This is a genomic window from Geomicrobium sp. JCM 19037 (assembly GCF_000698105.1).
Classification (GTDB): domain Bacteria; phylum Bacillota; class Bacilli; order Bacillales; family Marinococcaceae; genus Geomicrobium_A.
On record NZ_BAWZ01000038.1, the window covers coordinates 1 to 43,373 of the forward strand.

Here is a 43,373-nt window from a genome sequence, read left to right on the forward strand (position 1 = left end):
CATTGGCAAGGTTGATCCTTATTTTGACCGGGCAAACGGTCGACTTTATATGACGACGTATGAAGGTGTGGGCGAAAACGACATGGTCGTTTCCGCCCTTGAGAAATTCGCCCAATCGCTCGGTGCGCGGGAATTGACGATTACGACAGCGGAGCGCTAGTCGTAGTCGTTTTTTTTAGATCGATCATAATAAATCCAAAGAAACAAGACGAGTGCAACGACGGCAATGAGGGAGAGCGCAAAGTAAAGGTTGCTATAAATCGAATGAGGTCCGTGAGGATTCAACGGGTTAATTGAATACGTCACGCTCGTAGTGTCAAGCAAGCTCCCGAAAATTGCACTGCTAAACGCACCCGATATGAAGTTACATAAGTTAAACAGCCCCATGCCAATGCCTGTCGTTTGCCGATCAAGCAATGTGGATAGAAGGTTTGCGGTTGCACTTTGCAGCAGTGGAAAACCGATGTATGCGACAAATACAGCTGCTGCAACGAGCCATAAGGAGAAGCCGGTAAACACGCTAATTAGAAATACGCCGATGGAAATGACGATGAGGCGATTCTTAGTACATACACACTTCCGCGCCGGTCAATGACCATACCTCCGTAGCGACCGAGAATTCCTGCAGCCATTGCCCCTGGGAACAGCACCATGCCGATGCCAATCGTAGTTGTGTCATAAAGGTCACGCATCATAATCGGCAATACAAAGATGAGCCAAACATCACACTCGTACCGAAAAAACTTGTGAGTAAGGTGATGGCGTATTTTCGATTTTTGAGTAATGCCGGGTCGATAAACGGCACGTCGCTTCGATTAAGATGAAAAGCGAGTATTAAAAACGACAAGATCGATACAAACAGTAATGACCAGACGAACAACGTGACAAATAGCAGTAACGTCGAGACAAATACCGAGACGAGGATTGCACCAATGTAATCAATTTTTTGGAATTGTACACGCTCGTCAGGCAACCATTTGCGGAATAACGGAATGGCTAAGCAAGCCGTCGCCGGCACGAGGAACAAGTATCGCCATTCAAGCACCCCACCAATCATGCCACCAGCAATGGGACCAATCCCTGAAGCAAAGGCACCGTTGACGAAATAATCCCGAACACTTTCCCTCGATCGGTATCAAAATAGCGAGACGGAATGATAAAGCCAAGGCTGGGATAGCGGCGCCACCTAGAGCTTGGAGAATGCGAGCGGCGAGTAGTGTTCCGTAGTTGGGCGATAAAAACCCGAGCACGGATCCGAGCGAGAATAGAAGAATTCCAACTGTAAGTAACGTCTTTAACGGCACCATGTCCGCAAGCTTTCCGTACATGACCGACCCAATCGCATATACGAGAATGTAACCAGTCATTACCCAACTGACTTGCGAAGGCAAGAGCCCGAACGTTTCGGCTATATCGGGAATGGTTACGTTAAACATCGTTCCATTAATCACAGTAAATGTAAGTAAAATCGCGAGTAAGAGTACAAGTTTTTTCTTTCTTTGACTATCCATAATTCCACCTCTTCATCATCATGATACCGCTTTCTGAAGAGAAGAACACGGAAAACATTTCGTAAATCAAAATAAAAGGCATGAGTGTGGTTATGAACGCCCTGTCGTCTGCGCTCTAGTTCCTCGTTGCCCACTGAAAAAACAGCAATTTTCCCGAAACTATATGAGTTGAACGAAAGAAATTCACTGAATCGGATGACCGAGATCGGTCTTTACGGGCAAACGCTACGTATTGTCTGTTGAAGTTCATCTCACGTCGACACTGCAAGGGTTGCGGGCAACATGGAAAACGTTTGCCAAAAGGTAAAAAGACGTGACTGATGGTCACCACCTGGCACAAGCATGTGATGACCTCTTACTTAAGTGACAATCCAGCCCGCAAACTGGGCACTTTCAGCCCTCAACGGTCACATATATCGCGATTTGTGACCGTTGACTCCGTTTATGTGCGCATCCGCGTTTAAAACGATGACTTTTCCTTTCCAAACTGTCACAAATATGAACTTATGAGACATTTGGGCTTCTTTTTCTACACCTTAGCCAGTAGGCAGAAAAGTAAACCGTGTTGTCCTTATGCTCTGGAGTACATAGAAAACACGGTGGTCGTCTTTTGACCACCGATGTTGCACTTATAGTCCGGACTGCATAGAAAACACGGTGGCTGTCTTTTAGCCACCGATGTTGCCTTGTGCTCTGGAGTACAACTATCCTCCTCCATTGGAAAGCAACAATCAACTGTGCAAATCAGGAAAAGGCTTAGCGCAGATTTGTTCAACTTGAGCAGAGTTTTGCCCCGCGCCATACAAAAACCCCGTCCAAACACTTGTGTTTAGACGGGGTTTATCATTATTTCTGTTTCAGGTTGCCTGTGCTTTGAATATAACGATGTTCTCTGTTTTCTCGCTATCAATATCAGAAACAAAGGCAGGTCCTTCGAACGTACCTTCGCTCGTTTCGAATTTAAAGTCAAAGGTTTTCTTAGAGCTGACGGCATCAAAGATCAAGTTCTGCTCATCAACTGCGTGAAATACGCCGTTCCATTGATCATTTTCTGTTACGTTTAATTCTCCTGTGCGAAATGTAATGGCTTTGCCACCATCCATATATAGTGCATCTACTTTCATGAATTGTTTCCTCCTTCATTGTCGCTACAAGGAGTGTTCCCGGCATGTCCATCGTTAAAACATAAAAATATTGGTCTAGACAACTAGAAGTCATAGTGATATGTTACAAGAAAAGAGGTGAGAGCGTTGCGGGAAGTAATTCTAGCGGGATTGAATGTCGTTTCGGATGGTTTGTTTATGGACAACGCGTATATTCACATGCGTAACGGCAAGATTGTTTATGTTGGTAAGAACGACAAAACGAGTTTTCCTGCACATATTCCGGTCCGCACGTATGATGACGATACGACAGCGTTGCCAGGATTCATTGACGTGCACATTCACGGTGGCTACGGTGTCGATGTGATGGACGCAACCGAAGACGTGTTCACAACCCTCGGAGAAAAATTGCCGACGGAAGGAACGACCGCCTATTTAGCGACAACGATAACGAGCAGTAAGGCTCGAACTGTACAAGCGCTCCAGCAGTGTGCCCAGTCGGTGAAAAAGCTTGGGTCTGCTGAGTTACTAGGTGTGCATTTAGAGGGCCCGTTTATTCACCCTGACAAGCGTGGCGCTCAACCGCTCCAGCATATAGAACGTGCAGACGTAGAGATGTTTGCAGAGTTCCAACGAGCTGCCGACGGTACAATCCGGATCGTTACGCTCGCCCCCGAGATCGAAGGCGCAAACAAACTTTTGCAAAAATGCAACGATGAACGAGTGATCGCATCGATTGGACATACGACCGTTGATTACGAAACGTTGGAGCAACTTGTTCAAGATAAACCGATGCACGTGACTCATTTGTACAATGCCATGCCAGGACTGCACCACCGGGCGCCAGGTGTCGTCGGGGCAGCGTTTACGTTCCCTTCATTAAAAAGTGAATTGATTGTTGACGGGATGCATAGCAAGGCAGGAGCGGTGAGGAGCGCATTTCAAGCCATCGGTTCGGACCGTTTGTTCTTAATTACCGATTCGATGCGCGCGAAAGGAATGCCTGATGGCGATTATGATTTAGGGGGACAAACGGTACGTGTGCACGGTGAGAAAGCGACGCTTGAAGACGGCACGTTGGCAGGCAGTGTTTTGCGAATGAACGATGCTGTTCGGCTCATGCGCACGTTTACGGATGCATCGTGGGAAGACGTTGCCAAGATGACGTCTTGGAACCAAGCAAAAGCGCTGAACATCTCTAATAGAAAAGGAAACGTTGCGGCGGGCTTTGATGCCGATGTTGTGCTGTTTGGGCAAGACGTGCTGCAAGAGACTTGGTGCGCGGGACAATTGCGATTTGAGGAGGGGTCAAAATGAACGTATATGTGATGAAAGATTATGAAGAAATGAGCGGAGCAGCTGCCGAACAAATCGCAAAAAAAATGCTCCACAATCCTAAAATTGTGTTAGGTTTAGCCACTGGCGGCACACCTGAAGGGATGTACCGCTATTTAGTTGAAAAATATTACCGGAGAGAGTTATCTTTTCAACATGCGACGACGTTTAATCTCGATGAGTATATCGGTCTTAACGATGACCACCCACTAAGCTATCATGCGTATATGAAGAAGCACTTGTTTGACCATGTGGATGTGCGTACAGACCACACCCATCTGCCAAATGGAAAGGCTCGTGACATTGAACAAGAATGTCTGAACTATGAGCAGCAGATTCAGTTGAGCGGAGGAATTGACTTGCAAATACTCGGTCTCGGGCACAACGGACACATCGGCTTTAATGAACCGAATACGTCTTTTGATTCTCGAACGCATCGCATCGAACTCGATGAGCAGACGCGAGAAGCGAATGCCCGTTATTTTGACACATTAGAAGAAGTGCCAAGCGAAGCAATTACGATGGGCATCTCGACAATTTTAGAAGCAAAAGAAATTCTCGTTCTCGTCTCTGGGGCGGATAAAGCAGAAGCAGTACGAAAAATGATCAGTGAGGCGCCAAATCCAAACCATCCAGCGACAGTATTGCAAAACCACCCGAATGTGACGCTATTTATTGACGAAGCAGCCGCTGTGGAGTTGGATGAAAGTATGGCGACGAAGTGATGATTGATAAACAATCGAAAATCCCCATCTATTATCAACTCGAACAAAGCATGAAAGAGCAAATTCAGGAAGGCGAGTTAGAAGAACACGAAGTTTTACCTCCTGAACGAGAGATTGCTGAGCGTTATAGCATTAGTCGCATGACCGTTCGCCAAGCGTTAAACAACCTCGTCCAAGAAGGCATCTTGTACAGGCAACAAGGCAAAGGCACGTTTGTAAGTGCCAAAAAATGACGCACGTATGAAAGATTTAACGAGTTTTACCGAAGAGATGCGCGAGCGGGGCTTCTCACCAGGCAGTCACTTTCTTGCTTTTGAAGAGGTTAGCGCTCCGAGCGAGGTGACCATACAACTAAGCGTGGCAGAAGGTGCAAAAGTTGTTCAAATTAAACGAGTCCGCCTCGCAAATGAAGAACCGATGTGCATCGAAACGGTGTGGATTCCGCGATCCCTTTTTCCTACACTAAAAAAAACCGACGTCGAGTCGTCATTTTATTCGGCGGTAGAGCGTGCAGGTTTCGAGATTGTCTCTGCAGAGCAATCGTTCGAAGCGAGTGTAGCTACAAGACAGGAAGCGAAACGTCTCGGTATTTCTGAAGGCAGCGTCGTGATGAGAATGAAACAAACATCATACCTAGAAACAGGAGAAGCTTTTGAGTTTGTCGATTCTGTGTACAGAGGCGACCGTTATACGTTTTTCCAGACACTATCCCGATAGAAATAAGCCTTCCGCATCTTTGGCGGGGCTTATTTTTTTGATAAAGTGAATCAAGAATTGTTCAACAGTGAACGATTCGTGACATACGCTGAAAGTGAAGCAAATCTTCTTTTGTTACTCACTGGCATCATGTAAAATAAAATAAAAAGCCAACGAAGTATGTGCTGTGTTATGATAGGAGAATGAGCGTCGTCTGCACGCATGCTTTAACAATAGAATGGGGCGTAATAACGTGTTTATAGATATTCATGGAAAGCAGGTTCATTTCCATTGCTCGGGCGAAGGAAAAGACGTCCTGCTCCTTCACGGTTGGGGAGCCAATATTCAAGCCTTTGGCCCAGTTCATCGAAACCTTGAACAACATTTTAAAGTATGGTCCATCGACCTTCCCGGATTTGGAGAAAGTGAAGAGCCACCAAAGCCTTGGGGTTCAGATGACTTTGCGAAAATGCTTAGAGAATTTATACTGAAACAAAACATAGAAGATCCAATTTTGATCGGTCATTCCAATGGTGGGCGTGTATCGATCCGCTATGCGTCTGAACATCCGGTAAACAAAGTCATTCTCGTTGACAGTGCCGGTGTGAAACCGAAACGCAAACTGAACTACTATATGAAAGTCTATTCATTTAAAACGGCAAAGAAAATACTGAGCTTACCGGGCCTTCGATCACGTAAAGAAGAGATTCTCTCTAGTATGAAGAAAAAGGTCGGCTCAACCGATTATCAAAACGCATCCGGGGTGATGCAACAGACACTCGTGCGGGTTGTCAATGAAGATTTGCAGCATCTTATGCCAAAGGTCACGGTCCCAACCCTACTCGTATGGGGGAGAAGGATGATGACACTCCTGTTTCCGACGGTGAAAAGATGGAGAAGTTAATTCCTAACGCTGGACTGGTCGTCCTTAAAGGTGCAGGGCATTTTTCATACCTCGATAACCTCCAAGAGTTTTTGATTGTCATTAATCATTTCCTCGAAAAAGACAAGGAGGCCATCTAAACATATGGAAAGTCTGCTCATCCTACTACTTGCCATTGCCTGGGCATTATACACAATCATCCGTGTGAAACGGAATGTCCATATGTTGCAGCTCAACTCATATCGTAATGAACGTTATTTCCGCTGGATGAAAGGAAATACAAAGAAAGCATTTCGCTTATGGGATTTGTTGCCACTCTTGTCTTTGATCGCACTGCCGCTCTCTGAAAACATATCCTTTTACGTGATTGCTGCTTGGGCAATTATCGTGTTTGCATCATTGACTGCACTGCGCCCTCAGACTGAAGAGAAGAAAAAGCTCGTCTATACATCAAGAGTGAAGCGACTGTTAACGGCCATTGGTCTCGTTTACTTGCTCATCTTTTTAGGTGCGTTCTGGTGGAGCGCTGGTGGCACGTTTACGATGGGTCTATTCATTGCAATCCTTGCGGTTGCAACATTTCTTGCGTACTTTATCGTCATGGTGGCGAACGTCATTACGATGCCGATTGAGTTACAAATTAACCAATATTACTTCCACGATGCCGAGCGGATCGTACGTGACATGCCGAACTTAGAAGTCATTGGGGTAACTGGAAGTTACGGGAAAACGAGTACGAAGCATATCCTAAAAGCGGTGCTCGCAAGCAAATATAATGTGTTAATGACACCTGAAAGTTACAACACAAAGATGGGCGTCACGCGGACCATTCGTGAACAATTAAAGCCGTACCACGATCTTTTTATTGCTGAGATGGGTGCCAAGCAAGAGCACGACATTGAAGAAATCTGTACACTCGTTAACCAGAAATACGGGATCGTGACGGCGATCGGTGAACAGCATCTTGAGACATTTAAGACGTTGGAAACAATTAAGAAAACGAAGTTTGAGCTTGTTGAAACACTGCCGCACGACGGGACGGCATTTTTGAATAAAGATGACGACAACATCCGCGCGTATCCGCAAGTGAATAGTGTACGCACGATGTATTACGGAATCGATGCTGAAGACTTACACTACCGGGCGACGAATATCACGTATTCAGGTAAAGGAACGACGTTTACTGTCGAAAAATATGACGGAACGAGTGTTGAGATTCAAACGAAACTGCTCGGGCGTCACAACATTTATAATATCCTTGCTGCGGTTGCCATTGGTGCGGAGAAGAATATTCCGCTTGACGTCATTGCCCGCGCGATTAAAGGTGTTGCCCCTGTTGCGCATCGACTTGAACTGAAACGAACGAGCGATACACTCACGATTATTGATGACAGTTTCAACTCGAACCCATCAGGATCAAAGATGGCAGTAGAAGTTCTCGGATACATGCCCGAGAAGAAAATATTGATTACGCCAGGGATGATCGAACTTGGCGATCGTGAATATGAATTGAATAAACGTTTGGCAACGCATGCTGCAGATGTGTGTGATTACATTATCCTTGTCGGTAAAAAGCAGACCATCCCGCTACAAGATGGACTTCAAGAAGCGGGGTATTCAGAAGACAAGTATTATGTCGCGTCGAATTTGCAAGATGCACTCGCGAAGATGCGAGACGTGACGGCCACGGAACCTTCCGTCGTTCTGTTAGAGAATGACTTGCCGGACACATTTGAAGAGTAAGACTGAACGGAGATGAATGCGATGAAAACCAGAGTAGGTGTTTTTTTCGGCGGGATTTCTGTAGAGCATGAAGTGTCGGTCATTTCAGGACTCCAAGCCATTCATGCGATGGACACGGACCGTTATGAACCGGTTCCGATCTATATTAGTAAAGACCGCACGTGGTATACAGGGGAATCACTGCTTGATATTGAAGCGTACAAAGACTTGAAGAACCTTTTGCAAGAATCAACGGTCGTCACACCGATTGCCGCAGAAAATGGTGGCATCATTTTGCAAAAGTTGCCTGTACCACGATTTGGCAAACGCGAAGCGGGTCAAATTGATGTCGCGTTTCCAGTTCTCCACGGAACATTCGGCGAAGATGGGGTTTTGCAAGGGTTATTTGAACTCATGAACATCCCATATACCGGTTGTGACGTTGGGGCTTCTGCGGCGGGTATGGACAAAATCACGATGAAGCAAGTTCTTCGTAATGAAGGATTGCCTGTGCTCGATGACGTATGGTTTATGGGCGCGAATGATGAAGACATGGAGGCCGTTGTTACCCAAGTCGAAGAGAAGTTGGGATACCCGGCGATTGTCAAACCCGCGAACCTCGGTTCCAGTGTTGGCATTGGAATTGCTAGAAACCGCACATCGCTAGAGACCGCTGTAGAAGAAGCATTAGAATACGCCAGTAAGCTCGTCATTGAACCCCTCATCGGGGAACTAAAGGAGATTAACTGCTCAGTTCTCGGAGACACAGAGCACGCTGAAGCGTCGGTACTCGAAGAAGTATTAAAGACAGAAGAAATCCTTAGCTATGCAGATAAATATCAAGGCAGTTCAAACGGCGGCAGTAAATCAAGTGGAGGTTCAAAAGGGACGAGTGGCGGAATGGAAAGCACCGATCGCATCATTCCTGCTCCGGTTTCTGATGAACGCACAGAAGAAATCCAATCACTAGGAGTGCGCACATTCAAAGCCCTCGGTTGTGGTGGCGTATCGCGCATCGATTTCATGATCGATGAAACGACCGACTCCGTCTACGTGAATGAAATTAACACAATTCCAGGGTCCCTTTCCTTCTACTTGTGGGACCTGCCGGCAAAGACTTTCAGACACTCACACATGACATGATCCAGCTAGCATTAAAACGCCAGCGCGATCGCGAACGCCTCACCTTTTCCATTGATTCCAACCTGTTCTCCTTGCAAGGCGGCGGTGGTGGAAAAGGCGGAAGCAAAGGTGGAAGTAAGAAATAAGCACGATGAAAAATATAAAAAGCGACACCCCCAGTCATTGTTCATGAATGGGGGTGTCGCTTTTGTACGATGTTATTTAACATGGACGAGCGGGGGTTCGATTGGGAGGGCGCGTTCTCATGGTAAGATTCTCTCCGCATTGCCCGCATTTTAGGCTGAAATCGTACCATTGGGCTTTCTATTGTAAGATTTGCAGTAATATCCCTCATAAATTAAGAGAAACCTTACCACAGTTGATTTAATGGGAGATTTTTACCTCAGGCGCTTTCAAACGAGAGTTAAAATATAAAGGAGCATATTGTTGTACGACAAGAAGCCTCCAAGCATAACTCAACAAGTAGGCATGGTTTAAACTTACGTATTTGAAGGAATAGTGATTGGACGGAGGTGCTCACAATGAAACAAATACGACTAAAAGAACGACCGGTTGGTGTTCCAACCGAAAATACCTTTTATTTTCATGAAGCGGAAGTTCAAAAGCCAAAGGACGGAGAGGTGTTACTAAAAACACTGTATCTTTCCGTCGATCCATATATGCGTGGCAGAATGTCATCAGCCAAGTCTTACGTTGAACCTTTTCAAGTTGACGAACCGCTTAACGGTGGCATCGTAGCTGAAGTCGTGGAGTCAAAGTCAGAAGGGTTAGCCGAAGGTGACGTCGTCACAGGTTCCCTCAATTGGGCTGAATACAACACAACAGCAGGGAAGAATGTTCGCAAGCTACAACTTGCCGGCGCCCCTGCTTCACATGCCCTTGGCGTGCTCGGGATGCCAGGACTCACCGCCTATTTTGGCATGTATGAAATCGGTGCACCCAAAGCTGGCGAAACCGTCGTCATCTCTGGTGCTGCTGGAGCTGTCGGCTCTGTAGCTGGCCAATTAGCCAAGAAACAAGGCGCTCGCGTCATTGGCATTACTGGTTCCAAAAAGAAGCAAGACTACCTAAGCTCCATCGGTTTTGATGCGACCATCAATTATAAAGAAGACAATTTGGAGCACGCGCTCGATGAACAGTGTCCAGATGGCATTGACGTCTACTTCGAAAATGTCGGCGGAGAAATCAGTGATCATATCTGGCCAAGATTAAACACCTTTGCCAGAGTACCCGTTTGCGGTGCTATATCCGCCTACAACAACACAAAAAAAGAAGAAAACTTCGGACCTCGTGTCCAATCCTTCCTGATTAAGTCGAGAGTGAAGATGCAAGGATTTCTCGTTGCTGACTTCGCTGACAAATATAAAGAAGCTTACCAAGCACTAGCCGAAGGGCTAAAAAACGGAGATATTCAGTTTGAAGAGACCATTCATGAAGGTTTTGAAAACGTACCCCGTGCCTTCCTCGGCCTCTTTGAAGGCGAGAACATCGGGAAACAACTCGTCAAAGTAGCCGAATAAAAAGATTGACTATCTGACGGATGTCCAATATTGGACATCCGTTTTTTAAATGGGGGGGAGTGATCGCGGGAGGCCCGGACATGTGAAACTTCGAGGATGTATACGTGGATGGGGTGGGGATTGCTCGCCCGAACATCTCCGCATCATTTTGGTAATAACTAGGAGATCCGCGATCTAGATCACGCCCGAAACGATCTAGATCGCATTAAAAAAGTGGATTTTACCAGAAACTGGGCGATCTAGATCGTTTTCCTGGTGATCTAGATCGTTTTTCACGAATTTCAACACCGGCGGTGGCGATGGATGTTCATTTTTGGGAATTTATAGGAGATCTGCGATCTAGATCGATTTAGAACACCGCAGTTTACATCAGACTAGGCAATCTGTGAACGTTCGTTTCTCCATCGAACTTCCCCCTGTTTACCCAAATAAACCTCAAGAGCTAGCAACTATCGGCACCCAAGGTGCCGAAAATAAACCGAACTTTCATCGGCATGGCTCATGCCGATTGCATGTTGGCATTTGAATGTGAAGGGTGAGTGACTTTCTTTCACCTCACGCTAATGTCATATATGGGTAAGTAATCATATAGACCGTTTTCTGCCGCCCACCCACATCGCTTCAACCTCACTCACTGCACTAAAAGGTCTTTAAAGTGCTGGGCGGCCCGGGAGATGTGGCGGTCTTTCGGGGTGATTAATGCGGTGGTGGTCGTCACATGGCAATCTGTAATTCGGTAGATGGAGAAGTTATCTTTAGAGAATGTAGACAAGACAGCTTCTGGAAGCATAATTCCCCCTAATCCACTTTCGACGAGCGTGAGTAATGTTGTCGCATCCGGGGATTCACAAATGTAATTTGGTGTGAGTCCGTGATGTTTGAAGGCTTCGTGTACGAGCTCATATATGCCAATGCCTTTTACGCGATGCAGGGCGAAAAGCGGTAATCCGGCAATTTCTTTCATTGTCACGGTTTGTCTGTTTGTCGCAATCCATTGATGTTTTGCTGTGATAAAATAAAAGGGTTCTTCTTCATCCAATGGTGTGAAATGTAGTTGGTCTTGTGGATGAGGAGAACGGACGAGAGCGACGTCAATCTCGCGATCATGTATCGAAGCGGCTAACTGAAAAGGGTCTCCTGAAAGGATTTGAATATGTACGTTTGGCCACTGTTCATGAAAGAAGCGAATGGTCGCTGGTAAATGATGAAGGCATGATTTCACACACCCAATTTGAAGTGTGCCTCGTAATCCTTCGCCTGTATCTTTGACGATGTCGACGACGTCATCAAATTCTTTAAGCAGTTCAATGCCCCGCTCGTACAATAGTTCCCCTGCCTCTGTTGGCAGAATTTTTTTCCTACACGGACGAGCAGTTGTGTGCCCATTTCTTTCTCTAAACGTCGGATTTGTTGACTAAGGGGCGGTTGCGCCATGTTGAGTTTTTGGGCAGCGGTCGTTATTTGTCCTTCTTGTACGACAGTGACGAAATAACGGACGTGTCTAATTTCCATATTATCCCATCCTATATGTTATTAATATATTTGATTATTATAATTATATTATATAAGTTTGTATAGCTGTGATACAATTCTGAACACAAACGTAAGGAGGAGATTCCACGATGGAAATTACGAAAACAGAAAAATTATATACGAGTGCGGATGCAATGCTCGAAGCGTTCAAAGAGATGGGTGTTTCATATATTTTTGGAAACTTTGGAAGCGATCATCCGGCCATTATTGAAAGTCTCGCCCATTTTAAGCAACAAGGCATCTCAATGCCTGAAGTCATTATTTGTCAGCATGAGATGGTGGCTCTCAGTGCCGCTCATGGGTACGCACAAGTGACAGGTGAGCCACAAGCCGTCATTATACATGTGGATTGCGGCACACAAAATCTTGGCGGAGCCGTACATAATGCAGCTAAAGGAAGAATACCGGTCATTATTTTTGCTGGAATGTCACCGCTTACACAAGAAGGTGAGTTGCCTGGTAGCCGCAATGAATACATTCATTGGCTCCAAGATGCCCATGATCAGTCAGGGATTGTACGAAACTATGCAAAGCACGCTTACGAAATTCGCACTGGGAAAAATATTAAACAAGTGATGCACCGTGCGAAGCAGTTGGCTGTGAGTGATCCGCAAGGTCCAGTCTACCTAACAGCGGCGAGAGAAGTATTAGAAGAATCAAGCGAACCGGTGAGCCTTAATCATTCAAAGTGGAAGGGTCTCGCCCCCCAAGCAGTTGCTAAAGAAAAGCTCAATGACATGGTTGAGAAATTAACGGCAGCAGAACGGCCGCTTATTGTAACTTCTTATATCGGTAGACAAGAAGAGTCGGTGCATGAACTCGTGAAACTAGCAGAAGCGCTAAGCATTCCTGTGCTTGAATCTGCACCGAGTCGGATGAATTTCCCAGCAGAGCACCCGCTACACGTAGGTTATCGTTGGAATGAAAGTTTTGAAGACCCTTATGTAACGACAGCGGATGTGATTCTCGTTATTGATAGCGACGTACCGTGGATTCCTTTAACGAACCGTCCTCAAGAAGATGCTGATATTTATTATATTGATATGGATCCACTCAAGGAAACGACACCACTATGGTATTTTCCTTCCAATGAATTTATTAAAGCTGACAGTCTTGTATTCTTAAAGCAGGTGAATGAGCAAGTTGCGCGGACAGAATTAAACTATGAAAGAATCACTGCCCGACATGAAGCCGTTATGAAACACCATGAGACAACGCGTGAGGCTTGGAAACAAAAAGAAGTCGTATCAAGTGATGGAAGAATTACACCTGAGCTCCTATCGGCAAAGCTACGTGAAGTTCTAGATGAAGACGCTATTGTCATGAGTGAAGCGATTACCAACTTTACGACTGTGAATCAGCATATTCCACGTTCACTACCTGGTTCGTACTATAGCCTAGGCGCGAGTTCTTTAGGTTGGAACGGTGGTGCGGCAGTCGGTGCGAAACTTGCTTCACCAAACCGTCTCGTCGTGAGCTTAACTGGAGATGGATCGTATGTATTTAGCAATCCAACGCCAGTGCATTGGATGTCGAGAAAATATGACGCGCCGTTTTTGACGGTTATTTTCAACAACGAACAGTGGAATGCACCGAAGTTCTCCACATTAGGTGTTCACCCCGAAGGTGTTGCGCATGAAACAAATCAATTCTGGACAATGTTTGACCCGAGTTCGAATTTATCAGGAGTTGCAGAAGCAGCTGGCGGCGCCTATGCAGTATGTGTCAACGATGCAGACGAACTGAGCCAAGCGTTAACTGAAGCGATTAACGTTGTAAAAGGTGGAAGATCAGCTGTAGTCGATGTGCGTGTGACGGGACGTTAAAAAATTCAGATTGTTGCGCATAGGAGAACAACAGTGTTTGATGTTGTACAAGACTTCGCTACACTAAAATCAACGAAGAAAGGGGGCATTCAGGTGAAGGGTATGAAATGTAACCGCTTACTAGCCATTTCTAGTTTTGCATCATTTGTTTTGTTAGCTGGCTGTCAAACAGCAGAAACGAGTGGGGAGACGGTGAATGAGGTTGATCTTGCGTTTTCATCATTTATGCCAGGTCCTCACCCGCAGCATACGGATGTGTTTTATCCATTTATTGAAGAAGTAGAAGAAGCAACCGACGGCAGGGTGACGGGCACGTTGTACGCGGGCAATGCGTTGTCGAAAGCGGATCATCATTACGACTTAGTCGTCAATGGTGTGGCTGATATGTCCATTGCGCTACACGGGTATACGCCAGGGCGGTTTCCTGTAACCGGTGTCACCGAGCTGCCATTTATGGGAGAGAACGGCACAAAAGGAACGGAGATTTTGTGGTCACTGCATGAAAAGTACCCTGAAATCGAAGCTGAGCATGAAGGGGCGCGGGTAGGTTGGCTTTTCAAAAATGATCCTGCGCAAATTTTTACGACCGATACACCTATCCATTCACCTGAAGACCTTAAAGGGTTAAAAATACGGACCCCTTCCCCAGCAGCTCGGGACATTCTAGAGGCATACGGTGCCATTCCAGTGTCTATGCCGATGGGTGATGTATATGAAGGCATGCAACGTGGGGTCATTGATGGTGCGTTAGCACCGGCCTCGGTTGTGACAAACTTTCAGCTTGCAGATGTAACCGGATACATTACGGAAGGGAACTTTTACACGAGCAGCTTGTTTGTCGTCATTAACCCTGGAACATGGATGAACTGTCAACTGAAGATCAGGACTCACTCGAAGAAATTATGGGCGAAAACATGGCGATGAAAGCGGCTGAAGTGTATGACCATGATGGAGTTGAAGGCTTTATTGCCGCAGAGGAAGCGGGTGTTGAGATTTATACCATTCCAGAAGAGGAGATGGGTGTCTGGGAAGAACCGGTGCTTCCGCTCTATGAAGCATGGGTCGAAGATATGGAAGCGGACGGGTATGATGGTCAAGGAATTCTTGATGATGCGATCCGTTTAAGAGATGAGGGGCAGAGTAAGGTGCTCGACCGGACAATTTCTAGTTTTGAAACCGTAGTATTACAAATTAATAAATTTGCAGCGATTATCGCAGGCGTAATCCTGCTTGCGATGATGACGCTCACGTTTTTAGATGTTGTAGGTAGGTTCTTTTGGCAACCGATTACTGGTGCACATGAGCTAACGTATATGGCACTAGCGTTGATCGTATTTTTGAGCCTTGGGTTTACGCAAGTGAAAAAAGGACATATTTCTATAGATTTCCTCGTGGAGCGTTTCCCGAGACGTTTCCAAGCATGGTTATCACTCATTACTTACGGTGTGATGCTCGTCATCTTAGCGCTCATGACGTGGAAGACGTTCACGTACTCTGTGCAAATCTCTTCTACAGTAACGGGGGATCTAGGGTTGCCGGTATCTGCCTTCATAATTACCGGGGGCATAGGACTCGCGATATTTGTGCTCACCATCGTTCTTGATTTCTTGAAATCTGTCCGAGAGGTGGTCGGTCAAGATGAGTCCTGAGTTTATTGGTGTGATCGCCATCGTTGGTTTGTTCGTCTTGTTATTGTTGCGCGTACCGGTAGGGGTTTCACTACTTCTTGTCGGATTCTTCGGATTTTGGCAGTTACTCGACTTGGATGTTGCTCTAGCGCAACTGGGCATGAGTGCATTCGGAACGGCAAGCAACTACGGTTTAAGTGTGATGCCGATGTTTATTTTGATGGGGATGTTCCTTTCCTATAGTGGTTTGGCGAAAGACCTTTTCAAAGCAGTAAACAATTGGGGTGGGAAAGTGAACGGCGGGCTTGGCATGGCGACGATCGGCGCATCGGCGATCTTCTCCTCCATTTCCGGTTCTGTGAATGCGACAACCGCAACACTCGCAAAAGTCGCCATCCCTGAAATGAAATCGTATAAGTATCATCCGGGGTTAGCTCCGCATGTGTCGCAGCAGGCGGGACGCTCGGTGTTTTAATTCCGCCAAGTGTCATTCTCATATTGTATGGCATTTTAACGATGGAGCCGGTCGGTGAATTACTCATCGCGGGCGTCGTACCGGGGCTTCTGCTCACGATTACGTTTATGGCAGTCGTCTATATTCAAGTGAAAAGAAAACCAGAACTTGCTCCGAGTACCGACTATGAGGTGAGCTGGAGAGAAAAGTTTCTCTCACTTTCAGAAATCTGGCCGTTTGCGATTATTTTCCTTATAAGTATGGGCGGTATTTACATGGGGTTCTTCACGCCGACCGAAGCCGGTGGCGTTGGAGCCATTAGTGCACTCGTCGTCGCTTTACTCACAAAAAAATTAGACTTCAAAAAATTGCTAGAGTCTGTTGATGAGACGTTGCGACTTACGGCGATGATTTTCTTAATTTTGATTGGCGCGGGCTTGTTTAGTCAGTTTTTAGCAATGAGTCAAATCCCTGCAGCGGCAACGTCTTTCGTAACCGGTCTAGACGTTTCCCCATTTGTCATTATTGCGATATTGCTCGTTGTCTATTTCTTGCTCGGGTTATTTCTTGAAGGTATTGCGATCCTCGTTTTGACGTTGCCGATTGTGTATCCAATCGTGACGGGACTTGGGTTTGACGGGGTTTGGTTTGGCATCATTATGGTGATGGTCTTTAACATGGGTGTCATCACACCACCGCTTGGAATTAGCGTGTTTGTCATTAACGGTGTCGTTCGCGATATTCCTGTGCAGACGATCTTCCGAGGTGTCGTACCGATGTTAATTGCGATGGTTATATTTACAGCGGTTCTCGTTATGTTCCCACAAATAGTACTTACACTACCGAATCTAATGCAGTAGCTAATTAAAAGAGAGGCGGGATTAGCCAATGGAAAATTACGAACAGTACGCGAAAAGTTACACGAACGGAGAATGGGTAGCCGGGGGTAGTGACCGCTCGTTTGATAACGTAAACCCTTATAACGATGAAGTGATTGCGAGCATTCCACTAGCAACAAAACAACAACTAGAGCAAGCTTTTGAGGCGGCAAAACATGCACAAAAATCTTGGGCCAAAACGCCAGCAGACGAACGAAAAGTATACATCGAAAAGGCAATTGAATACTTCAAAGACAACAAAGACGAAATTGTACTTATGCTTTCCAAGGATACCGGAGGTTCTGTCTTAAAAGCGAATGTAGAATTCGGCCTCACGATGGAAATTCTCGAAGAGTCATTAAACTATGTTCACGAATTGGAGCATGTGCACGAAGTGTCTAATCATGTTCCGGGAAAAAAGAGCAAAATATACCGGACACCTCTCGGTGTTGTGGCGTCCATTTCACCGTTTAATTTCCCAATGAATTTGTCGATGAGAAGCATCATTCCAGCAATTGCCCTTGGAAATACGGTCGTTCACAAGCCGGATATTCAAGTTGCTTTTAGCGGTGGTGTTATGATTGCAAAAGCTTTTGATTATGCGGGATTACCTAAAGGTGTTTTTAACATGTTGCTCACAGATATTGAGGAAATTGGGAACGGGATGATTGACCATCCCCTTGCTGAGTTGGTTAGCTTCACCGGTTCAACGGCAGTAGGTAAGAAAATTGGCGAAACCGCTGGGCGCAATTTGAAAAAAGTCGCATTAGAACTAGGTGGAAATAGCCCATTCGTCGTTCTCGAAGATGCAGATGTTGACCAAGCAGTGAATGCTGCAATTTTTGGGAAGTTCATTCACCAAGGACAGATTTGCATGATTATTAATCGCATGATCATTCACGACGCGGTCTACGATTCGTTTGTTGAGAAGTTTGTCGAGCGGGCGAAAAAGATTCCATACGGTGACCAAACGAACCCTGAGACGATTATCGGGCCAATCATTAATAAAGATCAGTTAAAGAAAGTGAATGCACTTATTGAACAAGGGAAAAAAGAAGGAGCTACACTCGCTTTAGAAGGAGAGCAGATTGGAAATGTCATCACTCCTTATGTGTTTACTGACGTTCAAAACGACTCTGAACTCGCCCAAAGTGAAGTGTTCGGCCCTGTTGCTACGATGATTCGCGCCAAGTCTGATGAAGAGGCGATTTCTTTGGCAAACGATACGTCGTACGGCTTAAGTTCAGCCATCTTTACGAGTGATTTTGAACGAGCAGAAACACTTGCACTAGAACTGGATGCGGGGATGACCCACATTAACGATCAAACAGTGAACGATGCTCCAAATGTACCGTTTGGTGGGAACAAAGCAAGTGGCCTTGGGAGGTTTGGAAACCCATGGGTTGTTGAAGAGTACACAAACCCAAAATGGGTCACCGTTCAAGAAGAAACGCGTAAATATCCATTCTAAAACAGATAACAAAGATAGGAGTGTAGAAGGATGCATACGAATGTTGTCATTATTGGTGCGGGGCCTGCAGGGTTAATGCTCTCACATTTATTATCTCAAAATGGAATTGACTCCATTATATTGGAAAAACGATCACGCAAAGAAATTGAGGAGACGGTCAGAGCGGGCGTTTTAGAACAAGGGACCGTTGATTTATTGAAAGAAACCGGTGTGGGTACTCGAATTGAGCATGAAGGATTTGAGCATGAAGGCATTTATCTACAGTTCGGTCAAAAACGCGAACGCATTGACTTTCCGTCGTTGACGGGTGGGAAGAAGGTCGTTGTTTATCCGCAGCACGAAGTATTGAAAGATCTGCTCAAAGCGCGGATTGAAGATGGGGCAGCGATTCATTTTGAAGTCAATGAAGTAAAAACCCACGCCATTCATTCAAATAAACCGTACGTAACATACACTCCGGTAAAGGGTGCTTCAGAAGAAACCATTACGTGTGACTATATTGCAGGGTGTGATGGTTTTCACGGACCGTGCCGTGAAACGGTTACCGAGTCGGACTGTTCAGAGTATGAGAAGCTGTATGATTACGGTTGGCTAGGCGTTCTAGCCGAAACAGAGGTCGCAAGTGATGAACTGGTGTATGCGAATCATGAAAATGGGTTTGCGCTACTAAGTACCCGTACGCCTACATTGCAACGTTTTTATTTGCAAGTGGATCGAAAAGACGACATCAATCTTTGGTCCGATGATCGGATTTGGACAGAACTGAAGAAGCGTTCAGACATTGGTGACGGAAAAGAATTAAAGGATGGTCCAATCGTTTCCAAAAACATCGTTTCCATGAGAAGTTATGTGTGCGAGACGATGCGCAAAGGCAATTTGTTTCTTGCTGGTGATGCTGCGCACATCGTTCCTCCTACCGGTGCAAAGGCTTGAATCTAGCGATTAGTGATATCCAAATTCTTGCCGAAGGTTTAAAAGAGCGGTATCACAATGGCAGTGAAAATTTATTGGATCGTTATGAAGAAATCGCTTTGCAAAGAATTTGGAAAGCTCAACGTTTCTCATCGTTCATGACGACCCTTCTTCATACAGACGTGAAAAAGACGAAGTTTGAACGAAAAATCCAAGAGAGTGAATTTCATTATTTAGTATCATCGGAAGCCGCGAAACGCTCGTTAGCGGAAAACTATACAGGTTTGCCGATTGAATGGGGTCGCGCGCTAGCTCCGCAATATTCATAACTAAAAAGGGTTGTTATGCACGTTATGTGCGTAACAACCCAGCTTTTGTTAAAGGAAACTTGGTGTGTGATTTAATTTATGTTGATCGATTTTCCAATCATTCAATTCAAACGGAAAGTCTGAACCAGGGATCACTTGGTTTTTTCCGGCAATTTCGAGCAAATAGTCTAAAGTGCGCTCATCCCAAAGGACGCTGTCATAATAGAAGGAAGTCGCATATTCAAGTGGTGTTCGCTGGAGCTTTGCGAATTCATTTTCCCATGATCGGAACCCTTTGGACATTCTCCCGATTTGGTAAGGAAGAAACCCACCACCGTGAGCCAATAGAAAGGTGATGTTCGGATAGCGGTCAAGAACCCCTTGCACAATAAGGTTCGCAGCAGCAATGGTCGTTTCCCACGGCACGCCGATGAGGTTCGGCAGTTTTGAATGGTTAAGACGTGGATCGCTATGCAGAAGGGGGTGAACGAACAGAACAGCTTGAGTTGCATTCGCCGCTTCGAACAATGGATCAAAGAAAGAGTCAGCCAACGTTCGTTCCCCAAACCTGGGCCGACAATGGCTCCCTTCAACCCTTGTTGGATCGCTTGTTCCAATTCTTTGGCCGCTTGCTCAGGTGACTGTAAAGATAACGTAGCCAATCCTTCGAACGTGGCATCTTTCGCTTTTAAATGAACGAGCGCGTCGTTGTACACTTGAACAAGCTCACTCGTCACATCAACGGGTTGATCATAAAGAAACAGTTGAGGTACAGGGGAAACGAGTGCTTTACGAAAGGATGAGTACGCCGCTGTAAACGACTGTGTGCGTGTGAAATTTTCATTTAATGGAAATGCCCATTTGTCGTTAATGGAAAGTAAGGTTGTTTGTTCGTTTTTTTTGATCCACTTCGCATTGATGAGTGTTTTGTTCTCTTCAATCCATTGTTGTACTTGTTCTGGTATAAAATGTGTATGAGAATCAATCATGACGGACAGCTCCTAAATGTAATGGTTATTGTCTAAATCCTAGTTTTCGACTAATCTGTTTGCCGGCGTCAACCACTCTGCGTGTATGCGTATGAATCGTATATTGGTTCACACGTTGAACCGGTCCGATGAGATTGACTGAAGCAATCACTTTGCCTGTATAATCTCGAATCGGCGCAGCGATTGTAGCAACGCCTTCAGACAGTTCCTCCAAACTAATTGCGTAGCCTTTAGCGCGGACATCACGAAGCTCGTCGCGGAGTTCATCAACTGTTGTAATTGTATTTTTTGTATGGGCGACAAAGCCGTCACCTTCAACAGCTTGTAATAGACGTTCTTCATGATCGTGATACGCGAGCAAGATTTTTCCTGAGCTTGTGCAATAGGCCGGGTTTCTCTTTCCGATATGGGTGAACGCTCGGACTTGGTGTTTGCTTTCGACCTTTTGCAAATAGATCACCTCATGCTGGTCCAAAATCGCGAGGTGGGAGGTTTCTTGCGTCCGCTCGGTCAATTCATGCAAAACAGGTCCTGCCTCTTGATGAATGTCATACGTTGACGTACATACGCTCGCAAGAGAGAGGATCGACAATCCGAGACGAAAGCGTTGATTGTCTGGATTTTTTTCAATAAATCCTTCTTGCTGCAATGTGGCCATCATCCGACTCACGGTACTCTTCCCAAGATTCAAACGTTTCGAAATGTCAGTAAGTTTAAGTTCTGGCTCATCCATGGAAAAGCAATGCATAATACGCAACGCGTTGCGCACAGAAGAAAGTGTGTAATCTCGCTTTTTATTTATAACCGTTTCCATCGGGTGAACTCCTTTCTCGAGTAATTGTAACTAGACTATAGCATAGAAGTTTAAAGAATAAAGGCAAGAAATTCAAAAAAATTAAAAATAGTTCCGCATAGAAGAACAAAGATGTTTTATAAGGTACTTTTATAACGTAACCTATGAAGTAAGAAGAGAATAACTAGGAGGTTATCACATGAGTACAACGTCAACAGATGTAAAAGTACAAGGAATTGATTGTCAGCTATTTATTAATGGCAAGTATCAACCGTCCGTATCCAACAAAACTTTCAACAATATAGATTCAGCAACAGAAGAAGTCATTGGCACGGTAGCCGAAGGTACGAAAGAGGATGTAGACTTAGCTGTACAATCAGCAAGAAGAGCGTTAAATGGTCGTTGGAAAGAGATGACTACCAATGAGCGCTCAGCAATTTTAAGACGTATCGGTGATTTAATTCTAGAACGACAAGACGAATTGGCGAAATTGGAAGCGCTTGATACAGGAAAACCGTTATGGTTAGCGAATAAGATAGATATTCCGCGTGCAGCGTACAACTTCCACTTTTTTGCAGATTATATGACGACGCTCGGGACTGAAGCTTACCAACAAGACCAGGAAGCGTTGCACTACGCTTTGCGTAAGCCAGTCGGTGTGATCGGAATGATCAACGTGGAACTTGCCACTCCTGTTATTAACATGGAAGCTCGCACCTTGTCTTGCAGCAGGAAATACAACTGTAATGAAACCTGCAGAATGGACGCCAATGACCGCGACAGTACTTGCAGAAATTTGCAAAGAAGCAGGTGTTCCAGACGGTGTTGTTAACGTCGTTCATGGGTTTGGTCCAGGATCAGCAGGGGAAGCAATTTCGGCACATGATGATGTAGATGCGATTACGTTCACTGGGGAAACGTCAACGGGAACAGCAATCATGAAAGCAGCTGCACCAACGTTGAAGAAGTTGTCCTATGAACTTGGTGGAAAGAACCCAAACATTATTTTTGCGGATTCTGATCTTGATGAAGTCGTAGAGACAACGATTAAATCAAGCTTTATTAACCAAGGACAAGTTTGTTTATGTGGTTCAAGAATTTATGTGGAGCGCGGAGCGTACGATGAGTTTTTAGAGAAGTTCGCTGCGAAAACAAAAGAACTAAAAGTCGGCAATCCGTTTGATGCGGATATAAATCTCGGCGCAATGATCTCGAAAGAACACTATGAGCGTGTGCTCTCTTATATCGAACTTGCAAAAGAAGAAGGCGGAGAGTTTTTGACAGGCGGGCAAGTGACTGAAGGAATGGATAAAGGGTATTACATCAACCCGACGATCATTACCGGTCTAGACCGTAGCTCGCGCTGTGTAAGAGAAGAGATCTTCGGACCGGTCGTGACGGTCATTCCGTTTGATCTTGAAGATGAGGTCATCGGTCAAGTGAACGATACGCATTACGGTTTGGCGGCGAGCATTTGGACGAATGACTTAAGACGTGCCCACCGTGTTGCAGATGCTGTGGAAGCAGGAATTATTTGGGTGAACACGTGGTTCTTACGTGACCTACGAACGCCTTTTGGTGGCATGAAGCAAAGTGGTGTCGGTCGTGAAGGCGGTATTCATAGCTTTGAATTCTACTCAGAGTTAAAGAACGTAACGATTAAATTATAGAGAGGAACGGGTCAACATGCATGCACAAATTGCTAAGGATCTGCATCAAGCAGCCACATCGAGAGTGTCGATCCCACCTCTAACCGCGACTCATGAAGGCTTAACGGTTGAGGATGCGTATCAAATTCAAACCGAGTTTCTTCAGTTAAAAGATTCAAAAGAAACAAGACAGACCGGTCGCAAGATCGGTCTTACCTCCAAGCCGATGCAACAGCTTCTCGGTGTGAATGAGCCAGATTACGGTGTGTTGTTCTCAGATATGCTCATTCAAAATGATGGTGTAGTCGAAACCAATCAAACGATGCAACCGAAAGTTGAAGCAGAAATTGCGTTCGTACTGAAGCGAAACTTGCAAGGTCCAAATGTTACAGTAGCCGATGTGTTTGAAGCGACAGATTATCTCGTTCCTTCCATTGAAATTGTCGACAGCCGGATTAAAGATTGGAAGATTACCCTTCCTGACACGATAGCGGATAACGCTTCTTCGGGTCTGTATGTGATCGGCAATAAAGTGACAGCACCACGTGATGTGGATGCCAAATCTGTAGGCATGGTGCTCTACAAAAATGGTGAAATTGTTGGAACGGGTGTCGGCGCACTGGCAATGGGCGACCCCGCAACGTGTGTTGCGTGGCTTGCAAACAAATTATCAGAGTATGGCGAAGAGCTAAAAGCTGGGGAAACGATTTTATCAGGCGCCCTATCCGCGGCCGTTGAAGCAGCTCCAGGTGATCATTTCACTGCGAAACTAGCGCATCTAGGCGAGGTAAACGTTCGCTTTGCGAAATCTTAGGAGGATCATACGATGACGACAACTTTACAAAAAGATCTAGCAAGCCATCTGTTGGCATGTGAAGAGAATGTTCAAGATACAGTAAAAGTAACAAAAGAGATGGCACCTGATTTAACGATTGAAGAGGCCTATCTTGTACAAGAACAACTTGTACAAATGAAACTTGACAAAGGACTCACCATTGTCGGTCCTAAAATGGGACTGACGAGTAAGGCGAAATTGACGCAAATGAACGTTGACGAGCCGATTTACGGGTATGTATTCTCCAATATGGTTCATGACAACAAGAGTCAAGTCTCTATGAAAGAACTCATTCATCCAAAAGTCGAAGCAGAAATCGCCTTTGAACTTGGAGAAGACATGGAAGGACCAGGTGTATCTGCTGCAGACGTTATGCGAGCGACAGCCGCGTTCATTCCTGCGGTAGAAATTATCGACAGTCGCTACAAAAATTTTGAATTCACCCTTCCGGATGTGATTGCGGATAACGCATCGTCATCAAAAGTTGTATTTGGGGAGCGTGTCCCAAATCAACAAGACTTGGAACTTGATCTTCTAGGAGCAACCATTACAATCAATGATGAAGTGAAAGCAGGAGGAGCAGGCGCCGCGGTATTAGGTCATCCAGCGAATGCCATCGCTATGCTCGTGAACATGCTAGCGAAAAAAGGCGAGAAATTGAAAAAAGGCCAAATCATACTATCAGGGGCAATTACTGAAGCAATCTTAGCTGAAACCGGAGATCAAATTGGTGTCTCCATTGATCAACTAGGTGAAGTAAAGTTCTCTTTCATAGACTAGGAGGGATCATATGCCATTGATTCAAGTATCGATCATGGAAGGGCGCAGTGAAGAAAAAATTGAAAAGCTCATTCATGAACTAACGAAAACAACGGCCGAAACACTCGAGTCTCCGATTGAAAACGTTCGGGTTCTCGTCAACGAGATGCCGACGACACATTGGGGCATTGCCGGTGAAAGTGTGTCCAAGAAGAAATCCAAGGAGGCGAACTAGATGTCAGTTGAATTAGGTGTGCTCGCAGCTCACGTACCTAGCATTTGCCATCGAGAGAACATTCCTCCATTCCAAGAGAATCTCGTTAAGGAAATGGATCAGATTGCTAAAGACATCGAAGAGATCAATCCTGAGCTCATTTGCATCGTGTCTTGCCATTGGATCTCAACATTCAACCATTATGTAGACGTTGCACCTGAGCATAAGGGGATTTTAACCGCTTTTGAATGCCCGGACATCATTTCAGATGTGGCGTATGAATATAAGGGTGATCGAGAGATTGCAAACGAGATGGTTCGTGCTGGGAAAAGTGCACGGATCCCTGTTACTGCAGTCGACGACCCGACGTACGTTTGGGATTATGGCACGGTTGTGCCACTGCGCTATTTGTTGCCGAAACTTGACGTACCCGTCATTAGTCTGTCCATTGCCGAAGCGGCAGGACTAGATGAAACGAGGCAATGGGGAGAAGTCATTCGCTCGGTTATAGATGAATCTGGAAAGAAGACCGTATTCATCTTCAGTGGAGCACTTGCCCACAACCTCGTGAGAGGGCGCATCAACATGCCGACCATCTCTGAGCAAGCGTTGGATAAACAATTTATCGATTACACGATGCAACGTGACTTGCAATCTATGCAGACGATGCTCCCACAATACGCAAACACCGCAGGCGTCGAAGGTGGTGGCCGACACTTAGCGATGATGCTCGGCATCATTGACGAAGAGTATAAGCCTGACTTCAAAGCTTACGCTCAGTCTTCAGGTAGCGGCAACGCTATCATAACCTTTGAAAAAGAAAAGAGCGCCACGAAAGTATAACGAACGTAACGCATCAGAAAAAATCGCCTGGCCCCAATCGCGTAATTGGTCCAGGCGATTTTTAAAGCGATCATGACTAACGTCGATTGCCACAGAAGGCACCCCACTCGGTATCCTCGTCCCGAGCGTAAGTAGGAAAGCTGTTTAATCGAGGAGTCTAGGTCGTTCGGGCTAGGGGAGCGAGGGAGGCGATCTAGATCGCCAATCTCCTAGAAAATCCCAAAATCAAGCCGCCCTTCTCATCTCAGATGTGGAAAGTCATGAAAAACGATCTATATGGAGTGAACCAAACATTTTCTTCACCTGCACTGTTGGGTGGGAGGGGTAGCGCGGTGCTAGGTGCCATTCTGCGCGCGAGTTTCCCCCATCTGCGCGCAAGTTTGGGCTTTTGACTTGATTTTAGCGTTGATTTCCCTAAACTTGCGCGCAGTTTGTTCCAACTTGCGCGCAGATTCCAAGATGTAGTGCCAACGACACGTCGGCCCCGCCGGGACCGAAATGGAAACCCTACTCGGTTCGGCGCGACTCGCGCCGACATCTTGTAGGTGCTTCAGGAAGAGCATGTACAGGAGACCCGGTAATCTGTTCCCGAGTTTGCTCCTTCTGTTCCCTAGTTTATGAGAAAAGACCACTTTTCCTACGATTTCCCCCAACTTGAGAACAGTTCGGCCGCAACTCGAGCACAGTTTCCATTTTTCCAAGCTCACCATTGGTTTTCGATGGAACTCTTTCGTTCAACTTACCTAGAACCGAAATGGATGTGTGTATAAACCGGATGTCTTGCAAGGATCATCCGGTTTTTCGTTCGTCTATAAACGATTGGGCTGAATCGCGTAGCCGAGATTTTTTTGAATTTATGAAGGAATTTATACACCGAATGTCTAAACAGTTATACAACCACAACTAATAATTATTGGCACAACTATTGCATAGTAAAAGGACTGAAGACAACACAAGACGTAACCTCTAACGATTAATGGAGGTGGTTGAAAAACCGCTCGAATTGTAAACGCTTACTTTTTTGGGTTGACTAAAGGTGAATTTGAAATGAAGGAGGAGATGAATCATGGATTTGATTGCACCATATGATTACAACATTGCTGATGACGTCGAACAATTTGCAGGAGAGGAAGGGAAGTTAGCCATTCGCTGGTTGAATGAAGCGGGTGAAAAGAAAGATGTCACATACAGTGAGCTAGTTTCGCGGGCAAATCAATATGCGCGTGTTCTCCATAATCATGGTCTACAAAAAGGTGATCGTGTCATTATTAGCTTACCTCGCATACCAGAAGCGTACGTGACGTATCTCGCCTGCTTGAAAGCAGGTTTTGTTGCAATTCCGTGTTCAGAGATGCTGCGAACGAAGGACCTCCAGTTTCGGTTTGAGCATTCAGAGGCGCGCGCCATCGTCGCATCTGCAAAAGCGGCTGCGGAAGTAAACGAAATTGCCGGAGATTATGATGCGCGGGAACGCCAATTTCTAATCGGAGAGAAAGGGAGCGGCTGGTTAGATCTGGAGCAGTTAGCTGACGGGGAAAGTGATACGCTCATACGAAGCGAAACGACGCGTGAAGACTTGGCGTTTTTATCCTATACGTCAGGGACGACCGGTAATCCAAAAGGAGTTGCCCATACACACGGTTGGGGGTACGCCCATGTAGAGACCGCGGCGAAAAATTGGCTCGGTGCGAAAGAGAATGATCTCGTGTGGGCAACGGCAGCACCGGGTTGGCAAAAGTGGATCTGGAGTCCGTTTCTTTCAACAATTATGCTCGGTGCGACCGCGTTTGTGTACGATGGACCATTTGATGCCAAAAAGTATCTTTCTCTTTTAGAGAACGAGGGGATTCGCGTGCTCTGCTGTACCCCAACCGAGTATCGCTTAATGGCAAAGGTCGACCAGCTCGCAAGTTACAAGCTTCCTCACTTAAAAAGTGCAGTCTCTGCAGGTGAGCCGTTAAACCGTCCGGTTATTGATGCGTTTTTGGACGCATTTGATATCAATGTGAGAGATGGGTATGGGCAAACGGAAAACACACTGCTCGTTGGAACGTTGGAAGGTATGGAAGTTCGCCCTGGCTCAATGGGCGTGCCGACGCCAGGCAATACGGTCGAAGTGGTTGATCCTTATGGTGGGCGTTGTGCTGATAATATCGTTGGTGACATTGGTGTGCATAAAAGTTCACCCGCTTTATTTAAGTCGTACTATAAAGATCCGAACCGCACGTCACTTGCGTATCGTGGTGAGTGGTTCATTACCGGAGACCAAGCGTACCGAGATGCGGACGGGTACTTATGGTTTGTCGGTCACGGCGACGACATCATCATTAGCTCAGGATATACGATCGGACCGTTCGAGGTCGAAGACGCACTTGTGAAACATGAGGCGGTAAAAGAGTGTGCAGTTGTTGCTGAACCTGATGAAATTCGGGGCAATATCGTCAAAGCTTACGTCGTGCTTAAGGACAAAGCGTATGATGGGCTTGTAGAAGAATTGCAAGATCATACGAAGCGGTTGACGGCCCCGTACAAATACCCAAGAAAAATTGAATTTATTGATGACCTTCCTAAAACAACATCAGGAAAAATTCGACGAGTGTCATTAAGGAATGAAAGTGATCATACGAAAGCGAAGAGGTGATTTGAGTGGGGCAAAGAAGTTCGCGTGACCATAGTGGCCAGTGGATGAGGATTGCTCCACGTACAGTAGCACCTACGGACAGTATCCGTGACGTACTTCCTGTCATGGCCGAAGTCGCCGATGGTGAAGTTCCTGTTGTAGATGCCAGCAAGTTAGTCGGAATCATCACAATTCGCGATTGCCTTCGTGTTGAAGATGCAAACGTCCACGTTCAGCACGTCATGAACACTGAATTCTTTTCCGTAGGAGAGGATTTTTCCTTAAGATCGAGTAAGCAATGTCCTCTCTATGTGATTCAAGAGAAGACGGGCACGTTGCTCGGAATTGTCGGTCGGGATGAATGGTTTGCGTTCTACCGTTATATTGAGGAACAAGAGGAAGTGGCTCGTCAGGCGATTGATTGGATGAAGCTAAGTTTAGACACCGCTTATGAGGGGGTTGTGATTGTTGATGAGCGGGGGATCATTCAATTATTCAATGATACGTACGCCCGGTTTGTTGGTGTGACGAAAGAGGAAGCGATCGGCCGAGCGGTTGAGAAGGTGATTGAGAATACGCGTTTGCCTGTTGTCTTGAAGACGGGTGTTCCTGAGCGAAGTCAGGCGCATCGCTTGCAAGGACAAGAACTGGTTGTGCATCGCTTGCCGATGTGGCGAGACGGTAAGGTGATTGGCGCGGTGGGGATGCTCGTGTATGAAGGGAAAAAGGAGCTTTTGGAAACGTTAGAGCGGATGGACATTTTGGATTACAGCAAACCTGAGCAGGAGACGGTTGTCGAGAAGAAGCGAGGCATTCCGGATATTCGTTTTGAAGACATTATCGGGGAAAGCGCGAAGATTGCCGAGTCCAAGAAAATGAGTCGAAAAGCGGCGAGAACAACAGCTTCTGTCTTAATTACAGGAGAGTCTGGTGTTGGTAAAGAACCGTTTGCCCAAGCAATTCACAATATGAGTGCTCGAGGAGAAGGGCCATTCGTTGCTGTCAATTGTGCCGCGATCCCTGAAAACCTTTTGGAGTCCGAGCTGTTTGGCTATGTGAAAGGGGCGTTTACGGGCACAAAGAGTGAAGGCAAGCCCGGCAAGATGGAACTTGCACATGGGGGAACGTTGTTTCTTGATGAGATTGGGGATATGCCGCTTGAGGCTCAAGCGAAAGTGCTACGAGCACTTCAGAGCAAAGAGATTGACAGGGTAGGCAGTACGTCTCCGACACCGGTTGATTTTCGGTTAATTTCCGCAACGAATCAAGATTTGAAACAAAGGATCAGGCAAGGGAAGTTCCGAGCCGATTTGTATTACCGGTTACATGTAATCGATATTCCCATTCCGCCGCTACGGGAGCGAAAGCGAGACATCCCGTTAATCATCGCGCACCAGCTCAAAACGCTTAGTTGTGACAATGGTGCGAAAGAGCGGACGATGGATAAAGCAGTGATTGAGCGGATGTTCCAGTACGACTGGCCAGGAAACGTACGAGAGCTCATACACGTCGTGGAACGCATGTTTCACCTTTGTGATGATGATCGAATTACAATTGAGGATTTGCCAGGTGAATTGCGGACCTTTCAGGATGAGGCGGCTTCTGTTCCTTATATCGAATGGCAAGAGATGAACCGAGAGCAAATGCAAGAGTATGAGCAGGAACAAATTGAAGCGGCTTTGCAAGAAGTGGATGGCAATAAATCTAAAGCGGCAAAGAAACTTGGAATTTCTAGAGCAACGCTGTACAACAAAATGTCTCGTTTCCAACGATCGATGATGTAAAAGTGTTTAGACACGTAGACAGTTTGAGCAGTGCCAACGCTCGGGAGTTCGAAGAAGTTGTTGGCATATCTTTTGCAGTTTGTTAGATGACGAGGAGGTCATGAGCATGAAAACAAAATATTCAAGGCCAATGTGGGGCGGTAGCTTACAGAGCATGCAAGATGCGTTTACGCCAGAAGACCTTTCTACCGATGAAGTAATGATTCAGAAGACGACAGAGAAGTTTGTCACGAATACCATTCTTGCAAATATGGAACAGGCGGAAACGCATGACTATACGTTTGCCAAAGATGCCTTTCAAGAGGCGGGTTCTCTCGGTTTGCAGGCGGTTGAAATTCCAGAAGCGTACGGAGGATTTGGACTTGGCAAGCATGTTGCTGGACTCGTTGCAGAGGGGATTGGCAATGGCGGTGGCTCGTTTAGTGTGGCGTTTAATATTCATGCGGGCGTTGGCACGACACCGTTCATTTATTATGGAACAGAAGAACAGAAAGCCACATATTTGCCAAAACTCGGGTCCGGAGAATGGGTAGGGGCATACGCACTGACTGAACCCTCAGCAGGCTCAGATGCGTTGAAAGGAAAAGCACGAGCGACGTGGAATGATCAAGACGGTGTATGGCAATTAACCGGTGAGAAACAATGGATTACGAATGCGCATATTGCCGAAGTGTATGTGGTGTTTGCGAATTCGGATGAAGGAATGACCGCATTTATTGTAGAAAGAACACAAGACGGTGTAACGCTCGGGCCAGAAGAGAAGAAGATGGGCATCAATGGTTCATCAACGGCAACGCTTTTGCTTGAGGATGTCGTTGTAAATCCAGATCGTGTGCTCGGCGAAATCGGTCAAGGACACAAGATTGCGCTGAACACTTTAAACCTCGCTCGACTAAAATTAGCATTTAACAATATAGGGGCATCAAAGCGGGCGTTAAAGCTTTCGGTCAACTATGGTTTGGAGCGAAAACAATTTCAGCAATCACTCGTGAACTTTCCGCTCATTCAAGAGAAGTTGGCGAATATGAATACTGCACTATTTGGGGTTGAAAGCTTCGCCTATGGAACAGCAGGAAGTGTAGAGAATGCACTTGCCTCCTCAGAGGGAATGAATTCGTCTTCGATCGTGCGGGCGTTCATCCCAGACTGTGCGATGTGTAAGACCTATGCCTCAGAAGTGTTAGGAGAAATTTCGGATGAAGCGGTGCAAATTCATGGTGGTTATGGCTTTATGCAAGAGTATGAGGTTGAGCGACTGTACCGGGATGCCCGCATTAACCGGATTTTTGAAGGGACAAATGAAATCAATCGTATGGCATCAGCAAAAGCTTTGCTCAAGCAAGACGTTCACGTCAATGAGAATCCAATCAGTGACACGGATGTCAACGGGCAATGGATTGCGGCTACAGAAAGAATTATGTCTGAAGTTTTAGAAGGGCTGTCTCTCACCGATGAAGTTTCTGAAAAGCAAGAAGTGTTACGGATGGTCGCAGACTCGTTTGCAACCGTAGCTGTGATGCGGTCATCGTATACACGAACGGTCAAGCACCCGACCGAGCTAAAAGAATGGATGACCCGAGTGATTTGTGAAGAGGGCTATGAGAACGTCGAGAGTAACATGACGAGACTTTGGTTAGCACTTGATCAGCCGGAAGAGGCGAATCGTGTAAAACGACAAAGTCGAACGCCAGAACGAAGTGACCTGACGAAAGTGAAGCGAAAGATTAGTGAACGAGTAATTGAAGCTAAAAACTATATTTCGTAAAAGTGAGGGATCCGAAATGAAAATTGGTTGGATTGGGTTAGGGAACATGGGAATGCCGATGGCAACGAATCTCATTGAATCGGGGTATCAAGTCGTTGGGTTGATTTGAATGCCGAAGCTGAACGTGCGTTTGAAAATGCGGGCGGCAGCATTGGCGCGTCTATAGCCGCATTGGCTGCAGAATGTGATATGGTCATTACGAGCTTGCCGTCCGCACGAGCTTACGAATCGGTGTTTTTAGGTGCTGAAGGTTAATTGAAAACGCCCATGACGATGTGTTGCTCATGGATACGAGCACCGTTGCACCGGAGAACAATGAAACAGTAGAAGGAGCTGCTAAGAAACGTGAAGTGCTCTTTCTTCAGGCACCTGTCAGCGGAGGCGTCGTAGGCGCTGAAAACCGGACGCTCACGTTTATGTGCGGCGGCCCGAAAGTCGCGTTTGATACAGCGACACCCGTCATGGACGTGCTCGGGGCGAACCTCTTCCACGTCGATGAGCGAATCATTAGCGGAACGATGACGAAGCTCATCAACAACTTACTCATCGGTTTTTATACTGCTGGGGTAAGTGAAGCACTTACGCTCGCGAAGAAACAGAACATGGATTTGGACGCGTTGTTTGATGTGATGAATGTGAGTTACGGGCAGAGCCGAATTTATGAACGAAACTACAAGACGTTTATTGCAAACAACGACTACAACCCTGGCTTTACGCTAAGTTTATTGCGGAAAGATTTGAACTTCGTGAAAGAGACGATGACAAGAGAAGGGTTGCACTTACCAATCACCGATGCGCTCATTGATGTGTATGAAGAAGCAGAAGACGCAGGGTTAGGCGATCGCGATATGGCCGTATTGTATGAACGCGTCGGAGACCAAGACATTTCATTCCAATCTGTAAAGGAGAGTTCAAAATGATCACAGAAGTAAAAACAATGAAAAATTACATTAATGACCAGTGGCAAGAAACGGTGGGTGGGACGTATGAGTCGGTTCCAAATCCAGCGACAGGTGAGGAAATTGCCAAAGTTCCGATCTCGACAAGTGAAGATGTCGACCGCGCGGTTCAGGCGGCGAAAGAAGCGTACGAGACTTGGTCACAAGTGCCAGTTCCGGAGCGGGCACGTTACATGTTCCGTTATTTGCAACTCTTAAACGAAAACCGCCAAGAGCTAGGAGAGATTATCACGCTCGAAAACGGCAAAACATTAAAAGATGCCCACGGCGAAGTACAAAGAGGGATTGAAGTTGTGGAGCTCGCTACATCTGCGCCAAACTTAATGATGGGTGATGCACTGCCTCGTATTGCTGGAGGCATTGACGGCTCCATTTGGCGCTATCCACTAGGGTCGTAGCAGGGATTACGCCGTTTAACTTCCCGATGATGGTGCCACTTTGGATGTACCACTCGCCATTGCTTGCGGGAATACATTCGTATTAAAGACGTCAGAACGGACACCAGTGCTTGCAGAGCGTCTCGTTGAGCTTTTTTACGAAGCAGGTTTTCCAAAGGGCGTGCTAAACCTCGTACACGGTGCAAAAGATGTCGTCAACCGCATTCTGACACACGAAGACATTGAAGCGATCTCGTTTGTCGGGTCTGAACCGGTAGCGAAGATCGTATATGAAACCGGTACAGCTCATGGTAAGCGCGTGCAAGCTCTTGCAGGTGCGAAGAACCATGCGACGGTGTTGGCTGACTGCAACTTGGATAAAACGATCGAAGGCGTTATTGGTTCGGCATTCGGTAGTAGCGGGGAGCGTTGCATGGCTTGCTCCGTTGTGGCGGTAACTGAAGACATTGCCGATGAGTTTATGGAGCGTCTCACTGCACGTACTCGCTCCCTTGAAGTTGGCGACGGGCGGTACGAAGAGAACTTCGTCGGACCCCTCATTCGCGAGTCCCATAAAGAACGCGTCGTTGGGTATATCGACTCCGGCGTGCAAGAAGGCGCCAACCTTGTCGTAGACGGGCGTGAAAAGGGCGATGCAAAAGAGAGTGGCTACTACGTTGGAGCAACGATCTTTGATAATGTCACGCAAGAAATGAAAATTTGGCAAGATGAGATCTTTGCGCCCGTGCTTAGCGTCGTTCGCGTCAAAGACTTGGATGAAGCGATTGAAGTCACGAACGCCTCAAAATTCGCAAATGGAGCGGTCATCTATACGTCTAGTGGAAAATCAGCGCAACTGTTCAGAGACCGAATTGATGCGGGGATGGTCGGTATTAACGTGAACGTGCCCGCACCGATGGCATTCTTCGCGTTTGCCGGGAACAAAGCCTCATTCTTTGGAGATCTTGGAACAAACGGAAAAGACGGTGTTCAATTTTATACAAGAAAGAAAGTCGTCACAGAACGCTGGTTCTAAATTGAAAATGAGTAGCCGAGGGCAACTGCTCTCGGCTACTCATTTTTAAATGTAAGAAGGTAGTTTATGTCGTAACAATAATTTCTGAAGGACCATATTGACCGTGGATTTTTCAATAATTCTTAAATAGAGGAAGAGTAATGACAAACGTTGCTCCTGCGTGTTCTGAATTGTAGGCCGCGATCTGTCCTCCATGACTGGCTATGTTTTGCTGACTGATGGCTAATCCGAGTCCAATGTGGGTGTAGGTATTTCGAGATTCATCTCCTTGGACAAGTGGTTTGAAGATTTCTGCTAATTTAGATGATTGAATTCCTGGACCCTCATCGGTAATGCGTAAAACGTAGTGTTGGTCATCGGAAAACCCTTCAATTTTAATCGTTCCGTTAGAAGGGCTATAGCGTATTGCATTCGTAAGTACATTTTCAAGCGCTTGATGCATGAGCTCTTGGTGGAGAGAGAGCGTGTACGATTCGATCTTAGTCACAATCATAAGTTGTTTGTCGTTAATCGGATAGTCTAAGCTTTCAATTAGTTCATTTATCAATGGAATGATGGGAGTACGTGTTGTTTGAATGTGTTTAGTTAAGTAAAGAGAACGATTGTAATTCGATAAAAGAGTGAGTAAATGATCCATCCGCCAAGCTTGTCGAAGTGATTTAGAAAGGTAGTGAGCTTTTTTATCTTCGGTTTCCACAACACCTGTAGTAATTCCTTCTAAATATCCTTTTAGAGAGAATAAAGGGGTACGTAAATCATGAACAATTGAAGACATGAATCGATCACGGTCGTGTTCAAGTTGTGACCGTTCGTTTTGAAGACGTTGCAAATTTCGATTCATCGATGTAAACGCTTCGGTCAATTCATTCACTTCTTTAATATGTGAATGAATGGGAGGTGGATTGTCTTTTTGTTTCGTAATGTTCATTAGTGCATCATTTAACGTTTGTAGCGGTTTGACCGTGTGCATATGGACATACCACAAGAATAATAGTAAAAGAAAGACGATGGTAAATAGAATCAGTGTCAGTGCAGCGGAATCATTTGACGCTGTTGTGACATACAGTGGTGATGATGGCTGGCTATAGTACAACGTTGCAACAACAGAAGAGGACTGAACGATCGAATATTTGTACGAAACTTCAAGTGTTTGATCAACAGATTGATCGGCTGGTCGATGGTGATAGTATGTAGTACCGTTTTGGAGTATGACGTCGATATGTAACTGCTCTTCTCTTGCAATTTCATCAAGATTTTTGAGCCATTCTTTTGATGGCCAAGATTGATCAACCTCAATAAATTCATCAATCCATTCGGTTGGTTCCGCAATTGGATTGGGAGAAGTCTGATGATTCTCGTAAGTTTGATACAGTTGACTGACCGCAAGTGGCAGAACAAGTAGACTAATTGAAAACAAAATTAGTACAACATTTAGTGAGAGTTTACGGTTCATCATAGTCTACCTCAATAAGTTGGTACCCTAATGAACGGATCGTTCGTATAGACAGAATATCATCATAGGTACGCAATTTCTCTCGTAATTTCGCAATATAGACACGTACAATCTGCGGGTCTTGTAGTTCGTCTTTCCAAACTTTGTAAAGGATTTGGTCATAAGAAAGTATGATTCCGCGGTTTTCATACAAGTAATGAAATAAACGGTATTCATAAAGACTTAAGTTGATGCGTTCGTCCTTAATAGTTAGCTCTAATGAGCCGTTATGGACATGAATGTTTCTTTGTTTGTTGTTCACTTGGTTAAGTTGTTGCCGGCGGTACATGGCATTTACGCGAGCAACGACTTCCGCTGGACTTACTGATTTAACAATATAGTCGTCCCCACCAATGGTTAAACCTCGTATGCGATCTTGTTCACTTTCTTTCGCACTTAAGAACAAAATGGGTGTCGTTCGATGTTTGCGAAATGCTTTGCAAAACGAAAACCCATCTTCCCCAGGCATCATCACATCTAAAACAATCACATCAAGTTGTTCTCGTTCAATGTGAGCCCATGCTTCTGTCGTATTGTTTGCTTGGAAAATTGTATACCCTGAGGCTTCTAAATAATCTGTTAATAATTCCAAAATATCGGGTTGATCGTCAATAAGTAAGATATTCTTGGTTAGCATCCATATCACCTCTAGTTCATTTAAGCACAGTCTAATCGCAAGTGCGATGGTTACTTAGTAGAGAGAGTGGATGGACGGCAAGCGCCGTTCATCGATTTATGTTAAATGTTTAAGAATGTTTTGTCGTAAAGCCCATCGTGTTGGAAGAAGGAAACCGAGTATCCCTAACACGGGTGACAAAACAATAATAATAGTGAGTTCAGTAACCGGCAAGACGCTTAAGCTTCCTTGAAGTGAGAATGTTAAGTGCATAGATAGCCATAGAGAACATACAGAAGCCATCAAAGCACTTATAAATGTGAGTAAAGCGCCTTCTAACAAGAGTATTCGATATAGCTGTTTGTGAAACAAGCCAATTGAACGAAGAATAGACAATTCGGTTAAGCGTGCTTGAAAGGTACTCATTGAACTCGTAAAAAGACCAGCCATCGTTAGAACAATCATGATGCCAATGGTAAATGCCAAAACGTATAAGCGTTCGTTATATTGTTCTTGGAATTCCTCAAGCGCTGCATAACGGTTAATAACGTTTACGTCGTTTTCTAATTGCAATGATTCAATTGTTCCATGAATTTGTTGTTCTGCTTGGCGATTTGCGCTTGATAGTAGAAGCTCAGAATGTTGTGTAATCGCGAAATGATCGTCCATCTGTTTTGGTGTCATGAAAAAAGAGTCAAACGGTTCGAACTGCTCGTTGCTTAAAAACGGATGATTCGAAACGATGGAAGCTACTGTAAAGGAATAGTTAAAGGCTTCCTCGTCGCTTTCAATGCTTTTAAGGTTAATTTGATCGCCAATCTCATAGCCGAGTGCATCGGCGGTTCGCTCCGTAATAACAACGTCAAACGGGTCCAACTCGTTGATTGTTGTCTTTCCTTGTCGTGCTTCTTCAAGATATGGATGTAAATCAGTGCCTTTAATTTGTGCGAGCACTTGTGCTGTGCCGTCAACGTCTTCGGTTGCCCAAGTGGTCTTAGGTAGATTCGTTGTCAGCCCAATAAAAGGAGTTGTAAAGTAATTGGAAGGCTCCGACACATCGTTTTGTAAGGTAATCTCATCATATAGCTCTGGAGAGAATCCTTGATTTTGCAGTGCATAATTGCCATAGGCATAGGACGTGACACGAAAATCGGCAGGATTTAAAGAAAACAGTTGGTCAATGGATGTTTGTTTTAGGTTTTCTAATGTCGTAAATCCGAGTGTGGTTAAGATGATACAGGCTGAGAGTAACATCGCGATTGCCTTCGTCTTTTGTAAGTGCCGAAGGAGTTGTAAGGGCGCCAACGTCCATACCGACGAGTGACGAAGTGGCTGTATAATAGCATGAACGAACCGTAAAGCAAAGCGTAAAGTGTGAGTGATGCAGACAAAGTATAGCGTAATGATACTAAACATGGAGAGTACGTGTAACCAAACATCCGTAGTAACAAAACTGAGTATTGAAAGGATGAGCGTGCACACGAGTAGCACGATAAATAAACGAACCCGTTTTCTTGTTAACGTTAGTTGGGAAGAAGATTGCTGATAAGTACTTATCGGTGAAACGTTACTCGCTTGATAGACCGGAAATACTGAGAAGATGAACAGTGAGGCTACATACAAGAGCAAATAGAAACCGATGCTTAGCCAAGGAATTTCTGTAGTTACAATCATGACATCAGCAAATGTCATCGGGGCGGATAAAATCATCAAGGCAGTGCAGATCCCGATTACTAAACCAATGAATAGACTTACGATACTCACGAACAAAGTCTCGATGCATGCAAGGAAAAGAAGATTTCTCTTTGAGGCGCCGACGAGCCTGAGGACGGCTAATTGTTGATTTCGTTCTTGAATCATCACTTCCATAATACTTCGATACAATAAGCCACTAACGATGATCACGGCGATGTTTATGCTTGTCAGAATCGGCAACAGTCCTCCGACATTTTCACGTAAATCGTTCGTTTCTTCTAAAAGATCAACGTTTAACAACGGATTCATCTGTACAATTTGATCGTGGACAGATTGTTTTGATTCATGAGAGTCGAGTTGTAGCATCGCCATTGTCGGACCTTTTCGAGTGACGGATTGTAACCACTCAGCTTGAAAAAGCAAAACGGAAGACAGATCTTCTCGGTCTTCATTTGAGTAGCCGACAATTTTAACTTGTTCCTTTTCTCCTGGTGGAAATAATAAGTCAATGTTATCACCAATCGCTACGTCATGAATCGAAGCGTAAGCTCTTGAGACAATCACTTCACGTTCAGCAGGAATGGTTTGTTCACCAATATCAACCATCGTACTTTCATATGCTAAAGGTTCCTCATTAAATCCTACATAAATGTCATCCCACATTTCATATTCTTCTTCGTATCCTAAATAAGGGTAGTGAATGGTTCCGATTTGACGTACTTCAGTGAGACTTTCAAGGTTTTTTAAATCTTCTTCTGTTAGAGGTTTACGAAGCTCATCATGGATACTTAATTGGTAACCTACATAAAGATCAACATCCCCGTAGACCGATTGAATTGATAATTCATTCGACTTTTCGATGGATGCCAAAAAGACTTGTGATGCACTGAGTAATGCTGCTCCTAAACTTATACTTATAACAATTAACATGGTTTTCAAACGTTGTCTTGAAAGATAACGAAAAGCAAGTGTACGTAAATTCATTCGACCATTTGTCCATTCTGAAGTTGTGTATGGTGAATGGTTTTTACTTTTTGATCCGTAGATTGAGATGTAGAAAAAGGTAGATTCGAAACAAGTTTTCCATCGTTCATGATGACTACTCGATCAGCAAAAGCGGCAATCGTAGATCGTGAGTAACGATAATCATCGTATAACCTAAAAATTGGTGTAAGTCTTTAAATTCTTTCATCACAATGGATGAAGTGAAGGAATCAAGACTTCCCGTAGGCTCATCAGCAACTACGATACTCGGTTTATTAATCATTGCCCGAGCAATGGCGACTCGTTGCTGCTGACCGCCAGATAGTTTCTTCGGCAAAACGTGTGCCAAATGACCAATGTGTAACCGTTCCAATAATGTCTGTGCTCGTGCGGTGACTTCTTTTGATGACGGTCTATGTTTCGTAAAACTTGTTGGTATGATCACATTTTCTAAGGCCGTGAGTACAGGCAGTAAATGAAACTGTTGAAAAACAAAGCCGAACTCTTCATTTCGTAACCTTGTTAATTGATTATCATTGAAATTGGTAATCTCGTTTCCTTTCAAAGTAATCGTGCCTGATGTTGGCTTATCTAAACCAGCCAGTAAATGTAGTAGCGTCGATTTTCCTGACCCGCTACTTCCCATAATAGCTGTAAATGAGCCTTCTTCAAACGAAATGGACAAATTGTTTAGTGCATAAAAGCGTGGAGAATAGATTTTGCTCACGCCATTCACATCTAGTAATACCATCAGTACCCCTCCTTGACTTTGACTCTAACAAAGCATTGTTAATGCTGATAAGAGAAATATCAACGGCTTATAAAATCATATAACAAATGTTTATGTGACGTACTAACCGAGAATAGAGAAAGTAGATGAAGAATTGAAGTAAAGGAGTAAGAGGAAGATATGAACAAAGGTCCATCCAATCAGCATGAGTACACCGAACGCTACCGCCCGCAATTTCATTTCTCAACACCACAAGGCAACTTGGCGGATCCAAATGGCCTGGTTTATTACAACGAAACGTATCATCTATTTCATCAAAAAGATGGCAATTGGGCTCATGCAATTAGCGAAGATTTGTTGCATTGGAAGCACCTTCCGCTTGCATTAGAACATGATGAATTAGGACAAGCGCTGTCTGGAAGTGTAGTTGTGGATCATTCCAATCATTCTGGTCTATTTGATCGTGGTGAAGGGTTAGTTGCGTTTTATACGAGTACAGAAGGTGGAGAAGCACAGTCGCTTGCGTATAATTGTGACGACGGATTCACGTGGCAACGATACCCACACAATCCGGTCATCCAAAATCCGGGTATAAAAGATTTCCGCGACCCGAAAGTCTTATGGCATGATGATTCAAATGCTTGGGTCATGGTCGTTTCAACGGATCAAACCGTATCATTTTACCGCTCACATAATTTAGTAGACTGGACGTATAGTAGTGAGTTTGGTGAGCACGAAGGCTTGCACGTCGCGGTGTGGGAATGTCCAGATCTGTTTCCATTGCCTGTAGATGGCTCACGTGCAAACGAGAAATGGGTATTGCACGTGAGCGTAGGTGATAATGACGAGACGAAAGGCTCGACTGCACAGTACTTTATCGGTGAGTTTGATGGGTATGCGTTTCACAATGACAATCCAGCGGATGAAGTACTCATTACTGATTATGGTCAAGACTTTTATGCAGCCCAGACGTTTTATAATGTAAATCACCGAACGATTTGGCTAGGTTGGATGGCTAATTGGCGTTATCCGTATCAATCTCCAACAAATCCGTGGATGGGATCGATGAGTTTTCCTAGAGAGTTAAGCTTAGTCACGAATCGTGAAGGTCAACTCCGGTTGGCACAACAACCGATTGCTGAAATTGAACAACTGAATTCAAAGGAAAGGCAGTTCGAAACTTTTGAAGTTCAAGATGAATCATTTCGACTACATTTCCAAGGGACGAATTATTTGTTGGAAGCTACAGTAACGTGGGAAGAACTACGTGAGTTTGGTCTTCGTCTGCGTCATGGGGACGGGGTGGAAGCTTAATTGGTGTGGATGTGGAGTATAACAAAGTGTTTCTTGACCGAACCAATGCGGGTCTGAAGACAATCGTCGATCGCTGTGGCGAGGAGTTTCCATTCGGGCAACGATATGAGGCAGAGTACGACGGAGACCGAAACACGATTGATTTAAAAGTGCTCGTTGATGAGTCGTCAATTGAACTATTCGTTCAACAAGGAGTGACGGTGTTTACTTCACTCATCTATACCGAACCGACAAATGATGGCATCGAGTGGTATGCAGCAGATGGATCCATAACGGTAAAGGATTTCACGATTACTCATTTACACAATACGTGGAGAGAGCAAACGGATACGGTGGATCGCCTAGTAACGAATGTTGAAGAACAATCGTTACTCGTAGGAGAACAGCATCAAGTGAAGGCGGCGCTAAAACCGGATGAGCAAGACTTTGATGAAGACAAGCTTATTTGGAGAAGTGCAGATGAGCGAGTCGTAAAGGTTATTCAGATGAACGGACGAACGTGTACGATTGAAGCAGTAAAGGAAGGTCATACAACCCTCCATGTGTGTGATCAAAGGAGCGGTAGCAGTTCAGAAATACAGCTAGTCGTTGAGGATGAGCGTTCATTTAGTGATCGTCTAAAAGACGTTTTTAAGAAGTAATGCGTTCACGTTTTACTGCTGATTTAAACCGTCACTAGGTAACTCTTTTTCTGTTAACAGTACGTCAAGGCTCGACACTGAATAAGCATTCTTACAACCAAAATGAATGAAGCATTAAAGCTAGATCGGCTCATCACCAATTATTTAAACGGACGTTCTTTCGTTGTCAACTTCTGGGAGTTCTCGCGAGGTGTTGTTTATTTAATTCAGTATATGGTACTATAATTTAAAATAAAGTACCAAGAGGTGATGAAGATGACGACAGAAGTAACGATTCAAAAACCAGAGCCACATCTTCTGTAGGGGCGAAATTAAATGCGATGGCGCTCAATACGTTTACGAAAACAGTCGTAGGGTCAAACAATCAACGTGTTATCGACGACACGATGTTGAAGTTATGGAGAGCGGATAACAACCGTTTTAGTCACGAATATGCGTATGTTGCAAAGGAAGGCGACCGTATCCTAGGGTTGATGACGTGTTATCCTGCGAAAACGATGGACCGATTGCTTTTTCCGACAGCGGTTAAGATTTTACGATATCGTCATCTCGGCTTCTTGATTCATTCTTTAAAGAATCGAAAAGACTTCAGGTCCATGCTCCGATTAAAAGAAGCAAAAGAAGACGAATTTCATATTGGTACGTTGGCGATGTTGCCAGAAAGCCGTGGAAAAGGGATTGGTACGATGCTCATTCATAAGGCAGAGCAGTTTGCACGCGAACAAGGGCTAGACAAGCTTTCACTCACCGTAGACCAAAACAATCCAGCAGCACGTAAACTTTATGAGCGTGTTGGTTTTCACATCGTTCATCAGTCTGACCAAAAGCCGTTTGCGGTGTATCGCATGGTCAAACAGGTAGATGAGGGGGCAAAGCGATGACAAAGGAACTGAATGACGCCATCTACGTCACCATTATCGGTGTAATTGCTGAAAACGGCATACGCTTTACGACAGAGCAAGTAGCACGAGCGCTCGGCACGAGTAAGCGCACGGTATATGAATACTTCTCTAGCAAAGAAGAATTGCTTAGCCGGACAATTGACTTTGTGTTCCGTGACATCCAAGCGATTGACCGAACGATTGTGAACGATCACACGTTATCTGAAGCGGAGAAGATCGAGCGAGTATTCGCTTCTTTGCCAGTCAATTATGACATAGGCATCATCATTCAACATGCGGACGAGTTAGAAAAGAAATACCCCGCTTTACATGAAAAAGTTGCAAACCAATTAAGTGCGGTTTGGAATCCGTTCATTGAGTTAGTTGAGCCGAAGTTTCCAACCGCTTATGTAACGGTGCTGAAAACACTGTTAGAAGAGATGCTCCTAAATTTGTTAGACACTCAATATTTACAGCAACACAACGTAACGTTCGAGGAAGGATGAAGCAGCTGCAAGCAATTGTGCTTCAAGGCATTTTACCTTCAACATCAGAAACAAGCAGTTAATGAATATCGAGCGCTACAAAGTAGCGCTCGATATCCGTTGAACAAAGCAATTTTCGAGAAAGAAAATGCAAGTGCACGCTTTCGACACGGAAGTACACCTTTTCGACACCGGAGTGCACATAATCGACAAATCAACCCCGCACGATCGAGCCCTAACCCGCCCGCGCAACCCCCCGCTGAG

At 45.1% G+C, this 43,373-nt stretch carries 36 protein-coding genes and 5 pseudogenes; 28 read left to right on the top strand and 13 right to left on the bottom strand.

What is annotated here, in order from left to right:
• Nucleotides 1-156: 156 nt before the first annotated feature.
• The 5 genes from JCM19037_RS23355 to JCM19037_RS17705 all read right to left on the bottom strand — a co-directional run bounded on the left by JCM19037_RS23355 (nucleotide 157) and on the right by JCM19037_RS17705 (nucleotide 2,635).
• Entirely contained in the window at nucleotides 157-519 is a 363-nt protein-coding gene (locus JCM19037_RS23355; RefSeq protein ID WP_052364020.1) for a hypothetical protein, read from the bottom strand.
• 5 nt (nucleotides 520-524) lie between these two features.
• Entirely contained in the window at nucleotides 525-695 is a 171-nt protein-coding gene (locus JCM19037_RS25990; protein ID WP_193744798.1) for a hypothetical protein, read from the bottom strand.
• A complete protein-coding gene (locus JCM19037_RS23360) occupies nucleotides 692-1,057 on the bottom strand; it encodes a hypothetical protein (RefSeq protein WP_052364021.1) in 366 nt (121 codons plus the stop codon). Before JCM19037_RS23360 ends, JCM19037_RS25990 begins: the two co-directional genes overlap by 4 nt.
• Entirely contained in the window at nucleotides 1,038-1,511 is a 474-nt protein-coding gene (locus JCM19037_RS23365) for an MFS transporter (protein WP_052364022.1), read from the bottom strand. Before JCM19037_RS23365 ends, JCM19037_RS23360 begins: the two co-directional genes overlap by 20 nt.
• Nucleotides 1,512-2,368: 857 nt before the next feature.
• Complete coding sequence (locus tag JCM19037_RS17705; protein WP_042403412.1) at nucleotides 2,369-2,635, bottom strand: hypothetical protein; 267 nt, start codon at nucleotides 2,633-2,635, stop codon at nucleotides 2,369-2,371.
• Nucleotides 2,636-2,761: 126 nt separating this feature from the next.
• Here JCM19037_RS17705 and nagA point away from each other — a divergent pair, with 126 nt between their 5' ends.
• From nagA to JCM19037_RS17740, 8 genes are all read left to right on the top strand, one after another.
• A complete protein-coding gene (gene nagA / locus JCM19037_RS17710; RefSeq protein ID WP_052364023.1) occupies nucleotides 2,762-3,931 on the top strand; it encodes an N-acetylglucosamine-6-phosphate deacetylase in 1,170 nt (389 codons plus the stop codon).
• Entirely contained in the window at nucleotides 3,928-4,674 is a 747-nt protein-coding gene (gene nagB, locus JCM19037_RS17715; RefSeq protein ID WP_042403414.1) for a glucosamine-6-phosphate deaminase, read from the top strand. The genes nagA and nagB overlap by 4 nt, the downstream gene beginning before the upstream one ends.
• Nucleotides 4,674-4,907 carry a GntR family transcriptional regulator gene (locus JCM19037_RS27670; protein ID WP_238544795.1) on the top strand — a complete coding sequence of 78 codons (234 nt, stop codon included), beginning with the start codon at nucleotides 4,674-4,676 and terminating at the stop codon, nucleotides 4,905-4,907. The genes nagB and JCM19037_RS27670 overlap by 1 nt, the downstream gene beginning before the upstream one ends.
• A 7-nt stretch (nucleotides 4,908-4,914) precedes the next feature.
• Nucleotides 4,915-5,391, top strand: a complete 477-nt coding sequence (locus tag JCM19037_RS17720) for a GntR family transcriptional regulator (protein WP_238544796.1) — start codon at nucleotides 4,915-4,917, stop codon at nucleotides 5,389-5,391.
• 232 nt (nucleotides 5,392-5,623) lie between these two features.
• On the top strand, nucleotides 5,624-6,274 hold the full coding sequence (locus JCM19037_RS17725) for an alpha/beta fold hydrolase (RefSeq protein WP_238544797.1): 651 nt from the start codon (nucleotides 5,624-5,626) through the stop codon (nucleotides 6,272-6,274).
• A 123-nt stretch (nucleotides 6,275-6,397) separates the two neighbouring features.
• Nucleotides 6,398-7,996 (top strand): UDP-N-acetylmuramoyl-tripeptide--D-alanyl-D-alanine ligase, encoded by a 1,599-nt coding sequence (locus JCM19037_RS17730; protein WP_042403415.1) that lies wholly within the window; start codon nucleotides 6,398-6,400, stop codon nucleotides 7,994-7,996.
• A gap of 21 nt (nucleotides 7,997-8,017) precedes the next feature.
• On the top strand, nucleotides 8,018-9,118 hold the full coding sequence (locus JCM19037_RS17735) for a D-alanine--D-alanine ligase family protein (protein WP_238544798.1): 1,101 nt from the start codon (nucleotides 8,018-8,020) through the stop codon (nucleotides 9,116-9,118).
• A 521-nt stretch (nucleotides 9,119-9,639) separates the two neighbouring features.
• Nucleotides 9,640-10,638: an NADP-dependent oxidoreductase gene (locus tag JCM19037_RS17740; RefSeq protein ID WP_042403417.1), complete on the top strand. Its 999-nt coding sequence runs from the start codon at nucleotides 9,640-9,642 to the stop codon at nucleotides 10,636-10,638.
• Nucleotides 10,639-11,269: 631 nt separating this feature from the next.
• Here the strand turns inward: JCM19037_RS17740 and JCM19037_RS17745 are convergent.
• Both JCM19037_RS17745 and JCM19037_RS30310 read right to left on the bottom strand, forming a co-directional pair.
• Nucleotides 11,270-11,962, bottom strand: a complete 693-nt coding sequence (locus JCM19037_RS17745) for a LysR family transcriptional regulator substrate-binding protein (RefSeq protein WP_193744799.1) — start codon at nucleotides 11,960-11,962, stop codon at nucleotides 11,270-11,272.
• A complete protein-coding gene (locus JCM19037_RS30310) occupies nucleotides 11,857-12,150 on the bottom strand; it encodes a LysR family transcriptional regulator (protein WP_081829412.1) in 294 nt (97 codons plus the stop codon). The genes JCM19037_RS17745 and JCM19037_RS30310 overlap by 106 nt, the downstream gene beginning before the upstream one ends.
• 110 nt (nucleotides 12,151-12,260) lie before the next feature.
• Here JCM19037_RS30310 and JCM19037_RS17750 point away from each other — a divergent pair, with 110 nt between their 5' ends.
• From JCM19037_RS17750 to JCM19037_RS17775, 6 genes and pseudogenes are all read left to right on the top strand, one after another.
• Nucleotides 12,261-13,997, top strand: a complete 1,737-nt coding sequence (locus tag JCM19037_RS17750; protein WP_042403419.1) for a thiamine pyrophosphate-requiring protein — start codon at nucleotides 12,261-12,263, stop codon at nucleotides 13,995-13,997.
• A 33-nt stretch (nucleotides 13,998-14,030) separates the two neighbouring features.
• The gene (locus tag JCM19037_RS17755) at nucleotides 14,031-14,921 is read left to right on the top strand and encodes a TRAP transporter substrate-binding protein (RefSeq protein WP_042403421.1); all 891 of its coding nucleotides are present in this window, start codon (nucleotides 14,031-14,033) and stop codon (nucleotides 14,919-14,921) included.
• Nucleotides 14,912-15,646 (top strand): TRAP transporter small permease, encoded by a 735-nt coding sequence (locus tag JCM19037_RS17760; protein WP_052364024.1) that lies wholly within the window; start codon nucleotides 14,912-14,914, stop codon nucleotides 15,644-15,646. The genes JCM19037_RS17755 and JCM19037_RS17760 overlap by 10 nt, the downstream gene beginning before the upstream one ends.
• A pseudogene (locus tag JCM19037_RS17765) lies at nucleotides 15,636-16,939 on the top strand (TRAP transporter large permease). The gene JCM19037_RS17760 and the pseudogene JCM19037_RS17765 overlap by 11 nt, the downstream one beginning before the upstream one ends.
• 28 nt (nucleotides 16,940-16,967) lie before the next feature.
• Nucleotides 16,968-18,428, top strand: a complete 1,461-nt coding sequence (locus JCM19037_RS17770; protein WP_042403424.1) for an aldehyde dehydrogenase family protein — start codon at nucleotides 16,968-16,970, stop codon at nucleotides 18,426-18,428.
• Nucleotides 18,429-18,503: 75 nt separating this feature from the next.
• A pseudogene (locus JCM19037_RS17775) lies at nucleotides 18,504-19,669 on the top strand (4-hydroxybenzoate 3-monooxygenase).
• Nucleotides 19,670-19,717: 48 nt separating this feature from the next.
• Here the strand turns inward: JCM19037_RS17775 and JCM19037_RS27675 are convergent.
• Both JCM19037_RS27675 and JCM19037_RS17785 read right to left on the bottom strand, forming a co-directional pair.
• On the bottom strand, nucleotides 19,718-20,200 hold the full coding sequence (locus JCM19037_RS27675) for an amidohydrolase family protein (protein ID WP_052364025.1): 483 nt from the start codon (nucleotides 20,198-20,200) through the stop codon (nucleotides 19,718-19,720).
• A 462-nt stretch (nucleotides 20,201-20,662) separates the two neighbouring features.
• Complete coding sequence (locus tag JCM19037_RS17785) at nucleotides 20,663-21,451, bottom strand: IclR family transcriptional regulator (RefSeq protein WP_042403427.1); 789 nt, start codon at nucleotides 21,449-21,451, stop codon at nucleotides 20,663-20,665.
• Nucleotides 21,452-21,629: 178 nt separating this feature from the next.
• Here JCM19037_RS17785 and JCM19037_RS17790 point away from each other — a divergent pair.
• The 10 genes and pseudogenes from JCM19037_RS17790 (at nucleotide 21,630) to JCM19037_RS17840 (ending at nucleotide 34,271) form a co-directional block, all read left to right on the top strand.
• A pseudogene (locus tag JCM19037_RS17790) lies at nucleotides 21,630-23,100 on the top strand (aldehyde dehydrogenase).
• A 16-nt stretch (nucleotides 23,101-23,116) separates the two neighbouring features.
• Nucleotides 23,117-23,893: a 2-keto-4-pentenoate hydratase gene (locus JCM19037_RS17795; RefSeq protein WP_042403428.1), complete on the top strand. Its 777-nt coding sequence runs from the start codon at nucleotides 23,117-23,119 to the stop codon at nucleotides 23,891-23,893.
• Nucleotides 23,894-23,905: 12 nt separating this feature from the next.
• Nucleotides 23,906-24,694 (top strand): 2-keto-4-pentenoate hydratase, encoded by a 789-nt coding sequence (locus JCM19037_RS17800; protein WP_042403430.1) that lies wholly within the window; start codon nucleotides 23,906-23,908, stop codon nucleotides 24,692-24,694.
• A 10-nt stretch (nucleotides 24,695-24,704) separates the two neighbouring features.
• Nucleotides 24,705-24,908, top strand: coding sequence for a 4-oxalocrotonate tautomerase (locus JCM19037_RS17805; protein ID WP_042403432.1), 204 nt, complete (start codon nucleotides 24,705-24,707; stop codon nucleotides 24,906-24,908).
• Nucleotides 24,909-25,730 (top strand): extradiol ring-cleavage dioxygenase, encoded by an 822-nt coding sequence (locus tag JCM19037_RS17810; protein WP_042403434.1) that lies wholly within the window; start codon nucleotides 24,909-24,911, stop codon nucleotides 25,728-25,730. It begins immediately after the preceding gene.
• A 1,066-nt stretch (nucleotides 25,731-26,796) separates the two neighbouring features.
• Nucleotides 26,797-28,371: an acyl-CoA synthetase gene (locus JCM19037_RS17820; RefSeq protein ID WP_042403439.1), complete on the top strand. Its 1,575-nt coding sequence runs from the start codon at nucleotides 26,797-26,799 to the stop codon at nucleotides 28,369-28,371.
• A 5-nt stretch (nucleotides 28,372-28,376) separates the two neighbouring features.
• Complete coding sequence (locus JCM19037_RS17825) at nucleotides 28,377-30,134, top strand: sigma-54-dependent Fis family transcriptional regulator (protein WP_238544799.1); 1,758 nt, start codon at nucleotides 28,377-28,379, stop codon at nucleotides 30,132-30,134.
• 106 nt (nucleotides 30,135-30,240) lie between these two features.
• Nucleotides 30,241-31,899 (top strand): acyl-CoA dehydrogenase family protein, encoded by a 1,659-nt coding sequence (locus JCM19037_RS17830; RefSeq protein WP_042403441.1) that lies wholly within the window; start codon nucleotides 30,241-30,243, stop codon nucleotides 31,897-31,899.
• Nucleotides 31,900-31,915: 16 nt separating this feature from the next.
• Nucleotides 31,916-32,819, top strand: a pseudogene (locus JCM19037_RS17835) (NAD(P)-dependent oxidoreductase).
• Nucleotides 32,816-34,271 (top strand): annotated as a pseudogene (locus JCM19037_RS17840) (CoA-acylating methylmalonate-semialdehyde dehydrogenase). Before JCM19037_RS17835 ends, JCM19037_RS17840 begins: the two co-directional pseudogenes overlap by 4 nt.
• A gap of 112 nt (nucleotides 34,272-34,383) precedes the next feature.
• On the opposite strand, the gene JCM19037_RS17845 reads toward JCM19037_RS17840, so the two are convergent.
• The 4 genes from JCM19037_RS17845 to JCM19037_RS17860 form a co-directional block, all read right to left on the bottom strand.
• Nucleotides 34,384-35,727, bottom strand: coding sequence for a HAMP domain-containing sensor histidine kinase (locus JCM19037_RS17845; RefSeq protein ID WP_081829414.1), 1,344 nt, complete (start codon nucleotides 35,725-35,727; stop codon nucleotides 34,384-34,386).
• Entirely contained in the window at nucleotides 35,714-36,400 is a 687-nt protein-coding gene (locus tag JCM19037_RS17850; RefSeq protein WP_042403444.1) for a response regulator transcription factor, read from the bottom strand. The genes JCM19037_RS17845 and JCM19037_RS17850 overlap by 14 nt, the downstream gene beginning before the upstream one ends.
• A gap of 96 nt (nucleotides 36,401-36,496) precedes the next feature.
• Nucleotides 36,497-39,058, bottom strand: coding sequence for an ABC transporter permease (locus JCM19037_RS17855; protein WP_042403446.1), 2,562 nt, complete (start codon nucleotides 39,056-39,058; stop codon nucleotides 36,497-36,499).
• A 115-nt stretch (nucleotides 39,059-39,173) separates the two neighbouring features.
• Nucleotides 39,174-39,809: an ABC transporter ATP-binding protein gene (locus tag JCM19037_RS17860; RefSeq protein WP_052364026.1), complete on the bottom strand. Its 636-nt coding sequence runs from the start codon at nucleotides 39,807-39,809 to the stop codon at nucleotides 39,174-39,176.
• 159 nt (nucleotides 39,810-39,968) lie between these two features.
• Here JCM19037_RS17860 and JCM19037_RS25255 point away from each other — a divergent pair, with 159 nt between their 5' ends.
• The 4 genes from JCM19037_RS25255 (at nucleotide 39,969) to JCM19037_RS17875 (ending at nucleotide 43,130) form a co-directional block, all read left to right on the top strand.
• Complete coding sequence (locus tag JCM19037_RS25255) at nucleotides 39,969-41,102, top strand: glycoside hydrolase family 32 protein (RefSeq protein WP_152549133.1); 1,134 nt, start codon at nucleotides 39,969-39,971, stop codon at nucleotides 41,100-41,102.
• Nucleotides 41,103-41,107: 5 nt separating this feature from the next.
• Nucleotides 41,108-41,743: a GH32 C-terminal domain-containing protein gene (locus JCM19037_RS25260; RefSeq protein WP_193744800.1), complete on the top strand. Its 636-nt coding sequence runs from the start codon at nucleotides 41,108-41,110 to the stop codon at nucleotides 41,741-41,743.
• A gap of 320 nt (nucleotides 41,744-42,063) precedes the next feature.
• Nucleotides 42,064-42,624 (top strand): GNAT family N-acetyltransferase, encoded by a 561-nt coding sequence (locus tag JCM19037_RS17870; RefSeq protein WP_042403448.1) that lies wholly within the window; start codon nucleotides 42,064-42,066, stop codon nucleotides 42,622-42,624.
• Nucleotides 42,621-43,130, top strand: a complete 510-nt coding sequence (locus tag JCM19037_RS17875; RefSeq protein ID WP_052364027.1) for a TetR/AcrR family transcriptional regulator — start codon at nucleotides 42,621-42,623, stop codon at nucleotides 43,128-43,130. The genes JCM19037_RS17870 and JCM19037_RS17875 overlap by 4 nt, the downstream gene beginning before the upstream one ends.
• Nucleotides 43,131-43,373: the final 243 nt, after the last annotated feature.

What these genes read in the sequence shown, in the direction of transcription:
- JCM19037_RS17795 (WP_042403428.1), top strand. Translation starts at nt 23,117, where the DNA reads ATGCATGCACAAATTGCTAAGGATCTGCATCAAGCAGCCACATCGAGA.
- JCM19037_RS25990 (WP_193744798.1), bottom strand. Translation starts at nt 695, where the DNA reads ATGATGCGTGACCTTTATGACACAACTACGATTGGCATCGGCATGGTG.
- JCM19037_RS17875 (WP_052364027.1), top strand. Translation starts at nt 42,621, where the DNA reads ATGACAAAGGAACTGAATGACGCCATCTACGTCACCATTATCGGTGTA.
- JCM19037_RS17730 (WP_042403415.1), top strand. Translation starts at nt 6,398, where the DNA reads ATGGAAAGTCTGCTCATCCTACTACTTGCCATTGCCTGGGCATTATAC.
- JCM19037_RS17800 (WP_042403430.1), top strand. Translation starts at nt 23,906, where the DNA reads ATGACGACAACTTTACAAAAAGATCTAGCAAGCCATCTGTTGGCATGT.
- JCM19037_RS17750 (WP_042403419.1), top strand. Translation starts at nt 12,261, where the DNA reads ATGGAAATTACGAAAACAGAAAAATTATATACGAGTGCGGATGCAATG.
- JCM19037_RS17820 (WP_042403439.1), top strand. Translation starts at nt 26,797, where the DNA reads ATGGATTTGATTGCACCATATGATTACAACATTGCTGATGACGTCGAA.
- JCM19037_RS17810 (WP_042403434.1), top strand. Translation starts at nt 24,909, where the DNA reads ATGTCAGTTGAATTAGGTGTGCTCGCAGCTCACGTACCTAGCATTTGC.
- JCM19037_RS17845 (WP_081829414.1), bottom strand. Translation starts at nt 35,727, where the DNA reads ATGATGAACCGTAAACTCTCACTAAATGTTGTACTAATTTTGTTTTCA.
- JCM19037_RS30310 (WP_081829412.1), bottom strand. Translation starts at nt 12,150, where the DNA reads ATGGAAATTAGACACGTCCGTTATTTCGTCACTGTCGTACAAGAAGGA.
- JCM19037_RS17870 (WP_042403448.1), top strand. Translation starts at nt 42,064, where the DNA reads ATGGCGCTCAATACGTTTACGAAAACAGTCGTAGGGTCAAACAATCAA.
- JCM19037_RS17830 (WP_042403441.1), top strand. Translation starts at nt 30,241, where the DNA reads ATGAAAACAAAATATTCAAGGCCAATGTGGGGCGGTAGCTTACAGAGC.
- JCM19037_RS17805 (WP_042403432.1), top strand. Translation starts at nt 24,705, where the DNA reads ATGCCATTGATTCAAGTATCGATCATGGAAGGGCGCAGTGAAGAAAAA.
- JCM19037_RS17740 (WP_042403417.1), top strand. Translation starts at nt 9,640, where the DNA reads ATGAAACAAATACGACTAAAAGAACGACCGGTTGGTGTTCCAACCGAA.
- JCM19037_RS17720 (WP_238544796.1), top strand. Translation starts at nt 4,915, where the DNA reads ATGAAAGATTTAACGAGTTTTACCGAAGAGATGCGCGAGCGGGGCTTC.
- JCM19037_RS23365 (WP_052364022.1), bottom strand. Translation starts at nt 1,511, where the DNA reads ATGGATAGTCAAAGAAAGAAAAAACTTGTACTCTTACTCGCGATTTTA.
- JCM19037_RS23360 (WP_052364021.1), bottom strand. Translation starts at nt 1,057, where the DNA reads ATGATTGGTGGGGTGCTTGAATGGCGATACTTGTTCCTCGTGCCGGCG.
- nagB (WP_042403414.1), top strand. Translation starts at nt 3,928, where the DNA reads ATGAACGTATATGTGATGAAAGATTATGAAGAAATGAGCGGAGCAGCT.
- JCM19037_RS17705 (WP_042403412.1), bottom strand. Translation starts at nt 2,635, where the DNA reads ATGAAAGTAGATGCACTATATATGGATGGTGGCAAAGCCATTACATTT.
- JCM19037_RS17850 (WP_042403444.1), bottom strand. Translation starts at nt 36,400, where the DNA reads ATGCTAACCAAGAATATCTTACTTATTGACGATCAACCCGATATTTTG.
- JCM19037_RS17735 (WP_238544798.1), top strand. Translation starts at nt 8,018, where the DNA reads ATGAAAACCAGAGTAGGTGTTTTTTTCGGCGGGATTTCTGTAGAGCAT.
- JCM19037_RS17860 (WP_052364026.1), bottom strand. Translation starts at nt 39,809, where the DNA reads ATGGTATTACTAGATGTGAATGGCGTGAGCAAAATCTATTCTCCACGC.
- JCM19037_RS17760 (WP_052364024.1), top strand. Translation starts at nt 14,912, where the DNA reads ATGGCGATGAAAGCGGCTGAAGTGTATGACCATGATGGAGTTGAAGGC.
- JCM19037_RS17785 (WP_042403427.1), bottom strand. Translation starts at nt 21,451, where the DNA reads ATGGAAACGGTTATAAATAAAAAGCGAGATTACACACTTTCTTCTGTG.
- JCM19037_RS27670 (WP_238544795.1), top strand. Translation starts at nt 4,674, where the DNA reads ATGATTGATAAACAATCGAAAATCCCCATCTATTATCAACTCGAACAA.
- JCM19037_RS17855 (WP_042403446.1), bottom strand. Translation starts at nt 39,058, where the DNA reads ATGAATTTACGTACACTTGCTTTTCGTTATCTTTCAAGACAACGTTTG.
- JCM19037_RS25255 (WP_152549133.1), top strand. Translation starts at nt 39,969, where the DNA reads ATGAACAAAGGTCCATCCAATCAGCATGAGTACACCGAACGCTACCGC.
- JCM19037_RS17770 (WP_042403424.1), top strand. Translation starts at nt 16,968, where the DNA reads ATGGAAAATTACGAACAGTACGCGAAAAGTTACACGAACGGAGAATGG.